This window comes from Wolbachia endosymbiont of Rhagoletis cingulata, from assembly GCF_048537655.1.
Classification (GTDB): domain Bacteria; phylum Pseudomonadota; class Alphaproteobacteria; order Rickettsiales; family Anaplasmataceae; genus Wolbachia; species Wolbachia pipientis.
The window spans coordinates 634,386-692,056 of sequence record NZ_CP175927.1 but is presented as its reverse complement, the minus strand read 5'-3'; the positions used below and the strand labels follow the sequence as shown (position 1 = coordinate 692,056).

General features: G+C 37.4%; 47 protein-coding genes, 3 tRNA genes and 7 pseudogenes (1 of these 57 only partly in view). 30 read left to right on the top strand and 27 right to left on the bottom strand.

Going from position 1 to position 57,671, the window contains the following annotated elements; all coding sequences use genetic code 11:
- Positions 1–27: 27 nt before the first annotated feature.
- Positions 28–1,503 carry a magnesium transporter MgtE N-terminal domain-containing protein gene (locus ACJZL3_RS03190; protein ID WP_038199255.1) on the bottom strand — a complete coding sequence of 492 codons (1,476 nt, stop codon included), beginning with the start codon at positions 1,501–1,503 and terminating at the stop codon, positions 28–30.
- Positions 1,504–1,715: 212 nt separating this feature from the next.
- Positions 1,716–1,791 (bottom strand) — tRNA-Ala (locus ACJZL3_RS03185).
- A gap of 341 nt (positions 1,792–2,132) precedes the next feature.
- Between ACJZL3_RS03185 and ACJZL3_RS03180 the strand changes: the two genes are divergently transcribed.
- Both ACJZL3_RS03180 and nuoF read left to right on the top strand, forming a co-directional pair.
- A tRNA-Lys gene (locus ACJZL3_RS03180) sits at positions 2,133–2,205 on the top strand.
- Between the two features lie 19 nt (positions 2,206–2,224).
- Positions 2,225–3,478, top strand: coding sequence for an NADH-quinone oxidoreductase subunit NuoF (nuoF, locus tag ACJZL3_RS03175; protein WP_010962959.1), 1,254 nt, complete (start codon positions 2,225–2,227; stop codon positions 3,476–3,478).
- 28 nt (positions 3,479–3,506) lie between these two features.
- Here the strand turns inward: nuoF and infC are convergent, their stop codons facing one another.
- The 4 genes from infC to nuoI all read right to left on the bottom strand — a co-directional run bounded on the left by infC (position 3,507) and on the right by nuoI (position 6,817).
- A complete protein-coding gene (gene infC / locus ACJZL3_RS03170) occupies positions 3,507–4,025 on the bottom strand; it encodes a translation initiation factor IF-3 (protein WP_006279610.1) in 519 nt (172 codons plus the stop codon).
- A gap of 12 nt (positions 4,026–4,037) precedes the next feature.
- The gene (gene thrS / locus ACJZL3_RS03165) at positions 4,038–5,939 is read right to left on the bottom strand and encodes a threonine--tRNA ligase (protein WP_010962960.1); all 1,902 of its coding nucleotides are present in this window, start codon (positions 5,937–5,939) and stop codon (positions 4,038–4,040) included.
- On the bottom strand, positions 5,932–6,219 hold the full coding sequence (locus ACJZL3_RS03160) for a hypothetical protein (RefSeq protein ID WP_010962961.1): 288 nt from the start codon (positions 6,217–6,219) through the stop codon (positions 5,932–5,934). Before ACJZL3_RS03160 ends, thrS begins: the two co-directional genes overlap by 8 nt.
- A 115-nt stretch (positions 6,220–6,334) precedes the next feature.
- A complete protein-coding gene (nuoI, locus tag ACJZL3_RS03155) occupies positions 6,335–6,817 on the bottom strand; it encodes an NADH-quinone oxidoreductase subunit NuoI (RefSeq protein ID WP_038199316.1) in 483 nt (160 codons plus the stop codon).
- A gap of 131 nt (positions 6,818–6,948) precedes the next feature.
- Here nuoI and mnmE point away from each other — a divergent pair, with 131 nt between their 5' ends.
- Positions 6,949–8,475, top strand: coding sequence for a tRNA uridine-5-carboxymethylaminomethyl(34) synthesis GTPase MnmE (gene mnmE, locus ACJZL3_RS03150; RefSeq protein WP_010082336.1), 1,527 nt, complete (start codon positions 6,949–6,951; stop codon positions 8,473–8,475).
- Between the two features lie 47 nt (positions 8,476–8,522).
- Positions 8,523–8,610: transfer RNA gene (locus tag ACJZL3_RS03145), tRNA-Ser, on the top strand.
- Positions 8,611–8,843: 233 nt separating this feature from the next.
- On the opposite strand, the gene ACJZL3_RS03140 is transcribed toward ACJZL3_RS03145, so the two are convergent.
- From ACJZL3_RS03140 to ACJZL3_RS03080, 13 genes and pseudogenes are all read right to left on the bottom strand, one after another.
- Entirely contained in the window at positions 8,844–10,637 is a 1,794-nt protein-coding gene (locus ACJZL3_RS03140; protein WP_253309139.1) for a reverse transcriptase/maturase family protein, read from the bottom strand.
- Positions 10,638–11,190: 553 nt separating this feature from the next.
- On the bottom strand, positions 11,191–12,441 hold the full coding sequence (ltrA, locus tag ACJZL3_RS03135; RefSeq protein WP_419198617.1) for a group II intron reverse transcriptase/maturase: 1,251 nt from the start codon (positions 12,439–12,441) through the stop codon (positions 11,191–11,193).
- Positions 12,442–12,484: 43 nt separating this feature from the next.
- Positions 12,485–12,607, bottom strand: a complete 123-nt coding sequence (locus ACJZL3_RS03130; protein ID WP_419198591.1) for a hypothetical protein — start codon at positions 12,605–12,607, stop codon at positions 12,485–12,487.
- Positions 12,608–12,960: 353 nt separating this feature from the next.
- A pseudogene (locus tag ACJZL3_RS03125) lies at positions 12,961–13,656 on the bottom strand (S49 family peptidase); the annotation flags it as partial.
- 65 nt (positions 13,657–13,721) lie between these two features.
- Positions 13,722–15,139: pseudogene (locus ACJZL3_RS03120) on the bottom strand (phage portal protein).
- Between the two features lie 119 nt (positions 15,140–15,258).
- Positions 15,259–15,567 (bottom strand): type II toxin-antitoxin system RelE family toxin, encoded by a 309-nt coding sequence (locus tag ACJZL3_RS03115; RefSeq protein ID WP_010082196.1) that lies wholly within the window; start codon positions 15,565–15,567, stop codon positions 15,259–15,261.
- Entirely contained in the window at positions 15,548–15,769 is a 222-nt protein-coding gene (locus ACJZL3_RS03110; protein ID WP_419198943.1) for a hypothetical protein, read from the bottom strand. The genes ACJZL3_RS03115 and ACJZL3_RS03110 overlap by 20 nt, the downstream gene beginning before the upstream one ends.
- Positions 15,770–15,969: 200 nt before the next feature.
- The gene (locus tag ACJZL3_RS03105) at positions 15,970–16,383 is read right to left on the bottom strand and encodes a hypothetical protein (protein ID WP_419198942.1); all 414 of its coding nucleotides are present in this window, start codon (positions 16,381–16,383) and stop codon (positions 15,970–15,972) included.
- Between the two features lie 45 nt (positions 16,384–16,428).
- Positions 16,429–16,650 (bottom strand): gpW family head-tail joining protein, encoded by a 222-nt coding sequence (locus tag ACJZL3_RS03100; RefSeq protein ID WP_010082193.1) that lies wholly within the window; start codon positions 16,648–16,650, stop codon positions 16,429–16,431.
- Complete coding sequence (locus ACJZL3_RS03095) at positions 16,650–18,476, bottom strand: phage terminase large subunit family protein (protein WP_015588914.1); 1,827 nt, start codon at positions 18,474–18,476, stop codon at positions 16,650–16,652. Before ACJZL3_RS03095 ends, ACJZL3_RS03100 begins: the two co-directional genes overlap by 1 nt.
- 169 nt (positions 18,477–18,645) lie before the next feature.
- On the bottom strand, positions 18,646–19,137 hold the full coding sequence (locus ACJZL3_RS03090) for a MarR family transcriptional regulator (RefSeq protein WP_010962472.1): 492 nt from the start codon (positions 19,135–19,137) through the stop codon (positions 18,646–18,648).
- A 16-nt stretch (positions 19,138–19,153) separates the two neighbouring features.
- On the bottom strand, positions 19,154–20,383 hold the full coding sequence (locus ACJZL3_RS03085; RefSeq protein WP_419198941.1) for a DNA modification methylase: 1,230 nt from the start codon (positions 20,381–20,383) through the stop codon (positions 19,154–19,156).
- Between the two features lie 126 nt (positions 20,384–20,509).
- Positions 20,510–20,878: pseudogene (locus ACJZL3_RS03080) on the bottom strand (Holliday junction resolvase); the annotation flags it as partial.
- A gap of 1,279 nt (positions 20,879–22,157) precedes the next feature.
- Here ACJZL3_RS03080 and ACJZL3_RS03075 point away from each other — a divergent pair.
- From ACJZL3_RS03075 to ACJZL3_RS02990, 18 genes and pseudogenes are all read left to right on the top strand, one after another.
- Positions 22,158–23,162, top strand: coding sequence for a virulence RhuM family protein (locus ACJZL3_RS03075; protein WP_010962468.1), 1,005 nt, complete (start codon positions 22,158–22,160; stop codon positions 23,160–23,162).
- Between the two features lie 585 nt (positions 23,163–23,747).
- Positions 23,748–25,061, top strand: coding sequence for a group II intron reverse transcriptase/maturase (ltrA, locus tag ACJZL3_RS03070; protein ID WP_419198903.1), 1,314 nt, complete (start codon positions 23,748–23,750; stop codon positions 25,059–25,061).
- Positions 25,062–25,171: 110 nt separating this feature from the next.
- Positions 25,172–25,399: pseudogene (locus tag ACJZL3_RS03065) on the top strand (S49 family peptidase); the annotation flags it as partial.
- 76 nt (positions 25,400–25,475) lie between these two features.
- Positions 25,476–25,850: a head decoration protein gene (locus tag ACJZL3_RS03060; protein ID WP_419198940.1), complete on the top strand. Its 375-nt coding sequence runs from the start codon at positions 25,476–25,478 to the stop codon at positions 25,848–25,850.
- 16 nt (positions 25,851–25,866) lie between these two features.
- Positions 25,867–26,871 (top strand): major capsid protein, encoded by a 1,005-nt coding sequence (locus ACJZL3_RS03055; protein ID WP_419198939.1) that lies wholly within the window; start codon positions 25,867–25,869, stop codon positions 26,869–26,871.
- A gap of 97 nt (positions 26,872–26,968) precedes the next feature.
- The gene (locus tag ACJZL3_RS03050) at positions 26,969–27,274 is read left to right on the top strand and encodes a head-tail joining protein (protein ID WP_419198938.1); all 306 of its coding nucleotides are present in this window, start codon (positions 26,969–26,971) and stop codon (positions 27,272–27,274) included.
- Positions 27,275–27,772: a phage tail protein gene (locus tag ACJZL3_RS03045; RefSeq protein WP_419198937.1), complete on the top strand. Its 498-nt coding sequence runs from the start codon at positions 27,275–27,277 to the stop codon at positions 27,770–27,772. It abuts the gene before it with no gap.
- Positions 27,769–28,242 (top strand): hypothetical protein, encoded by a 474-nt coding sequence (locus tag ACJZL3_RS03040; RefSeq protein ID WP_419198936.1) that lies wholly within the window; start codon positions 27,769–27,771, stop codon positions 28,240–28,242. Before ACJZL3_RS03045 ends, ACJZL3_RS03040 begins: the two co-directional genes overlap by 4 nt.
- Positions 28,229–28,693, top strand: a complete 465-nt coding sequence (locus ACJZL3_RS03035; protein ID WP_419198935.1) for a phage baseplate assembly protein V — start codon at positions 28,229–28,231, stop codon at positions 28,691–28,693. Before ACJZL3_RS03040 ends, ACJZL3_RS03035 begins: the two co-directional genes overlap by 14 nt.
- Positions 28,690–28,947, top strand: a complete 258-nt coding sequence (locus ACJZL3_RS03030) for a PAAR domain-containing protein (protein ID WP_419198934.1) — start codon at positions 28,690–28,692, stop codon at positions 28,945–28,947. Before ACJZL3_RS03035 ends, ACJZL3_RS03030 begins: the two co-directional genes overlap by 4 nt.
- Positions 28,948–28,949: 2 nt before the next feature.
- Entirely contained in the window at positions 28,950–29,285 is a 336-nt protein-coding gene (locus tag ACJZL3_RS03025) for a GPW/gp25 family protein (protein WP_419198933.1), read from the top strand.
- Between the two features lie 2 nt (positions 29,286–29,287).
- Positions 29,288–30,073, top strand: a complete 786-nt coding sequence (locus ACJZL3_RS03020) for a baseplate assembly protein (RefSeq protein WP_419198932.1) — start codon at positions 29,288–29,290, stop codon at positions 30,071–30,073.
- Positions 30,073–31,230 (top strand): phage tail protein, encoded by a 1,158-nt coding sequence (locus ACJZL3_RS03015; protein ID WP_419198931.1) that lies wholly within the window; start codon positions 30,073–30,075, stop codon positions 31,228–31,230. Before ACJZL3_RS03020 ends, ACJZL3_RS03015 begins: the two co-directional genes overlap by 1 nt.
- 168 nt (positions 31,231–31,398) lie before the next feature.
- The gene (locus ACJZL3_RS03010; protein ID WP_419198930.1) at positions 31,399–32,109 is read left to right on the top strand and encodes an ankyrin repeat domain-containing protein; all 711 of its coding nucleotides are present in this window, start codon (positions 31,399–31,401) and stop codon (positions 32,107–32,109) included.
- A 31-nt stretch (positions 32,110–32,140) separates the two neighbouring features.
- Positions 32,141–32,392, top strand: a pseudogene (locus tag ACJZL3_RS03005) (ankyrin repeat domain-containing protein); the annotation flags it as partial.
- A 380-nt stretch (positions 32,393–32,772) separates the two neighbouring features.
- Complete coding sequence (locus ACJZL3_RS03000) at positions 32,773–32,895, top strand: hypothetical protein (RefSeq protein WP_419198602.1); 123 nt, start codon at positions 32,773–32,775, stop codon at positions 32,893–32,895.
- A gap of 43 nt (positions 32,896–32,938) precedes the next feature.
- On the top strand, positions 32,939–34,186 hold the full coding sequence (gene ltrA, locus ACJZL3_RS02995; RefSeq protein ID WP_419198601.1) for a group II intron reverse transcriptase/maturase: 1,248 nt from the start codon (positions 32,939–32,941) through the stop codon (positions 34,184–34,186).
- Between the two features lie 49 nt (positions 34,187–34,235).
- Positions 34,236–34,619 (top strand): ankyrin repeat domain-containing protein, encoded by a 384-nt coding sequence (locus tag ACJZL3_RS02990; RefSeq protein WP_419198929.1) that lies wholly within the window; start codon positions 34,236–34,238, stop codon positions 34,617–34,619.
- Between the two features lie 9 nt (positions 34,620–34,628).
- On the opposite strand, the gene secA is transcribed toward ACJZL3_RS02990, so the two are convergent.
- Positions 34,629–37,289 carry a preprotein translocase subunit SecA gene (gene secA, locus ACJZL3_RS02985; RefSeq protein ID WP_419198928.1) on the bottom strand — a complete coding sequence of 887 codons (2,661 nt, stop codon included), beginning with the start codon at positions 37,287–37,289 and terminating at the stop codon, positions 34,629–34,631.
- Between the two features lie 249 nt (positions 37,290–37,538).
- On the opposite strand from secA, the gene ACJZL3_RS02980 reads away from it, so the two are divergent.
- Entirely contained in the window at positions 37,539–41,015 is a 3,477-nt protein-coding gene (locus tag ACJZL3_RS02980; RefSeq protein ID WP_419198927.1) for a tetratricopeptide repeat protein, read from the top strand.
- A 38-nt stretch (positions 41,016–41,053) separates the two neighbouring features.
- On the opposite strand, the gene odhB is transcribed toward ACJZL3_RS02980, so the two are convergent.
- Entirely contained in the window at positions 41,054–42,226 is a 1,173-nt protein-coding gene (gene odhB / locus ACJZL3_RS02975) for a 2-oxoglutarate dehydrogenase complex dihydrolipoyllysine-residue succinyltransferase (RefSeq protein WP_419198926.1), read from the bottom strand.
- A 955-nt stretch (positions 42,227–43,181) separates the two neighbouring features.
- On the opposite strand from odhB, the gene hemC reads away from it, so the two are divergent.
- Together hemC and murB are read left to right on the top strand one after the other, a co-directional pair.
- Positions 43,182–44,060, top strand: a complete 879-nt coding sequence (gene hemC / locus ACJZL3_RS02970) for a hydroxymethylbilane synthase (RefSeq protein ID WP_010962666.1) — start codon at positions 43,182–43,184, stop codon at positions 44,058–44,060.
- Complete coding sequence (murB, locus tag ACJZL3_RS02965; protein ID WP_010082163.1) at positions 44,051–44,938, top strand: UDP-N-acetylmuramate dehydrogenase; 888 nt, start codon at positions 44,051–44,053, stop codon at positions 44,936–44,938. The genes hemC and murB overlap by 10 nt, the downstream gene beginning before the upstream one ends.
- Positions 44,939–45,340: 402 nt before the next feature.
- Here murB and ACJZL3_RS02960 read toward each other — a convergent pair.
- The 4 genes and pseudogenes from ACJZL3_RS02960 to ACJZL3_RS02945 all read right to left on the bottom strand — a co-directional run.
- Positions 45,341–46,137 (bottom strand): annotated as a pseudogene (locus tag ACJZL3_RS02960) (Rpn family recombination-promoting nuclease/putative transposase).
- A complete protein-coding gene (gene ltrA, locus ACJZL3_RS02955; protein ID WP_006280223.1) occupies positions 46,134–47,681 on the bottom strand; it encodes a group II intron reverse transcriptase/maturase in 1,548 nt (515 codons plus the stop codon). The pseudogene ACJZL3_RS02960 and the gene ltrA (ACJZL3_RS02955) overlap by 4 nt, the downstream one beginning before the upstream one ends.
- Before the next feature lie 37 nt (positions 47,682–47,718).
- Positions 47,719–47,862, bottom strand: coding sequence for a hypothetical protein (locus tag ACJZL3_RS02950; protein ID WP_173862902.1), 144 nt, complete (start codon positions 47,860–47,862; stop codon positions 47,719–47,721).
- A gap of 454 nt (positions 47,863–48,316) precedes the next feature.
- Positions 48,317–48,562: pseudogene (locus ACJZL3_RS02945) on the bottom strand (PD-(D/E)XK nuclease family transposase); the annotation flags it as partial.
- 985 nt (positions 48,563–49,547) lie between these two features.
- Here ACJZL3_RS02945 and ACJZL3_RS02940 point away from each other — a divergent pair.
- The 5 genes from ACJZL3_RS02940 (at position 49,548) to ACJZL3_RS02920 (ending at position 54,067) form a co-directional block, all read left to right on the top strand.
- On the top strand, positions 49,548–51,254 hold the full coding sequence (locus ACJZL3_RS02940; RefSeq protein ID WP_010962562.1) for an ABC transporter ATP-binding protein: 1,707 nt from the start codon (positions 49,548–49,550) through the stop codon (positions 51,252–51,254).
- Between the two features lie 195 nt (positions 51,255–51,449).
- The gene (locus tag ACJZL3_RS02935) at positions 51,450–51,668 is read left to right on the top strand and encodes a hypothetical protein (RefSeq protein ID WP_010962563.1); all 219 of its coding nucleotides are present in this window, start codon (positions 51,450–51,452) and stop codon (positions 51,666–51,668) included.
- A 93-nt stretch (positions 51,669–51,761) separates the two neighbouring features.
- Entirely contained in the window at positions 51,762–53,468 is a 1,707-nt protein-coding gene (gene argS / locus ACJZL3_RS02930; RefSeq protein WP_419198925.1) for an arginine--tRNA ligase, read from the top strand.
- 94 nt (positions 53,469–53,562) lie between these two features.
- Positions 53,563–53,787 (top strand): hypothetical protein, encoded by a 225-nt coding sequence (locus tag ACJZL3_RS02925; protein WP_010962565.1) that lies wholly within the window; start codon positions 53,563–53,565, stop codon positions 53,785–53,787.
- Positions 53,768–54,067: a type II toxin-antitoxin system RelE family toxin gene (locus tag ACJZL3_RS02920; RefSeq protein WP_010962566.1), complete on the top strand. Its 300-nt coding sequence runs from the start codon at positions 53,768–53,770 to the stop codon at positions 54,065–54,067. The genes ACJZL3_RS02925 and ACJZL3_RS02920 overlap by 20 nt, the downstream gene beginning before the upstream one ends.
- A gap of 1,001 nt (positions 54,068–55,068) precedes the next feature.
- Here the strand turns inward: ACJZL3_RS02920 and ACJZL3_RS02915 are convergent.
- Positions 55,069–56,364 (bottom strand): Na+/H+ antiporter NhaC family protein, encoded by a 1,296-nt coding sequence (locus tag ACJZL3_RS02915; protein WP_419198924.1) that lies wholly within the window; start codon positions 56,362–56,364, stop codon positions 55,069–55,071.
- A 1,113-nt stretch (positions 56,365–57,477) separates the two neighbouring features.
- Positions 57,478–57,671 carry the end of a heme ABC exporter ATP-binding protein CcmA gene (ccmA, locus tag ACJZL3_RS02910; RefSeq protein ID WP_007548816.1) on the bottom strand. Its footprint extends 430 nt past the window's final position, so only the last 194 of its 624 coding nucleotides appear in the window; its start codon lies beyond the right edge, outside the window; it ends in the stop codon at positions 57,478–57,480.

Genomic DNA, 57,671 nt, shown 5'->3' with positions numbered 1-57,671 from the left:
TATAAAAAAATTGATTTTCATAAATTGCTACCATACAAGTAGCATTGAATCGTTATTGTTTTCTACTATTGTAAAATCTGGAGCTTCTGCAATGCCTGGCATATCGTCCTTGATTTGCTTGAGCATCTCAATCATTTCCTTGTTCTGTTTACTCTGCTCGTCAAGTTTCCCTTTTAATGCATCAATAATAGCTTTAGACTGATCTTGATTGCTGAGATCACCGATCACAGCTGTCACTTTCTCATAAGGCAGTTTGTGAATGATGTCTTTAAGCTCTTCTGCGCCTACGTTATCCAAAAGTTCTTTAAACTGCTCATTAGACATATTGCGAGCAAAAGCTTGAAGTTTGTCTGGGTTGTCAACTAAAGACTTAATGATAATCTGAATCTTATTAGAATCAGTTAAATCCTGAGCAATTGCTTCGAGTTTCTCAGGATCAAGCTTATTAACTAAGTCTTTCAGTTGTTCTTCTTGCAGACTATTTACTAAAGCTTTCAACTGATCACCTTCTAATTCTTTGGAGAGTATTGTCAAGTGGTGCTCAGCCAAGTCTTTTGCAAGCACTGTAAATTGCTCGTCATTTAAAGTTTTAATAAGTGCTTTGAACTGATCCACTTTTAAGTGAGGTAAAATTTCTTTTACTTGCTCTGAATTTAATTTTCTCACTAGAGCTTCAAGCTGAGTATCATTTAAAATAGGAACAATTATTTGTAACTTTTCTGGATTTAGTTCCTGAGCGAGGGTTTTTAGCTGGTGATTGGTTAGATGATCCACTAAAGCTTGGAGTTGTTCATCTGTTAAGTTCTCTGCTAAGGCCTGCAACTGGCTTGAGCTCAGTTCAGGAATTATTTTTTGCAGTTGCTCGTTACTAAGAGTATTGGCAAGAGTTTTTAGTTGGCCGTCTGTTAGGCCCTGAATAAAAACTTTAGTAAACGCGTTTGATAGCAACAGTAGCACATCTCTTATATGTCTCTCACCGTAGTATAACATAATGTCTTGTAATACCTCATTGTCAGGTGAATCGATTATATTTCCTGCCTCGTCTGAAAAATAATATTTATTGTTGCCAGTATCTGAATCTTCCCATGTTACATATTTGTATTCCAATTTTTTTGATTTAATAGAACTGCTACACATAGTTTTGAAAGGCTGCACAAGCTCTCTTGTATATGATAACTTAGCCAACTCATTACCGTAATATACAAATGTATGGTTACTTTTTACATAATCTAAGTTAGAATCACTTTTATAATCTTTGGCTACCAGATTTCCTTCATTTTCTTCCTCCAGACATATGTAACTGTCTAGGCAAGAACTGCTGCAAAGTTTTATAGGCAATAAGCCTAGTACTACATCGTTTTTATCATCCAGCGATACAAGCTCAACTTTTTTAATAGGCATTGTAGGATCATTACCTTCAGGCCACTTTATCCTTGTAGTCGGGGTTTTTCTAAACACCTCTTTTCCAGGTATCATCTTAAAAACATGCTTTTTTCCACTCATAGGCGTTACCAATAAATTAATTGTTAGTATTCTAACATTTATTGATTAATTTATTGTTAAGTTAGTATATATTACAATTGTAATAACCAACATTACTTGTGTAGAGAAAAGTTACGAAAAGAAATAGAGATTTTCAGGGAAATAGTATAAAATCCTCATAGATTAAAATAAGCTGCTTTGACAGGTTTTGTGGCGGCTAGAGCTGTATAGACTGGTGGAGGCAAGCGGGATCGAACCGCTGACCTTCTGCGTGCAAAACAGATGCTCTACCAGCTGAGCTATACCCCCAGGTAATTCTTGCTTAAAGCATAAATCACTCAGGCTGAAATGCAAGAAATATTTATCTATTAGGCTATTGCTAAATAGTGTACAAATTCTGCAGGGTGTACACACTTCTCTATTTTTTTGTCTCCTTAGCGTTATACGTCACACCATCCAAATAAATCTGTGAACTGAAAATTAACAAGAAGTTTTCCTTTGGAAATTTTTTTAAATTATTCATAGATTTTTTAACTAAATTATCACTAACGCAGTATATTATATAATTTATTTAACCACACATGAAAATTTTAGTTTGATTAAAACGGATAAAAACTGTATTGATGTTTAGTATAGCTGAAAAATGAAATGATCCCGTAGCTCAGCCGGTAGAGCAACTGACTTTTAATCAGTGGGTCACGCGTTCGAATCGCGTCGGGATCACTCACAAATTTTGAAAAACATGCTAAAAGAACAAGACAAAATATTCACCAACCTAAATGGTAAAGGAACTCCACTACTTGAGGGTGCAAAAAAACGTGGTAGCTGGCAAAAAACAAAGGAATTACTGGATTTAGGATCAGAAAAGATCATTGATGAAGTAAAGAAATCTGGTTTGAGAGGTCGAGGGGGTGCAGGATTTTCCACCGGCCTTAAGTGGAGCTTTATGCCCAAAAATCTCCCAAAAGCATATTTAGTAGTCAATGCAGATGAGTCAGAACCTGGTACATGTAAAGATAGAGATATATTGCGATATGAGCCACATAAGTTACTTGAGGGAATTCTCCTGGCCGGCAAAGCGATCAGCGCATCAGTTGCATATATTTATATCAGGGGTGAATTTTATAATGAATATTTAGTTCTAAAAAAAGCACTTGAGGAAGCCTATAAAGAAGGTTTAATTGGAAAAAATGCCTGCAAATCAGGTTATGATCTTGATGTGTTTATCCATAGGGGCGCAGGAGCTTACATATGTGGGGAAGAAACAGCTCAACTCGAATCAATTGAAGGAAAAAAGGGCTTTCCTCGCATGAAGCCTCCATTTCCCGCAGGTGTTGGACTTTTTGGCTGCCCAACCACAATAAACAACGTTGAAACTATAGCCATGGTTCCAGATATTCTGAATCGCGGAGGAGAATGGTTTGCATCTCTTGGTAAACCAAATAATACTGGTACCAAGGTCTTTTGTATTTCAGGGCACGTAAACAACCCGTGTAATGTTGAAGAAGAGCTCGGAATTCCATTACGTGAATTAATTGAAAAATACGCAGGTGGAGTGCGAGGAGGTTGGGATAATTTACTTGCTGTAATACCTGGTGGGTCTTCAGTGCCATTAATTCCAAAATCTATATGTGATACTATTGAAATGGATTTTGATTCATTAAGAACTGCACAATCAGGGCTTGGTACTGCTGCTGTAATAGTGATGAATAAATCAACTGATATAATAGCTGCAATAGAGAGGTTATCACACTTTTATATGCATGAGTCCTGTGGACAATGCACACCATGCCGTGAAGGTACTGGATGGATGTGGAGGATTATGAAGAGGATGGTGGCAGGAGATATTAAGCCTGATGAAATAGATAAGCTGCTTGACCTTACAACTCAAATAGAAGGACATACAATTTGCGCACTTGGCGATGCTGCAGCTTGGCCGATTCAAGGATTAATAAGACATTTTCGCCATGTTATCAAAGAGAGAGCGATAATTTAACTTTACTTATACTTCTTAAGCCGTTTTGCTACTTAGCAACCAGAGCTAAAAAATATTGATTCCCTTCTCTTTTAGGTGCCAATTCTACCTTTGCGATATCTTCAGTGTCTCGAATTAGCCGTTCTAATTTTTCCAGTCCAACTTCAGTGTTTATAAGCTCTCTCCCTCTAAATCTCATTGTGACTTTAATTTTATGCCCGTGGGCAAGTAAGTCTCTTGCTTGACGCAATTTTGTTCCGTAATCGTGATCACCAATATTGGGACCCAGTTTAATTTCTTTTATAGTTAATGTTTTTTGTTTCTTTTTTGCTTCACTTGCTTTCTTTTTTATATCATACTTTTGCTTGCTATAATCCAGAATTTTACATACTGGAGGGGTTGAATCAGGTGCAATTTCCACCAAGTCTAAACCAACACCCTGTGCAAATTCCAAAGCTCGTTCTATTGGCACGATTCCGACCATTTCACCACTATGATCAACTAAGCGTACCTCCTTAGCTGTGATAAATCCATTAATTCTGTTTTTATTGTTCTTTTTAACTTGCAAACTTTAACTCCCTTAATTCAAATTAATACTTTTTAACAGCGATTCATTAGCCTTTTCCAAAGAAAAAGACTCCTGTCTTTCCGATCCTAAATTTCTTACTGACACAGTTTTACTTGTAACTTCATTTTTGCCTACAATCCACAATATAGGAACCTTGTTTGAACTATGCAAACGTATCTTATAACTAATTTTTTCATTGGTCAAATCAGTCTTGACTCTCACACCTTGTTCTTTTAAAATATTGCTAATTTCTGTGGCGTAACCGTCAGCTTCATTTGTAATGGTCAGAATAGCAAGTTGCGTTGGAGCAAGCCAAACTGGAAATTTTCCTGCATAATTTTCTATCAAAATTCCGATAAAACGCTCAAAAGTCCCAAGAATTGCCCTATGTAACATGACAGGGTGATGCTTGTGCCCATCTGCCCCTATATAAAAAGCTCCCAGACGTTCTGGTAAAATGAAATCAACTTGTAATGTTCCACATTGCCAATTTCTGCCTATTGCGTCTTTCAAAACGAACTCTAACTTTGGACCATAAAATGCACCTTCACCAGGGTTAAGTTTATAACTCAAGCCCGCTTCTTTAACGGCTTCAAGCAGCGCTTTTTCAGCTCTATCCCACACTTCATCATTACCTGCTCTAATATCTGGACGGTCTGAAAATTTCACAGAAATTTCATTAAATCCAAGCTCTGAATATACTTCTTTTAAAAGGTCACAAAACTTTATAGTCTCAGAATTCACTTGTTCTTCCATACAAAAAATGTGTGCATCGTCTTGCGTAAAACCACGCACTCGCATCAGTCCGTGCAATGAGCCTGAGCTTTCATTTCTATGGCATGTGCCAAACTCTGCCATACGTATTGGTAAATCACGGTAGCTCCTGGTGTGAGAATTAAAAATCTGCACATGACAAGGACAATTCATGGGTTTTATTGCTAACTTTTTATTCTCAGATTCGTCAACAATAAACATATTTTCACGAAACTTATCCCAATGTCCAGATCTTTCCCACAGCTCTTTACTTACTAAAATAGGAGTTTTTACCTCAAAATAGCCATTATTTATTAGCTTCTTTCTGATGTAAGACTCAAGAACATTATATAGAATATATCCTTGTTCATGCCAAAAAACCTGCCCAACAGCTTCCTCTTGAATGTGAAATAAATCCATATCCTTAGCAATTTTGCGGTGATCACGTTTTTCTGCTTCTTTGAGGCACTCAAGGTAAGCGTTTAATTCATCCTTATTTCCCCATGCTGTGCCATATATTCGCTGCAACATTGGGCCCTTAGAATCACCACGCCAGTATGCACCCGCTACTTTCATAAGTTTAAACGCTTTAACTCTACCGGTTGATGGTGAGTGCGGACCACGGCATAGGTCAACAAAATCACCTTGCCTATAAACAGTTAGGTTTTCACCCTCTGGTATCGATGAGATAATATCAACCTTATATTTTTCGCCTATACCACTAAAGAAATCAACTGACTGCTTGCGAGTCCAAACTTCTCGAACAAATCTGTGGTTACTTTTTACAATCTCTTTCATTTTCTTTTCTATTGCGGTAAGATCGTCCGTAGTGAAGGTACGATCTGTAGCAAAATCATAGTAAAAACCGTCCTGAATTGTTGGGCCGATAGTAATCTGAGTATTAGGAAATAGCTCTTTCACTGCCTGCGCCATTATATGAGCAGCATCATGCCTTATTATATCTAAACCCACTTCGTCACTCAGTTGTATCACCTCTATCTCTGCATCAGCTTCAATTTCACGTGAGAGGTCATATAGCTCACCATTTACTTTCAATGCAACTACTTCTTTCAAAGCATCCGGTTGTAATATATCAAAGCCAGTGACTTTACCACTGTATTCTTTTACTTTTTGTTCGGTTGAAAAAGTAACCCTAACCATAAATAAACCTATACGGACATGTAGCTTGAAGGCGGTTTGCTTCTTCCAACGGTGTCATCCCAGTGTCACGCACATAGCCATACGAACATTCATTTTCGAAGGTAAATTGCACAGCAAATGGTGTCATCCCAGTGCTTGACACTGGAATCCAGCTTTTTTGTAATTTCATTGAAAATGTTGCATAGTGTGCTTGTTCACAATCAATTTTACTGGATCCCAGTGTCAAGCACTGGGATGACACCTTTGTGTTTGAGGCAAAACAGGCTATAACATTTAACATACTGCCCTCGCAAACAAATGTTCGTACAGTTGTGTATCAGCTACTGGGATGACACCACCCCTAGTGGGCACTGCCCCTAAATCATAATGGATAACAGGGTTATAAGCTCTGAACATTAATAATAAGGCCTATTCTTTTTTAACCTGAGTGCAATTGCGTCTTCCCAAACTTCACCATTACGCAATAACTTTTCTTTATTGTACATTAGCTCCTCTCTTGTTTCAGTAGCAAATTCAAAGTTAGGACCTTCAACAATTGCATCAACTGGACATGCCTCTTGGCAAAGTCCGCAGTATATGCATTTTGTCATATCAATATCATAGCGCGTGGTGCGGCGACTACCGTCTTCTCTTTCCTCTGCTTCAATAACTATTGCTTGAGCAGGGCAGATAACTTCACATAATTTACAAGCTATGCATCGTTCTTCACCGTTTGGATACCTACGCAACGCATGCTCACCACGAAACCTTGGACTTAAAGGGCCCTTCTCCATAGGATACCTCAAAGTAACCTTTGGCTTAAACATATATTTTAATGTAATAACAAACCCTTTAATTAACTCTACAAAAGACCAGTACCAAGCTAATTTCTTGAGCATAAAATATTTAAAACTTGTGTCAGTCATTATAAATCATATTATCAGTTTTCAAAATAAATATTTTCACCTGGGTGACTTTTTAGGTATTTTGGTTTCTTAAGTGTAATATTGCTAAGTAGTTTATATAAATAATGACAAACACAAATGAAACTATTTTCGCTTTATCGACCGTATTTGGTAAGTCAGGAGTTGCAGTAATCAGAATTTCAGGCAACTACGCGCTTAAAGCTTTAAATCATTTTCATATTAAGAAAGAAATTAAACCAAGATTTGCTACTTTAGTTGATCTATATGATGATTCCAGTCAATTGATAGATAATGGAATAATCATCTATTTCCCTGCTCCAAACAGTTTCACTGGCGAGGACGTTATAGAGTTACAAGTGCATGGAAGCAAGGCAGTTATAAAAATCATCTTGGAGGAATTATCAAAAGTTTTCGTTATGGCCAAGCCTGGAGAATTCTCACTTAGGGCTTTTCTAAATGGTAAATTTGACTTAACGCAAATAGAAGGGATTGCAGACTTAATTGATGCTGAGACGAAAATGCAAGCTAAACAAGCGATTAAGCAGATATCAGGAGAATTGGAGAGACTATACAGCAATTGGAGGCAAAGATTAATAACGATACAATCCAAAATCGAAGCATATATAGACTTTCCAGAGGACATTTGGGCAGAAAAAAGTGAATTGGAAAAAATTAATAATGAAGTGCAATCTCTCGTGCAGTTGATACAAGAGCATTTAAATGATAATAGACGGGGCGAAAGGTTGCGTGAGGGTTTACATATTGTAATAACTGGTGAACCAAATGTCGGTAAATCAACTCTGTTTAATTTCTTAGCCAAGCGTGATATTGCTATTGTTTCTGAATATGCAGGCACAACAAGAGATATACTTGAAGCTCATATTGACATTGGCGGATACCCAATCATTCTCTCTGATACTGCTGGAATTCGTGAAAGTTCAGATCCAATAGAATTAGAAGGTATAAGTCGAGCGAAAAAGAGGTCTTTTGAAGCTGATTTAAGAATAGAGCTATTTCCTTTTGAACAACGACACGATGTCAATTATCAAGCCACAGGCAATATACCATCTGTCGTTGACACACAACTATGCAAATATTGTAATCAACAAACGGTGTCATCCCAGTGCTTGACACTGGGATCCAGATATAAAAATACTTGCAAATTATGCAATAGACAATGGATTCTAGAAACATGTGCTGAAAACAATGTTCATAGCTGGATTCCAGTGTCAGCTACTTGCATGACATCAGACCAAAATGACACCATTTATGTATTGAGCAAAGCTGACGATGTTATCAATAATCACAATATAAAAATTAATGGCATAGATCTTTTACCCATTTCTATTCTAAAGGAAATAGGTACAAACAAATTGATCTCTCTCATAAAAGAGAAGGCAGAGGAAAAATTTGGGCATGATAGAGACACTCCTGTAATCACTCGGCAAAGACATAGGAATCACATGAAGAAAGCACTGGAACATTTACAACGTTTTAATATCGATAATCCAATTGAGTTGATATCTGAAGATTTGAGGCTTGCTGCATTTGAACTTGGTGCGGTGATTGGAATTATTGATGTTGAGGAAATATTGAGTAGTGTGTTTAGCAACTTTTGCGTGGGCAAGTAAAGCTTTTATAGATTGCTTAAAATCAAATGTTGTGATAGAAAAGAAATGGACGGATGGCCGAGCGGTTTAAGGCACCAGTCTTGAAAACTGACGTACGTGATGAGCGTACCATGGGTTCGAATCCCATTCCGTCCGCACAGCATCTCGCTATGCTAGCTGATTTTTAGAGCTTATTTGGACTATGTGGTTCATAACGCTGGAAATCTTGTCTAATGGAGAGTAGACCGGCGGAACTTCCCCACCAGTCTCTCGCAGAACTGTGCATGAAGTAGAGTGGGCAGCCAGCGAGTTACTTGTTAAGTACTTTTCCAACAACCCCTCTCCGAACCACGCATGATCGTTTCCGTATCACGTGGCTCTCCAATAATCTAACGTTTTAAGGAGTCACCATCATATTTTCCATATTGGATTTTCTTATGGCATTCATGACAAACAACAAGAGTCTTCCTCTGTCGTTCAATCATTCTCTTTTTCCATTTCGGTAGCTCAGTATTACGTTTACCTAGCAAATCAGCAAGTTTACGTACGTGATGTACTTCAATCTGCTCTTGTGATTTACATAATTCACAAGTTTGTGCCAATAGTCTTTGCTCTATTTCACTACGCTTATTCCATATTGGTATAAGGTTATCACTTATACTTACCCATTTATTCCATTTTAGTGACACAGCACCAAAGTGTGTAATTAATGGTATCTTTGATGGTAAACGATCTACTCTGACTTGGATGACTTTTCGTTTTTCACCTTCGTCGTTTTCAATCATTGCACCAAATTTTCTATAAATTTTCCTGCAAGTTGTTTTGTATTTAGATGCTAAAGTCTTTACTAATGATACTTCCATCACATACTTCAAATAACTTAGTGTGTGAAGGTTGTAGGCCATTTTGTAATATTGTACAATTCCTCGATATTCAGTTTGATACTGAGCAACAATACTGTAAGCTGTATCAAGTGTACGTTGAGGTAAATGTATAGGCTTTCCACAACGCATATATTCAGAACACTTTTTCTGCTTTATATGATGTGGTACACGTAACCCAATACTACCGTTAATACATCGTTGTGTCCGATGATCATGTTTATCATCTGCATGCAAGACGTGTATTTTATAACCTAAAAAATTGGCTTTGCTATCACACGCGTGTGTAATAAGCGTTTTATCTTCATTAAGCATAAGTTTGAGCTCCTCATTGAGGAATTTAGCAATCTCATTTTTAATTTGTTCAGCTTCATTTTTTGGTCCTGCAAACCCTACCAGAATATCATCAGCATACCTAACATACCAAAGACGTCGATAATTTAGATCACAAGAATCCTTAGATGGCATACCCTGCACTAATTGACGCAGTTGTTTTGCTTGATCCCAGTTCCCTTGTTTTCTCATCATCGATACTTGCATGGTTAACCTTAAATATTTTGGATTTGTCTTTCTTCGCTTACCTCGGTTATTTGCTGGTATTAGTATATGTTCCACATGTTTATCTAACCGATCGAGTAATATGTTACTCAAAATTGGACCAATAATAGAACCTTGTGGTACCCCACTATGACTCTTATTGTACTTCCAATTTTCCATATATCCTGCTTTTAGCAGTCGATTGATTAGCTGAATAAAACGGTTATCTTGGAAGCTTTCACTCAGTATTTTCAACAACATAGTATGATCAATTGAGTCATAACATGCACTGAGATCTCCCTCTATAAACCATTTTGTACCTCTGCCTTTTTGCATTACTGCTCTTAATGCAGTGTGGCATCCACGCTTTGGTCGAAATCCATGTGAACATTCACTAAATTTAGGCTCATAGTAGGCTTCCAATATTAATCGGATTACTTCTTGAAGTAACTTATTTGACCATGTTGGCAATCCTAACGGCCTGCGTTTACCACTCTTCTTTAAAATATAGATACGTTTTACTGGTGTCCACCGATATCGCTCATAGCGTAAATCCTCTATGATTTTATCGATTTTCTCCAAAGACATACCATCAACTGTTTCAGTTGTCACACCTTCTGTCATAGCACCTTTATTACGACAAAGTTTGCCATACGCTCGAAGGTAAAGATCACGCTGATAAAGTAGGCGATATACGTTTTTAACCGGCAAATTTCTTTGTCCACGTTCACGTATAATGTTAAGTATTGTTTCAGCTTTCCGCATCTTGCGTACCTCCCAATTTCAACATTCAATTATCTGTCACCCTTTGCCCTGTATGTGGCTTTCCCACGCTCCCCGGTGATTCGTTACTTTCACGACTACTACGATGACTCCGTAACCATAGAACTCGCGTTCCTTAGGTCATCCCATGTTCCGTCACTAAGAACTGTTCTAGATCAACTTAGGTTTTCCATTCATCCTCTTAAATAAGTTCACTACTTATCGTTCTACAGCCAGAATGTCACACAAACGAAAGTTTAATCTGTGCTTACCGTAGACATGGGGTTTTAAATGCGATACCCATGGATGTGAAGTCCCACCCCTGAAGATTAGAATTCAAGCAGTTTAGCTTTAACCATATTGATCAGGTGTTGCAAGCCGTTATCTTACACATCTTCAGATAACTCTCGCTTTACATACATGCTCTTGTCCTCCTTCCCTTTCGGGTTAAAGTTAGTTGTTCACCTCGAGGCCATTTATTCTGAACCCCGCTTAGCTCTGCTAAGTATTTCTTAATGCGTACCACGGCGCACCCTCGCGACTCACACAGCTCCCATTATTCAGTCTTTTGACCTAAAGCTAGTGTCCAGTGGTAAAAAGTATTTGTCCCTTCTTTCCTCATTTTTCCTAGAAGTTGCCTCGCTAGTCTTCCATGATTTCGAAGCTTCTTATACTTTCTTCTGACCCACTTTTCTAGGTGCTGCTCTATGTTTCTCAGAGGTTTATATATCTCTTTCCTGTAAAACCTGCCATAGTACTGATACCAGCCTCTGACTATTGGATTTACTGTCTTTGATATTTCCTCTAATGTTTTGTGTGTATTTCGTAGTATTTTCCAGGACCTTATGGTTGTAGTAATATTTTTCTTGGCCTTGTTGCTAATTGCGGGAAGAAATGAAACAAAATGCTTTCCTATTTTATTTCTTGCTAACCTGGGTCTAAATGTGTAACCCAGAAAATCAAAACTTTGTTTAGGAAATTCATTTTTCCTATTGTCATCCTTGCAGTACACAATTTGTGTCTTTGCAGGATGTAATTTTAGCTTATACTCAGCCAGTCTTTCTTCAATTGCTACCCTCATAAATTCCGCCTGTCTACTACTCTTGCAGTGCACTATCGCATCATCTACATACCTCTCAAATGGTATTGTTGGGCACTTTCGTCTCATCCACTCATCAAATACATGATGCATAAATATGTTTGAGATCAGCGGGCTTATTGAACCTCCTTGCGGAACTCCTTTATCCCTAACTACCTTACTTCCATCTGCTTGCTGAATTGGCGCTTTCATCCATCTTTCAACATACAGTATGACCCATTTGCAGTCTGTGTGCCTTTTGATAGCTCGCAATGCCAACTCGTGGTCCAAATTGTCGAAAAATCCTGCTATATCAAGATCTATCGTCCAATCGTACCACCAGCATCTTTTCCTCGCAGTTCCTACCGCATCCAGTGCAGATTTGTTTGGTCTATAACCATATGAATCTTCATGAAACTTCGGGTCTACTAACGGTTCTAGATACATTGTAGCTGCTGTCTGCGCTATCCTGTCCGATACTGAAGGGACACATAAAATTCTTTGTCCCCCTTCTGTACCTTTTGGTATTGCTACAGCTTTTACAGGCTCTGGAAAATAACTTCCAGATGACATTCGATTCCATAGCTTGTACAGATTATCTTTTAGATTTTCTTCAAACTTTGTTATCGTAACCTCATCTACACCAGCAGCACCCTTATTTTTCGATACTTGTTTATAAGCTCTCCAAATAACTTGCTTCGGTATATCAAAAGACTTTGTTTTACTCATTAACTCCTCCCTTTCGGTTGATAAATAATTAAAACTGAATAACTCAGCCCCTTCGCTCCATTTCCATTACAGAAATTTCTTCACTACTACGAGCTGATCCGCCCCTGTTCTTCGCATCGGTACTCTCATCCTTGAAGTTTAGCTTCTTGGATTTCTCCCTTATCATCGAAATGACAGGTTCCCGCAGTTCTACACAATAGCCCAAAATGGATCCGCGCCACCTATATGCCGGACGCCATCTATCCAGTAAACAAGTTTCCGATAGATTTATCCCAGGTTAGGCTAGAACACCTGGTTTTGACATCTTCTATGAAGTTTCGACACTTCATCAGTGGTTCATTTGCATTCGCCTCTCCATTTTACACATGACGCATAATTGCGCCTTTTCCATAACGCTCACTACCATGGCTCTTTACCAAAGCAGCTTATGGCTGTTTGAAGCCTGCTCTTGTAAACCGGCTCCGAGGGACCTACCCTCATCTATTGTGCAGCTTCAACTGATCGCTTCTACGGCACACCTAGCCCTGCTTCCGTTGATTTGATTTTTTCCGTGGAAAGATTCCTATTTCTTGCTACAAGCTCGACAAACATCTCATATAGGCGGTCTACTTCATCTTGTAAGCTTTCCACACTTTCTGATGTTATCGGCTCATGCGGATTTAAATCGTTTTTTCTCTTTCCTGCAAATACTGTGGTATATTTTATCCCCTGTTTTTCATCAAACCCACTTTGATCTATATGACTTGCTATTACTCCTATGCTTCCAACTCCTGAAGTCCTCGTTACCAATACTTTTTCAGCACTTGACGCTATTGCATACGCCGCAGAATACGCATCATCATTTGCTATTGCTACGATCTTTTTTAATCCCCTTGCTTCGTAAATAAAATCAGAAAGGTCGAATAAACCGTTTACTTCCCCTCCAGGGCTGTCTATGTCCAAAATTATTGTTTCTACTTCTTCATCTATTAAAGCTTTTTCTATCTCTTCACGTATCTTCTCATATGATGTCATTCCCAACATGTCATCAAAAGCTCCTGGTTTCTTGGTCAAAATTCCATGTATTGGTATTATTGCTATTTTTTCTACGTTGTTTTCTGCAGTGTGTTTTATGTTTTTAAACGTAGGGTGTTTTCCAGCATGTAATGACAATAATTCAAAACTCCTTTGCTCTATCATCATCGGCTTATTCATCCAATTTATTTGTGTCGTCATATGTTTTTAAAATTTTTTATTTGTGTCTGGGGCAATAAAAACCCATTTGTCATAGAAATAGAATTTTATATCATTTCAGCATTAGAATTCACATCAGAATCAAAACTTAAGCCCAGTTCACTCGCACGTCTTTGATCCTCAGCAATTTCTTGGTCTATTTCTTCTACATCATAACCTAGTTCTGAAACCACTTCCGATCGACTCTTAAATCCATTTCTTACTGCCATTTGCTGTGCTTGCTGGTCTTTTAGTGGATCTACGTAAGCACACCCTTGCGGTATCCATTTTACCTCTTTTGCTGTTTCTTTTGCCCAATTTTCACCTATGTCCAGTTCTCCAGAGAGTAGTGCTAATTCTAGCCACCTATTCCATACTGGCCGGCAAAGCTGAAATACTACCACGTTATGCTGTAACATCGCGCACTTCCTACGAAACTCTATTAACCCAGCTCTTATTGATGAATAATTGACACCACTTAGATCTCCTGTTAGCTGCTCGTAAGTTATCCCTGTGCCTACTGCTATTGCCCTAAGCTGCTGTTTCATGAATGCTTCATAACTTCCCCCAACGTCTGATGGTTCCGAGAACTTAATATCTTCTCCGGGATCAAGTAATTGCATAGTCCCAGGTTCTAAGCCAGACAGCGCTACTCCATGTTCATTACTCTCTCCTTCTCCCATGATGTTTGCTTCAGGATCAAGTCTGGTAATAAATCCCGCAAACATTGCTGCAGTCTTTTTTCTGACTAATTCCGCATCATCGTATTGATCAAGTTCATAGAGCTTTAACAGTACACTGGACAACCATGGTACTCCTCGAATCTGCCCAGGTCTTAGTGGTCTATAGATATGTAAAACATCGTTTGCTGGCACTCTAACTGATTCTCCAAACGAGCCTTCACCCGGATGTTCTCGAAAAAGGTAATACGCTTCTCTTTGCCCAAGTCGGTTAAATTCAATCCCGTTTCTAATTACATTACCATTGGCAAGGGTTTGATTGCTCTTATTGTCTAAATGCTCTGACTCAAGTACTTGTAATTGCAACGGCACACAAAGACCATCTTCTCGTTTTCTTGTTCGAAGTCTTACAAAACATTCTCCTCCTTCTATCATGCTCCTACAAACCAAAGCTTGTAACCCATAAAATCACTTACTCCACTACTGTCTGCTTCATCTGTCCATCTCAGCCATAATTCTTGCACTTTTTTCCGAAATTCTCCATCCTTGGCTTTTGATTGCGGTTTTATTCCCGTTCCAACGCAATTACTCACTATCGTATCGATTATGTTTGCCGCATAGGAGTTCTTTCTTACCATGTCACGTGACCGACTACGCAGGTGTTCAAGGCTCTGGGAAAGTAAGCTATTTATACTTCCTACTTCTGGTTGAAAGTGCAATAATCTTCTTCCTGAGCCTGACGCATCCCAGGCTGAGCTCTTGATTTTTGGTTTGCGGAATAATTGTTTGAATGATTTGAGTAACATTTAGACTATTAATTGGGCAATAAATTGTTGCGCTATTTAAAATTACGTCAAGCTGCTGGAGAAAACAAGCTGTTGACATTTTCTATTTATGCAAGAGATTCCTGCACAAATGTCTTTTCTTAATGTTTTAGTAGATCTAATATTGCCTGCTTGTAAATGTTGTCCCTGTGTCCTATTGAAACAATAGTTACTTTACGTTCTGCAGTATTTACACGATAGACGACACGATAATCATCAACTCTTATTCTTCTGTGTCCTTTTAATCTATTACGTAGCAATACACCATTACCAATGGGATCAGTTGCAAGATACTCTCTTATTGCATCTTTAATTTTTGGCTTTATAGCTTCTGGTAAGGAGGGCAAATTCCTTTTAAGAACATGCTTAAGGTATTTTATAGTGTACCGCTTATTTCCAGATGTCTTCACTACCCTCTACTTCTTCTGAATCGTCAGCATCAAGCTCCCTAACAATTTTGGAAAACGCAATGTCTTCTGCTTCAAGCTCAATTGCTTCTTTGATTAGCTTTTCTGTTAATTTTTGAACAGACTGCTTAGTTGCTTTAGCTAGTTCAATAAGATGCTGTGAAGTTTTTGGATTGAAGGTTACATTAACTCTTGAGTTTACCATATGTTTAACCAAACCTAGATGTTACACTAATTATACAGTATCTCTTTTAATTTTTCAATAAGTATTTCTTTATACAATCCCTTTGTTCGTCGAAATCACAACTCTCCTCTTTACGTCCCGGATCTCCTTTAAATACTTAACAATTGGTTAACCAATTTCCTCAGCTTTTTTCCGTTAGGATAATTTTTTCCGCATTCAATTTAAACCATTAGATGTAGTCTCCCTGCCATAACATGCTCTATAGTAATGTCTGTTAAAAACGTACTCACTTGCTCATTAAAGCTTTCTCGATCATAAGGAATATCTTGTCTTCTACCCAATTCTTCTGATGTTCTTCCTCCAGCACTCCTAATAGCACCTTCTAATTCTCTAAATGCATTGTTATTTATTCTCGGCCTTTCATTTATTCTTGGATTATTACCTTGACTGTCAAACATAATTGCACAATCTAAAGCTGTAAACTGCCTGCCATCAAGAGTCATAATAGTATCATTAATGTGATCTTCTCCTAATTGATTGACAATCTCTAATGCCCTTGTATTACTACTCCCCAAAGAAATAGACCCCATTTCTTCAAGTAGTTCTCTTTGCAATCTTTCTACATTTCCTATCATGTTACCCCTATATTTATAAATTATCTAACGTACAGTATTACATTTTCACTTGTCAATTCCTTTATTCGTTGAAATAACAATCTTTCTCTTCACACCTGCAACTTTCAGCTCAGCTTTAATGCGTTGTCTTAAGCTCAAGAGGTCATTTATCTGCACTTCTCCGTACCTAACCACGTGATCGCCATATGCAATCGATACTACTCTTTCCCCGCTCTGTAGCTTCTTTATCGCTTCTTTTACTTGAGTTAAATATTCTTGGTTGTACATCAACTTTTCTCACTCAACCATTGACTTCTTCTCACTTTTTTTGACTTTTTAGCTTTTTCACCTACTAAACTCTCCCACTTACTCTCTGGCCAACGATCAATCCCCAGGGCAATAGACGCTGCTCTTGCGTAAACTCTGCAATCTAATACTTCATTTCGGTCTCTTATCTTTTGCCACTCTTGTTTGGTATATCCTTTTACTACTTTGGTAATTAGTTGCTCTGCGGTTAGCTGCTTAAAATATTCAGGTGGATATTCGGGAAAATGACAATATCCCGGCGCCCCTTCTGTTAAAACATTCAGCAACTGAAACAATTCTGACTTTAATATCGATACTCCAACTGGCCAGAGCTTTATTCCTCTTTTTAGCTTTTGTCCGCCAACTGTTACATCTACTCTACTTGGGCTGTTAAGCGGTACTAGGGCTTTGTTTACCCCTTTCACTGCCATTACTCTTCCCGATCCTTGATGACTTCTTACCCAATTGTATACCTCCTGTGTTGCATACCCAGCATCTACCGCCATCATACTTATCATGTATTCAAGCCCATTTTCACCGATAAAATGATGATTCAAGAGCTCTGACAGTTTCCCCCATACTTCTCCACTTCCAGTATCACCTTCTAATACCTGATAGTCTATTGACCAACTCTCACGACCCATACCCCATGCTACTACTTCTGCTTCTAAGCGGTCTTTTTGTACATCAACCCCTGCCGTTAACACTATTTTTCCACCTTTTGGCACCATGCCTATCGGAAAATTTTCTCGACGCTCAAATAGTTGCTTCCAGTCTGGTACTTCTCCCTTATCTACCCAGGTTTCTCCGAGTGTTGTATTTATCCAAACTTTTAGTAATTGTTCATTTTCCTTTGCATGCAGATAATCTTCCACTGCTTGTTTCCAACTATACCAACCAACTGGGCTATACAAGCTCGATAAATGAAACCCTATTTTTGCCTCTTTTTTTCCCTCCTCCCTAGTTGCTCTCCATTCACCTCTAGCTAGCATCTCTGTTTTTTGATGGTTTTCTATTTTGCCGCTGCATTCTATACACACATAATGGGCTGTTGAGGGATCTTTATCTTTCCACTTTATCTGTGGCCATTTCAGCACCTGATAGTGATCACAATGTGGACAAGGTACAAAAAAGTATCGTTTGTCTGAACTCTCAAATTCCTTCTCTATTCTGCTTATTCCGTGAACCGTTGGTGTTGAAACTAAGAATATTTTTCTCCGCGTAAATGTATTAGTTCGGGCTATGCTGAGTAAAACTGGATCTCCTTCTCCTCCTGAATCTCCTGGATATGCATCTACTTCATCTAAAAAAAGATATCTTACCGGCATTGAACGTAAACCCACTGGACTGTTGGCACCTGTTACTACTACCGTTCCTCCGGGAAATTCCTTACTTTGTACAGTGTTGCCTGAATCTCTCGACCTTGGGTCTTTTATTTTACTCCTTAAACATGGCGTATCTTCAATGAGCGGCGCAAATCTTCCCTTTGACCAACGCTTGCCCATTTCTACTGTTGGCTGTACTACCAGCATAGGGCCTGGTGTTTGGTCGATTATATATCCTATCCAGTTATTCCCAGCTTCTGTTCCGCCTATCTGCGCTCCTTTCATGAATACCACTTTTTCGGCCGGTGAAGACGAAGATAGTGAATCCATTATTTCCTTAAGGTACGGCGTTCTCTCTGTTCTCCATTTCCCCGGCTCTGATGATGCTATCGTTGAAAGTTGACGATTTCTATCTGCCCACTCTGATACTTTGAGCAGTGGATCTGGCTTTAACCCTGTATAAAAGCTACTGCTATATATCATAATGCCATCTGCTGCAATTTTTATACTTTTACACAGCTAAGAGAAAAAGGTATTTTCCCTCTACAATAAGTATCTGCTGACGCTTTACTTAAAATCATTATTGCAACTAATATGTGAATTAGGCTCACCAAGGCGATAAGACGCTTTTTCAGTAATTTATATGTAGTCATTAAAATACACTTTGTGTCAGCTCTTCTAAAGCTGTTCTGATTTCCTCAGTCAGTGTCTCATGGATCTTCTCTGTGTCATTTATCGATGCTAGTAACGCTGAAACCCTATCTGGAATGTTAAGCAAATTATTACGGACAACTCTTGCAACATTAAATGCTTCAGTCTTTACTTCTTCTACTGAGATAAGTTCACCAATCTCAGCTTTTGCTTTTGCCTCGAGCAGTCTTCCCCGCTCCATCTCATTTTTTATCCGCGTTTTTAGCAACATCATGGAAAGTTTATTATTTCCCACTTCTTCACCTTCTGGATTTTTTCTCCTCAGTGGTTGACTTGGATCTCGTATTGCTGCCACCGCTTCATTTGCTTGTTCTCGGTCAATCAAACCATCCTCCAGCTCAACTATTCCTTTCTTTACTAAGTAACAGACGTATTGCTTTGAAACTCCTAGTTCTCTTGCCCATTCCGTCTGCGTGATTTTTCCTCCTTCCACTTTTTTCTCCCTTCTTTTACCGTTTTTCTTCTTGAATTTGGGCAAAGGTTTTGCCAGTATTGGAAAGTATCGCTTCTCTTCCCGTGTATACTTGCCAACGTTTTATGGTCACATCTACAAACGTAGGATCTAGCTCTATCGTTCTACAGATTCTTCCTGTCCTCTCATATGCAATCAACGTACTCCCAGACCCGCTAAATGGATCAAGAACTATGTCCCCTGGTCTACTGCTGTTTACTATCGCTCTCTCCATTAACTCCACTGGTTTCATCGTTGGGTGCAGTGAGTTGTACGTTGGCTTATCGTAAAACCAGAGATCACTTTGATTACGTCCTCCATGCCACTCACGCTTATTGCCATTTTTCCAACCGTAGAGTATTGTTTCGTATTGTCTTTGATAATCAGATCTTCCTAGCGTAAAATGATTCTTTGCCCAAATTATAAATGTCGACCAACGACCACCTGCTTCTTCAAATACCTTTTGCAGCGTTGCCAGCTCGGATGATGATGCACAGATGTAAATTGCACCTTTGGTGTACGCTAAAACGTGAGAACAAATGTCATACAGAAAAAGTTCGTATTTTTCACCTTGATCATCGTTTAGTATTTTTTTGTCTTCTCTTTCCTGACTGTCACCATATGCTACGTTATACGGAGGGTCACACACGGTAATATCTGCCATTTTATCGTCTAATACCGCTTTAAATGATTCAACCAGACAACTATCACCACAGTAGATTCGATGACCACCTAAAATCCATAGATCCCCTGGTTTTGTTATTTTTACCTTTTTGCTATCACCGGCTAAGTCGGAAAAATCTTCTTTTTCACTGTTTTCTCCATCTAAATCATCAAGAAAACGTTGAACCTTTTCCAGCTCAAATCCAGTCATTTTTAGGTCAAACTGCAAATCTTCTAACTCTTGAATTTCCAACTTCAAAAGATCATCGTCCCACTTTGCCCAGTTAGCTGATTGATTTGCTAGTAACCGAAAAGCTTTGGTTTGGGCTTCACTTAAGTTATCACTGAGGACTACTGGAATACTTTCCATACCCAGTTTTCTTGCTGCTTTGAGGCGTAAATGACCATCAACCACAGTGCCATCGCTTTTTGCAACTATTGGAATACGAAACCCAAATTCCCGAATAGAGGCGCACATTCTGTTTACTACATCGTCATTCTTGCGAGGGTTGCGATCATATTCGACAAGATTTTCAATAGGATAGTAGTGTGTTGCTAAGTTCATATTAGTGTATTAAATTGCTATGTTTAAATTCTTAACAAAAAGTTAATAATTAAAAAACGTCTGACGCTGGAGAAGGTCCGGGGTTTCGCTCCCAAATCAGCCTTGCTGGCGGGAAGGACCCACTTCCTATGTGCTATCTAGCATGTTAAAATCTTTACTAAAATTATTAACATAGAACATCAACGCCAAAGCATCCCCCTCATTGTCATCTTGAGGAATAAACCCTTTTCCCTTCACAGCTTCAATAACTTCACTTTTACTTGCATTACCCTTACCGGTGATAAAGCGTTTTATCGTCTTGACAGGTACACCTTGATAAGGTATATTGTTTTCCTCGCACCAAGCTGTTAAATGAGCTAGAAAGCCTCCGTAGCAATGAGCAGCATCAGTTCCAAGGTGTCTTCTTACTTCTTCAAAATACACTGCTTCAATATCTGAAAATCTTTCCCTCATCTCATTGAGCCACCTACGAAAATTTAAGAAGTGCATTCCACCTGGCTTTGTTGCATCGCTAGCTATGATGGATTAAAGATAAAAAAGATAGGGAATATCAGTAGCTTATTATTCTGGTATTTATAACAAGAACGGTCAGTGAATACCTAAATTTGAGTAAAAGAAATTTCACTACCACTCACTAATCTGGCTAAAATTCAAGAATTTCAATGCTTTAGCTATTTTCAATAGAATTAAATTTATTAATATAAATAACAAATTACTATTCTTAAATTTGATCAGATTGATTGCAAAAAAACAAGATTTTCAATAGGTTGCTTATAATCCTAACTATAGTTAGCCTTTCATAAGTAGCGATGCAACAAAGCCATTCCACCTCCGCTGAAACGATTACCATGAAAACTTTCACTCCCACTTTGAATTACTCCATCTGTAAGAATAGCCCAGCCGGTTTGTTTGCCGAGGTCGAGTGTGAGGATTGACATTTGCTATTATTTAAAACTATAAGTAGCGCTAAATATCGTCTGGTTCCTTCAAAATACGCTATGAATGGGTTTTTGTTGGCCAATGACAAGAATCTTATGCTACCTACCTTAGTTAGGACTTGGTATTATATATATTCACCGATTTTACAAAAACTGTTCACTTTTTTTTAATTTTTCTTTGCAAAGCGTAAAAAACGTGCTAAACTCACCTGTGAGTTTGCTATACAGTAATAGAATTGCTAAGAATGCCATTTATTCGAGTTCTAAGGGGTATTATATGCGTTCTTTGGTAATAGTAGTATTTGTACCCTAAAGTTGCATCTAGCCTTAAAACAAAGTTTTTACCTCATCTAAAAAAATACAAATTCTCAATTACGTAACTTACCAAAAGCCTAAATTTCTTTTGCTTCCTTCAATCTTTTCTACTCTGTTTATTTGCCGACTTTTGTGTTTGAAGCACATCTACACTCAATGCCCCTATACTCCGGATTTCTCACCACTTTTTCCGGGATTTTCTGAAAAAAAGTTAAAATAATTTGAATGCAGCTCAGAAATTAAAGAGAGCCTAAACTTTAAGAACCCGCTAAACGGAAGTCCGACCTCCTAGACACCTTACTATTTGAGTTGTTTCCATTTTGGAAATAACTGTTTACTGGAGCTGAGAAGAGGTCACATGAATTTTTGATAAAACAGATATTCCCCTCTATCCAGCTCATTAATAAGTTATAATAGCCCTCTAAAGACGTTTTAAAGAATTTAGTTGCAGTAGAGACAATTAATTGGTTAAATTCCTATTGATGATCAATGGTTTGTTTGTAAGTTATAGGAGATAGATAATGGATGAGAATAAGATTGTATTTTATACTACTCCAGGTGGAAATATAGAAATTGAAGTTTTATGCAGAGATGAAAATCTTTGGCTTACGCAAAAAAGGATGGCTGAATTATTTGATGTACAACTGCCAGCTATTAGTAAGCATATCAAGAACATATTTGAATCTGGTGAATTACAGGAAAAAGAAGTTGTTTCCACTTTTGAGGTAACCGCTGCAGACGGTAAAAATTACCCAACACAACTTTACAATTTAGATACAATTATAGCTGTTGGTTATCGAGTTAATTCTAAAAAAGCAACATTATTCAGAGTATGGGCTACAAAAGTTTTGAAGGATTTTATTATCAAAGGATTTGCTTTAGATAGTGAACGACTAAAAAACGGGAAAAAGTTTGGCAAAGACTACTTCAATGAATTACTTGAAAAAATCAGGGAAATACGAGCATCCGAACGTAGATTTTACCAGAAGATTACCGACATTTATGCCGAATGTTCTGCAGATTACGATCCAAATTCAGAAATAACAAAACAATTTTACGCAAAAGTACAAAACAAATTATATTGGGCAATTTATGGTTTAACTGCAGCAGAGTTGATATGTTCTCGGGTTGATCACAAAAAACCACATATGGGGCTAACTACATGGAAAGATGGTCCAGGTAAAAAAATTCACAAGAGTGATGTAAGTATTGCGAAAAATTACTTAACTGAAGAAGAACTAAGTGAACTAAACCACATTGTTTCGATGTATCTAGATTATGCAGAACTTCAAGCAAAAAAGAATCGGCTGATGAAAATGCAAGACTGGGCTGAAAAATTGGATGCATTTCTATTATTCAATGATTATGAAGTACTTAAAGATGCCGGTAAAGTTAGTGCTGAAGTTGCAAAAGCCCTGGCTGAAGGAGAATACGAAAAGTACAGAGTTATACAGGACAAATTACATGAATCTGATTTTGATGAATTAATTAAAGCAAGTAAAGAAAGTGAGAAAATAACTATCTAACTACAACAAAAACCAGCTTGTAGTTGAGTTATCTGTGTTTGACATCTTGTTTACCACCTTTTGTTTTAATTTTAAGGGGGGTGAAAAATTGTGTGCGCCAAGAAGTGCGTAAGGAACAGTTGGTGAAAATCCAACACGGGTAAAGCTTAGCCGGCAACCTGGAACAAACCATTATGCTGCGTAAGGTAACGAGCGTAGTAAAGCTAATGGAATGGACAACATAGGGTGCAACGAAAGTGAAGGTATTGAGTCCCGTAATTCACGCGTCATGGGGGCTGACACTTTACATTTGGTGGAAGGCAACATGGGTAATAACGCTAAGGCAAGATATTACTCACCTCATCGGGATCGAAGGCCGCGTCATGTGTTGAGATGGACCTTACGTGAACTTGGGAGATCCTTTGTATTCCTGTAAGGGTACTCTGGAACAAGTCAATAAAGGCGAGGACTGGAGGAAGATGCAAAGGAAGTCGGACTAACTGATAGTACTCGGAGTGTGGGAAAGCCACATACAAGGGGAAGCGGTTAGCAATATAGTGACTGGTATAGGGATTGCTATACCAATACAACAGAGATTAGAGGAGTATGCAAGGAAAACTAAACCAGATAGCAGTAAGGGCTAAGCAAGATAAGCGAGTAAAATTTACATCATTAGTTCATTTGATTAATGAAGAGAATCTTGCAGAGTGTTATAAGGAACTAAAACGCAACAAGGCTTGTGGTATAGATCGTGTGACAGTGGAAGCTTATGGAGAAAATCTAGAAGAGAAACTTAAAACACTAGTGGATAGTATGAAGAGAAAACAATATCAACCGCTACCAGTGAAAAGGGTATACATACCCAAAGCCGGGAGCAAAGAGAAGCGCGGTCTCGGAATACCATCAACGGAAGATAAGTTGGTACAGGTAATGCTAAAGAAGATATTAGAAAATATTTATGAAGCAAACTTTATGGACAGCTCGTATGGATTTCGACCAGGAAGAAATTGTCATCAGGCGATAAACGCTCTAGATAAAGCAGTTATGCACAAACCAATTAACTATATTGCAGAAGTGGATATCAAGAAGTTCTTTGATAATGTTCAACATAAATGGCTAATGAATTGTCTAAGGGAACGAATAGCTGACCCAAATTTATTGTGGTTAATAAAACGATTTCTAAAGGCAGGAATAGTCGAAGTTGGATGTTATAAAGCAACCGATCAAGGCACACCACAAGGTGGTATAGTAAGCCCTGTATTAGCTAATATATACTTACACTATGTGCTGGACTTATGGTTTGAAAAGAAATTTAAGCCAAAAGCCAGAGGATATTTACAGCTAATAAGGTTTTGCGACGATTTTGTAGTTGGCTGCGAGAGGGAAGAAGACGCAAAAGAATTTCTAGAATTACTGAAACAAAGACTAAGTAAATTTGGGTTGGAAATAGCTGAAAATAAAACAAAAATAGTAAAGTTTGGTAAGAAAGAATGGTATCAAGCAGAAAGAGAGAAACGTAGGACGGCTAGCTTCAACTTTCTAGGATTTACACATTATTGTGGAAAAAGTCGTAATGGTAAACTTATGATGAAGCAGAAAACTTCAAAAATAAGCCTAGCCAGAAAGATTAAAGAAATCAAAGAATGGTTGAAGATGGTACGAAGTCGTATCTGTCTCAAAGATTGGTGGCAGAAACTTAAAGCCAAACTAACAGGACACTATAGCTACTTCGGAGTTAGCGGAAATTATCGGTGTTTGATTCAATTCTATCGACCGGTAACAAAGTTAGCATTTAAGTGGATAAACCGACGTAGTCAAAAGAAAAGTATGGATTGGGAACAATTTATACACTATTTAAAAGTAAATCCATTACCAAAACCAAAGGTATATGTTTCTTTATACACAGGAGCACTAGTGTGAACGCTGTATTGTGGAGCCGTGTGCGGGAAATCCGCAAGCACGGTTCTTTTGGGGAGACTATGGTTATGAGACCAAATCGCTGGTTTCAAGGTCATGAGTCTCTACCAGACCGAGGAGAAGTTTTGGAATTGATACGTTTATGTAACCTGTCGCATATGCCAGAGAAGTTAACGGAGTTTATTGAACAAAATGTGAGCACTCAAGAAGCGAGAGAGATATTAATGGAGCTACTAGCAGAGCGAACGAAAAAGACAGAGATACTGAGTGCAATACCACAGAATTCAGGAGAAGAGTTGATGATGCAGGTAGCAAAAAGTCGCGCACAACCAGGTATTTAAAGTATTTGTATAACCGCCGTGTATAACAACCATAAATATGGCGGTAAAACTAAAGGAAAAAAAGGAGAAAAGCAAAATGAGTACTATAACAGAACAAAATAATCTGGGTGACTTATTAAAGTATGAGGCATCAAGTCTATATTCAAGAGACCAAATAACAGTAGCTAAAGGTCAAAATATTAAACTTGGTACAGTAGTTGCCAAGAAGACAGATGATGGTTTTATTAGAGTGCTGAACCCCACTGGAACAGACGGCACACAAACAGCAGTAGGAGTAATTACAACCGATATACATAGCAAAGATTCTGACATGAAAGGAGTAATTATTACTCGCAGTGCAATGCTAGCAGATCATGCAGTTGTGTGGCCAGCAAATATAACTGAAGAGCAAAAAACAGCAGCAATAAAACAACTAGAAACACGTGGGATTATCATTCGCAAAACAGTCTAATTTAAGGAGAAATTCAATGCAAAATCCATTTACAAATACAGCATTTAGCATGACGGCACTAACAAATGCGATGAATATATTGCCGATAAATTATGGACGTGTTGAAAATCTAAATTTGTTTCCAAGTAGGTCAGTAAGATTTAGACATATTACCATAGAAGAACACAACGGAGTATTGAGTTTACTGCCAACACAAGTTCCAGGAGCACCAGCAACAGTAGGAAAACGAGGAAAACGGAAAATAAGAACGTTTACCATTCCACATATTCCTCATGATGATGTAGTGCTGCCAGAGGAAGTACAGGGAATAAGAGCATTTGGGTCAGAAAGTGAACTTAAAGCGCTGGCAGATGTAATAACTGATCATTTGCAGCTAATGAGAAACAAACACGCAATAACGTTAGAGCATTTGCGAATGGGAGCGCTGAAAGGAATAATTTTAGATGCTGATGGGTCAGAATTATTAAATCTGTATAATGAATTTGAAATTACGCCAAAAGTGGTAAATTTTGCCCTTGGGACAGCAACAACAGATGTAAAGCGTAAGTGTCTGGAAGTACTCCGGCATATAGAAGATAATCTAAGTGGTGAATATATGACAGGAGTACATGCCTTGGTAAGCCCTGAGTTTTTTGATGCACTAACTTCTCATACTAAAGTAAAAGAAGCATATGAAAGATGGCAAGAAGGAGCAGCACTAAGGAATGATATGAGGTCAGGATTTACGTTCTGTGGAATCACATTTGAGGAATATAGAGGGCAAGCAACTGATCCTGAAGGAACCGTGAGAAGATTTATTGACAAAGATACAGGGCACTGTTTTCCACTAGGAACAGCAAGCACATTTACAACATATTTTGCGCCAGCAGATTTTAATGAGACGGTAAACACACTAGGACAGCCACTTTATGCAAAACAAGAGCCAAGAAGATTTGATAGAGGAACTGATTTACATACGCAGTCAAATCCATTACCAATGTGCCACAGACCAGGGACATTAATCAAAGTCGTTGCAGCATAACAATACTGGTAGAGTAACTACAAGGTGGTGAGGCACAGAACGACTCTACCGGTATGCGCTTTCTTAGCATGTAAAGGTTAGTATATCAAAAAGAAATATGCAAGAGAATATTAAGCGATTATTGGAAGATTGTTTTTCCCATTTAGGAGAAGTGGCTTTGTATAAATCAAAGGATAAGTCATACATGGTACAAGTATTAAAGCAACAGCCAGATAAATTATACGAGATTGGTGAAGGACAATTTGTGGAAGAAACTTTAGCGTTAGAAGTAAGTGCGTTTGATGTACTGCAGCCAATTGCAGGAGATATTTTTGTTATAGGTGACCGTAAATATACAGTATATTCTCCACCGCTGCAAGATAATTCAGGAATGGTATGGAAAATTCGAGCGTCAGGAGTATAAATGCGTATTAACACCGGTAGTATTATACAAAGTATAGATGCTGAAAGGAAAAAAGTGGAAAAAGCGACAGTGAGTGCATTAAACAAAACAGCAATATGGCTAAAATCAAAAGCAGCTAAGGAAATTAGTGAGGAAAAGAGAATAAAATTAAGTTTGATAAGAAAGAGATTAAGGATTTTTAAGGCGAAAATTAGCAGATTAGACGTGTTAATTAGAGCAAATCTCTATGACATTAGAGCATCGACAATTGGCAAAATACAAAAAACAAGAAGAGGATCGAAAGTAGGAAAGCATGAGTTTATAGGAGGATTTGCAGCAGTGATGCCAAAAGGAAATAGCGGTATGTTTAAACGTGAAGGAAGGGCAGCATTGCCAATAAAGGAAGTTAAGTTGCCATTGAAACCAGAAGCATCAAAAGTAATAAGAGATTTTGTTAATTATGAGATTGAGAAAGTCTTTACAAAATTTTTTGAACGTGATATTACAGAAAATATATGAATTTTAAAGATTTGCATAACGCAATCTGCAATAAATTAAAGGAAGAAGTACCAGCAATTCAAACGTGTGAAATTTATCCATCGATAAGAAAAGAATTATTAGCGCCGGCAGTATTTGTGGAACTTAGTGGCTTTGAAAAAGGACATGATCCTGGAACAGAGGAATTAGCGCTGAAAGCAAGATTTGAAGCGAGAATTGTAGTTGATGGAACAGTCGAGTATTCCTCGTTAGTTGTAAGGTCATTAGCAGCAGAAGTAGCAAGAGTAGTAAATAAAAATACTTGGAACGTGAAAAATGTTTCACCAGGAGAATTTATGTCAGGAGGAGGAGATGATTTTAGGCCAGAATTGGATGCGTATTTAGTGTGGTTGGTTGAATGGAGTCATCAGCTTCATTTAGGTAAATCGATATGGACAGAAAATAAGATTAAGCCACATACGATTACAATAGGAGAAAATGTTAGAGAGTAATTTTGCTATTTCAGAGCTGCAAAGAAAATTAGCAAACATTGTACGAATAGGGCTTGTAAAAGAAGTAGATTATGAAAAAGCAAAAGTAAGAGTTAAAATAGGCGAATTTTTAACAGATTGGTTGCCATGGATAACAAGCAAAGCAGGAAAAGATAGAGATTGGTCTCCGCCAGATATCGATGAACAAGTTGTGGTATTTTCTCCTCTTGGTGAACTATCATTAGGAGTAGTATTACCAGGAATATATCAGGAAAAGTACCCTGCACTAGAAAATAAAAAAGAAATAAATAGTATAAAGTTTCAAGATGGGACGAAGTTTACATATGATAAAGAGAAGCATCATTTAGAGATTGAAGTAGTAGATAAAATAACACTGAAAGCTGGGGAATCGAGTATAGAAATGACAAAAAGTGGAATAAAACTGAAAGCAGAAAGGATCGACTTAAATTGAACAAAGGAATAGTGAGGTTAGGAGACTACTGTGGAGAAGCTATACCACATTTCTGCATTAGCGGCAGTAATAATGTTTTTGTAAACGGTAAGTCAATATGTAGACAAGGAGACAGTTTTAGTGAAGGAAAAGTAATGATTCAAGGATCAAAAACAGTGTTTGCAAATGGTTATGGTGTAGGAAGAGTAGGAGATATAGTTTCATGTGGGTTTAAAGTAGTAAAAGGCAGTGAAAGCGTCTTTTTTGAAAAATAGAAATGAAGGGTATGGATGCTAAAACAGGAAAAGCGTTAGAAGGAATAGAGCACTTAAAGAAATCTGTCGTAGATATTTTAACTACCCCTATTAATAGCAGAGTAATGAGGAGAGATTATGGTTCAAGATTATTTGAATTAGTTGATAAACCGATAAATAGAGATTTAACACTTGAGATATATGCAGCAACAGCAGAAGCACTGGGGAAATTTGAGAGGAGATTTAAGTTAGAAAAAGTAAAAATTGAAGGAGTAAAAGAAGGGAGAGTAACATTGAATTTAGAAGGTGTCTATCTTCCAGAAGGCAAGTTCATAAATATTAGCGGAATAGTTGTTTAGAAATGCAGACATCTAATATTATTGAAAAACTAAGCTATGAGGAAATCTTTTCGAGAATGAAGGAAGAGTTAATAAATCGAGACGCAAGTTTTACAGCATTAGTTGAAAGTGACCCAGCGATGAAGGTTTTGGAAGTTGCAGCATGGAGGGAATTGTTACTAAGACAAAGAATAAATGAATCAGTAAAGAGCAATTTACTAAAATTTGCGAAAGGAGAAGATCTTGATAATTTAGCTGAGTTTTATGGAGTGGAGAGGCAGAAAGAAGAAGAGGACGAACGATTTAGAAAAAGAATTAAAGCAAAAATAAAGGGGTGGTCAACAGGAGGAAGCAAAGAGTATTATCGTTATCATGCACTGTCGGCAGATAGTAGAGTAAAAGATGCATTAGTAGAATCACCTATACCAGGGAAAGTACAAATTTCAATCTTATCAACAACAACTGGCATGGTGTCAGAAGAACTACTTGAAATTGTAAAAAAGCAGGTTACTAGAGATGATATAAGGGTTTTAACCGATACGATAACAGTAATTGGCTGCAATATTATGGAAATAGATATTCACAGCAGAATGAGCATAAGTCCTATAATATCGAAGGAGGAAATCAAGAAGCAGCTTATTAAGAAGTTTGAATTAGCAAAAAGATTAGGGTGGAGTGTGACAAGATCTTGGATAATAGCAAACCTATTTGTAGAGGGTGTAGAAAACGTAGAATTAATCGAGCCAAAAGAAGATGTTGTGATTATGGGAAATGAATGTGCAAATTTGAGAAATTTAAAGGTTGAGTAATGTTATTGCCACCAAATGCAACAAAACAGGAAAAAGCGCTAGTAGATGCAACAGATTATAAGGTTGATATCCAAAAAGGATTTAAGTTTAGTCTTAAAGAAGAAACATTGCCGTGGATAATAGAAGAATATGGCTTAGAAGGAATACTGCGCTGGGTAAAAGATAGAAGAAAAGCCGTAGTAGAAGGAGTAAAATTTCAAAGACTGAGAGGAACACCCGCATCACTAAAAATAGCGCTAAAATGGGCAAATATAGAAGACATTACAATTATCGAAGAACCACCTGGCAAGCACTTTTTTGAATTACAGATAGGAATAAAAGATGTACCTAATGACTTTTTTGTAGATGCAGTAGTAGAGCTAGCAAAATTGTCACTACCAGCAAGATCGCGGCTAATGAGGATTTTCAATAATCACTATAATGTTAGCAGATTTATTTTAGATGAAAGCTTTTTTGGAAGTTTGTTATCGGATTACTCAGGGATAAAAATTGAAAAAGATGGACCAGTATTATCGTTTGGAAGAGTAAATTTTTTCAGGTTTAGTGGTGAATCAATTAAGGTTATAGAGAGTTATCTACGTAACCATTATGAGCAAGCATTTAGTAATGACATATATCGGTTAGATGTAGCAGTGCTTGGGGAAACAGAGCCTCACACGAAGGATTACAAAGGCATCTATGAAAGAAATCATCAGTGGTATAACTTAAAAGCACTACATCCATTACCACAGAGCTTATTGCCAGAAATAAAGTTTGCAAAAGCACAGATAGTCTTATCAGACAACAGTTGGAATTTAGGAGAAATAAACGCATGTTTTCCAGTTGGTAGTGTAGAGGAAAGAGGAAATAAATTTGTATTGGGAAGCGATAAACTTTCAGGGCAATATTGGAATTTAAAACACAAGCCAATTTTAGAAAGGTTTAGCGTTACTCACCATTACAAGGTAGAAGATTTTACCAATCAAAAAGTTATAAGATTTGGTATAGCAGAGCACAATATTCATTTTGAAAGTGAATTAGATTTAGAGCAAAAAGACTCAATATACGAATTAGAAAATTACATTTTAGTATTTTACCCGGGAGTACTGAAGTGGCACGAACATCGACATTTGCACAGAAGTTGGAAAGATAGTCAAGCAATATGTGTAATAAGTTAAATACTTATATTTAGATCCTCATATATTATATTAATAATAGGTAAAAGTGTATGAAATAAAAAGAAAAAGACTTGCTTTCTTATGCTAAAAAGGACATGACTTGAATAGCAGCAGGTAAACATAAGAAATTTATCTAACGCTAGAAAAGCTAATTTTGTGAGGTATGAAATGAGTTTTAGCAAGAGTAAGTTTTTTAAAGAAGTATCAAGTAACGGATTTAAAGACATTAATAAAAGAAATGAAGAAGGAGAGACGATCTTGCATCAAGCAGTAGAAATCTCTGATTACAAAACAGTGAGATTATTAATAAAAAAAGGAGCAGAGGTAAATGCAAGAGATAAAAATGGTTATACACCTCTACACTGTGCAGTATTCGCAAAGAGTTTAGAAAATGTAAAAGTGCTGCTAAGGTCGGGAGCAGAAGTAAATGCCACTCAATATGTCAGTGGATGTACGCCACTCCACTCTGCGTGCAAAATAGGAGGAGCAAAAGTTGAAATAATAAAAGAGCTAGTAAAAGCGGGAGCTGAAGTTAATCAACTGAATAAGTACGGTGCAACACCAATGTACTATATCTGGGAAAGTGAAAAGTATTCTTTGTGTGATAGAGAAGAGAGTGAAAAGGCAAGTAAATTTTTAAGAGAAAAAGGTGGAATAACAAAAAGTAGAGAACTGACGTGCTATGGAATAGAGGGGCTAGTAGGAGAAATAGCAGACATGTTGAATGGAAGCTACATGCCGGAGCTAAAAATAATAGAAATAGGAGAAATAAGGAAGAGAGACAAATCGCTAATAAAGAAAGAATGTCAAAATTTAGCAAACAAAATAATGAACCAAGTGAACGAAATGATAGATGAGGTGGTGAGAAGGAAAGCTTAAAAAAAAGGTCAAAGAAAAGGTGAGGTGGATTATGTTAAAGCTTGGCAAATTTAATAAATCAGCAAAAGAATTATTAGAGAACTCATATAAAAATATTTATGCAAGAGACGAAAAGGAAAGAACAGCTCTGCATTATGCAGTAGAGGTAAAAACAGTGAAGTTGTTAGTTGAAAAAGGAGTGAATGTGAATGCAGCAGATGTGAAAGGATACACAGCACTGCACCTAGCGGTAACGGAGAAACGCATAGAAACCGTGAGAGAATTGATAAAGTCAGGAGCAAATGGTGTGCCGTAGAGATACAAAGAATGTTCAAGTAAGAGCAAACTAAGTGCAAAAGCTGCACAGTAGATGAGGGTAGGTCCCTCGGAGCCGGTTTACAAGAGCAGGCTTCAAACAACCATAAGCTGCTTTGGTAAAGAGCCAAGGTAGTGAGCGTTATGGAAAAGGCATAATTATATGTCATGTAAGGAATAGAGAGATGAACGAAAGTGAACCACTGATGAAGTGTCGAAACCTTTTAAATGACGTCAAAACCAGGGGGTCGTTTGTAACCTGGGATAAATCTATCGGGAGCTTGTTTACTGGATAGATGGCGTCCGGCATAAAGGTGGCATGAATCCATTTCAGGCTATTGTGTGGAACTACGGGAACCTGTCGTTTCGATGATAAGGGAGAAATCCAAGGAGCTAAACTCTAAGGATGAGAGTACCGATGCGAAAAACAGGGGCGGATCAGCTCGTAGTAGTGAAGAAGTTTCTGTAATGGAAATCGAGAGAAGGGGCTGAGTTATTTAGTTTTAATGATTTATCAACCGAAAGGGAGGAGTTAATGAGTAAAACAAAGTCTTTTGATATATCAAAGCAACTTATTTGGAGAGCTTATAAACAAGTATCGAAAAATAAAGGTGCTGCTGGTGTGGATGAGGTTTCGATAACAAAGGTTGAAGAAAATCTAAAAGATAATCTGTACAAACTATGGAATAGGATGTCATCCGGAAGTTATTTTCCAGAGCCGGTAAAAGCTGTTGCGATACCAAAAGATACAGGAGGGCAAAGAATTTTATGTGTTCCTTCAGTATTCGACAGGATAGGGCAAACGGCTGCTGCTATGTATCTAGAGCCGCTGGTAGAACCAAAATTTCATGAGGATTCATATGGTTATAGACCAAATAAGTCTGCACTGGATGCGGTAGATACAGCTCGTAAAAGATGCTGGAGGTACGATTGGACGATAGATCTTGATATATCTGGATTTTTCGACAATTTGGACCACGGCTTGGCATTGCAAGCTATCAAAAAGCACACAGACTGCAAATGGGTCATACTGTATGTTGAGAGGTGGATGAAAGCCCCCATTCAGCAAGCAGATGGCAGTAAGGTAGTTAGGGATAAAGGAGTTCCGCAAGGAGGTTCAGTTAGCCCAATCATCTCTAATATATTCATGCATCATGTGTTTGATATATGGATGAAAAAGAACTACCCGACGGTACCATTTGAGAGGTATGTGGATGATGCGATAGTGCACTGCAGAACAGAGAAACAGGCAGAGTTTGTGAAAGTAATGATCGAAGAAAGATTGGCTGAGTATAAGTTGAAATTACATCCTGAAAAGACACAGATAGTGTACTGTAAGGATGACAATAGGAGTGGTGGATTTCCTAAACAAAGTTTTGATTTTCTGGGTTACACATTCAGACCCAGGTTAGCAAGAAATAAAATAGGGAAATATTTTGTCTCATTTCTCCCAGCAATTAGCAACAAGGCCAAGAAAAAGATTACTACAACCATAAGGTCATGGAAAATGCTACGAAATACGCATATAACATTAGAGGAGATGTCAGGAAAAGTAAATCCAATAGTCAGAGGCTGGTATCAGTACTATGGCAAATTTTACAGAACTGAAGTATACAAATCTCTAAAGAATATAGAGCGGCATCTAGAAAAGTGGGTGAAAAGGAAATATAAGAGACTCAGGAGTCACGGAAGACTAGCAAGACAATTTCTAGGAAAGGTGAGAAAGAGGTCTCCGGATATTTTCTATCACTGGACACTAGGGTTAGGCCAAAAGGCTGAATAATGGAAGCTGTATAAATCAAGAGGTTTACGTACAGTTTTGCGAGAGACTGGTGGGGAAGTTCCACTGGTCTACTCTCCTTAATATACAAGATCGAGGAGGAAGAACTCCTTTACACTACGCTGTTCAGCGTGGATACCCAAAGCTAGCAAAACTTCTACTAAATGATGGTGCAGATCCATCATTTATTCATAGATCTAAAGCTATAACAGCAGGAGTTGCTGTGGGTATATTAGCTGCCATTGTTACTCCATTAGCACTCGTTTACGCTACTGCATTACCTGCACTAGCAATAATTGGAATTACTGTAGCATCTGCACTGATAGTTGGTGGAATTTCCTATGGGGCTGCGTATAAGTCATCAGAGCACTCATTAAACAGTAAGCTAAGTGAGGTTAGATGCAGTAATGTTGATGGAAATAAACAAACTGTATAACCATAATTATTAGCTCACCACAGTAACCGCACCATGGCAGTGTTTGTATTTCTTTCCGGAGTTGCAAGGACATTTGTCGTTTCTTGAGACTTTGGGAAGTCTGCTATTTCTAGCAGAATGTAACCTATTGCCTATCTCTTGGTTGTCTGCCAACTTAAAGTGTGCTAAGCGGTGAATGGTGAGTTCCTTCCATTTTTCAAGCATTGACTCAAACATCAAGAAAGCTTCGCGTTTAAATTCATTCAGTGGATCTTTCTGCCCCATAGCACGTAAGCTTATGCTTTGTCTTAGGCTCTCTAGAACTGAAAGGTGTTCCCTCCATAAATGATCAAGTGTCATTATCATCATTTGCTTTACGATCGTATTCCACAAATCTGTAGTGTGCTGACTGTTGAAATATTTTTCTTTCTCAGTAAAAAATCCTTGTATCTTATCATTTATATAATTCAAAGCTTCTTGTTTATTCAAAAACTTTGCCAAGTCTTCTTTATCAAGCGTTATTCCATACCTTGTATGGAATTCTTTGACTATATTTTCAATATAATCCTCATAATAGCCACTTTGGATTATACCTTCTACTACGCTCTCATTTACTTCGCTATATACTTCAAGTAAATCATTAATTTCGTTGCCTAAGATATTGTTTCTCTGTTTAAAAATAACTTTACGTTGGTTATTGATTACGTCATCAAACTTAAGTAGAGATTTCCGCACGTCATAGTTTCTAGCTTCAACTTTCTTTTGCGCTTTCTCGAGTGCCTTATTGATCCATGGATGATGAATAGCTTCGTTATTCTTTAACCCTACTTTTTGTAAAAAGCTTCTCATTCTATCAGAGCCAAATATTCTCATTAGGTCATCTTCGAGCGATAAAAAGAACTTAGAAAGTCCAGGATCCCCCTGACGACCAGAACGGCCGCGTAATTGATCATCTATTCTCCTGCTTTCATGTCTTTCGGTTCCAACCACACATAAACCACCAGCTTTTATAGCAATTTCCTTATCTTTTTTTACTCTTTCAACTATTTCTTGGTATTTTTTTTCTCTTTCATCAGCATTTTTTATCTTCTTTAGCTCTACCTTTGCGATCATTTCAGCATTTCCACCGAGTTGAATATCAGTTCCACGCCCTGCCATGTTAGTTGCTATAGTGATACTACCTGGCACCCCAGCTTGCGCTATTATGTACGCCTCTTGTTCATGATAACGAGCATTCAATACTGAATGCTTAAGAGAATGGCTTTGCAAAAGCGCAGAAAGCTTCTCAGAGTTTTCGATGCTCACCGTGCCAACAAGGACCGGTTGAAGGCGTTTGTAGCATTCTTCTATAAACTTCAACACAGCATTAAATTTTTCCTTTTCTGTACCGTAAATTTCATCATCAATATCAACTCTTTTTACAGGTACATTGGTTGGAATTTTTACTACATTTAATCTGTATATATCACGAAACTCTTCTGCCTCTGTTGCTGCTGTTCCCGTCATTCCGGAAAGTTTATTGTACATACGAAAGTAATTCTGAAATGTGACCGATGCTAAAGTTTGGTTTTCATGCTGAATTTCAAGATTCTCCTTCGCTTCAAGTGCCTGATGAAGACCATCGGAATATCTCCTGCCCTCCATCATACGCCCAGTAAATTCATCAATAATCACTACCTTGCCATCCTTTACTATATAATCTTTATCAGCAGTAAACAGCTTATATGCACGTAATGCTTGGTCTATATAATGAGTCATTATCATGCTGTCAGTATCATAGAGCGAGGAATTTTCAGGAATGAGATTGTATGACCTTAGTAGTTCCTCCACTCGTGAAATACCATCTTCAGTCAAGAATACCGTTCTACCTTTTTCATCTACTTCATAATCGGAGTCAACTAATTTGGTTACTATTTTATTGATATGCTTATATATCTGATTGTTTTCCTCAACCGGGCCAGAAATAATAAGCGGAGTGCGAGCTTCATCAATGAGTATTGAGTCCACTTCATCAACTATTCCGTAGTGAAAGCCTCTCTGAACCATGTCTTCTTGAGAAAATTTCATATTGTCTCGCAGGTAATCAAAGGCAAGCTCGTTATTTGTGGAATACACGATATCTGCACTGTAAGCCTCTTTCCTCTCTTCGTCTGTCAAGTTATTCGTAATAAACGCAACAGAAACCCCAAGAGAATTATATAATTTGCTCATCCACTCTGTGTCTCGTTTTGCAAGGTAGTCATTAACAGTTACGACGTGTACGCCTTTCCCTTCTAAGGAATTTAGATATGCTGCTAAAGTTGCAACGAGTGTCTTTCCCTCTCCTGTTTTCATTTCTGATATCATACCATTGTGGAGCACCATTCCACCAATCAGTTGAACATCAAAGTGCCTCATGTTAAGAAACCTTCGAGAGGCTTCACGCACAACTGCAAATGCAGGTACGAGAAGATCATTTAACGTTTTCCCATTTTTCAATTCTTGTTTGAATTCTTCAGTTTTACCAGCAAGCTCCTCATCAGATAAACTCTGCATTTCTGTTTCTAATGCATTTATTTGCTGAACAATTTTCCTAAAGGATTTTATTATCTTCTTATTTGTTGACCCAAATATCTTTCTTATAAAAAAGAATGACAACGTAAAAATGAAAAATATAAGAATGGCTGTCAAAATTAGCGGAGAATCTAGCATAAACTTAAGTAAAGTCTTATTTAATATGAGATTATATTACTAAATGCAGCCTACAGCAATTACATATTAGATTTGGGGAGTCTTTGGAAAGTCTTTTTTAAATCAAGAATTAAGAGTTTGCCAGGCAATTCCTACCCTCGAAGGCCTTTCTATCAACACATAAAGACTCTATTGCATTATTTTAGGTGTTTGGTAATCTTTAATTCTAGATCAAACAAATTTATAGCAGCCTGTATGAGGTAACTAGTTATGCACGGTAATATCTACCAGCTAAAGGTATTGATGCTATTTTTGCATCGAGGAGTGCTCTATCAGCACTCTTTTCGCTTAGGTACAGAAATAGAAGAGGCCAGAAAATTCGATGATTTAGTATTTGAATGTACCCAAGGTAGTAAGAAAGTATACCGTTTTTTGCAGGCTAAACACACACAAGATGAAGATAACAAGAAAATTGGAGTAGGGAACTTACTTACAAAAGATAAAAGTGGTGAGTTTGGATTAGCAAAGTATTTTGTTTCTTACCTAAAGATCAAAAATAATCAAGATTTTGCAGATGGTAACCTGAAAGATTTTATTATCTGTACTAATATCGATTTTGATCTGGATCAAAGCACAGCACGAAACACAGTGAAGAAGTTGAGGGTAAAAACTTTAGGACCAAACGAGGAAATAGAAATTTTAGTTGAAGTAATCGACACTAGTGATGTCTTTTTTAAAGATGGTGGCACTAGATATAAGTTCTCTTATATTCACAATAACATGATTTCAGTAGTGCAACCAGCATTTGAAAGTGCTGTAGAAGAAGCGATGGAAGAATTAGAAGAGGAGATAAAAAAACTCCAAAACAAGCCAGATCAGAACTCAAAAAGGAAATTGGAAAGAAATCAGACGTGGCAACGTGAATTTGGACGAATGATGAATGAAGGTAGGTTGGAAGACAATATAAAAGAATTTTTTGATAAGTTAGTATTTGCAGTAAATCAGCCCAATGAAATAAAACTAGCGGATATTATCAAAAGTGAGCTAGGCGAGCAATTTAATGATATTGATAGACAGAATGTTTACGCTCGCTTCCAAGAAAAAATGCTAGATTGGTTGAAAGAAAAAGGGAGACGTTTTCTTACACATGAAGACGGAAGAGAATTCTTTCGCAAGATGAAAGAAGAAATCTTAGGAGGCTTTCGATTTGAGGTGAGAAATCCAGTAGGATCGTTCACTGGAAGGACAGAAGAATTACGAGAACTACACAAATTAATACAAAAAAGTCAAGGTGTAGCCACAGTAATATCGCAACTGGTTTCTATTAGTGGGTTGGGAGGAATAGGTAAGACTGAGCTGGCCAAAAAATATATTGAAGAACACAGTAAAGATTATGACAACAATATTATATGGATAAAAGCTGAAACCCATGAAACCATGGTGCAGTCTTTTCTCAGGTTAGCTAGAGATCCTTTAGGCATTCCTACAGAAGATAGGGATATTGAATCTATTGTAAGAGACATATACGCTTTTTTCGCCAAGAGAAAAAGTCTCTTTGTTTTCGATAATGCAGAAGAATATAGAAGTGAAGGTCAAGATGCTGGTATTAGTCAATTCTTACCGTCCCACTTTTTATCATCTGATGATAATAAACCTAGTGTTTTGATTACCTCTCGTAATCAGAAATGGGGAGATATAAAATCATTAACATTGGGTGCATTTACTGAACCAGAATCAATAGACTTTATTAGAAAAGCATTAGGTATAAAAGATGGTTCACAAGAAAATGAAATAAAGAATTTGGCAGAAACATTACAGCATTTTCCTTTAGCTTTGCAGCAGGCAGTTGCATACATAAAAGAAAGGGATATAGCATTAAAGAATGTAGGCTTGAAGTTTGAAATTAGTGATTATTTAAAGAGATACAAAGAGGAAGCAGAAAAATTACTTGATTTTAAGTTTCCTAAAGACAGCGACAATAGCTACACCAAGACAACTTTTATAACCTGGAGAATTACTATTGATAAAATCAAAGATAACCCAGAGTATGGTCAGCAAGCCAAAGAAATCTTGGATATCATTGCCTATATTGCTCCTGACAACATTCCTGCAAAAATGTTTTTAGGGGTAGAACGCAATGAAGAAAAGTTAGGTGATGCTATCCAACTACTTAAACAATATTCAATGATCAACTCAGGAGAAGAGCAAAGCTCAGTCAATATCCACAGGTTAGTACAGCAAGTAACAAGAATAGAGTTAGAAAAACAAGGCAAAGACAAAGTTGTGAAAAAGACTTTTGAGTTACTGGAAGAAAGCTTTCCTTACGGCAGTGATAAATTAGAAGATTATGCTAAGAAACGACAATTATTGCCGCATTTAGAAGCGTTCTTATCACATGTAGATAATTGGCTAACAAAAAATCCTTCAGAAAAACAAACAATAGAAAAGGATTATCTTGTAAATTTGTTAATATGGATAGGCGATGGATATTTTGATTTAGATCCTAGAAGACAAAAGAAGTCGCTTGAACGGGTTTTACCTATCATCAAGAAACATTATGGCTCTGATCATTTTCAAGCTGCTATTACATTAGCAAACCTTGGCATTGCTTATGGTGCTTTAGGTGATCCTCAGAAAGAAAAAGAGTTGCTTGAACGGGCTTTACCTATCTTGAAGACACATTATAGCCCTGATCATTTCGAAGTTGCTAAACTGCTGGCAAACCTAGGTAACGCTTACGGGTATTTAGGCAATTATAAGAAACAAAAGGAATTGCTTGAACGAGCTTTAGCAATTCAAGAGAAACATTGTGGTTCCGATCACTCTGAAGTTGCTAGAACACTGGCAAACTTAGGTAACGTTTATGGTGCTTTAGGTGATCCTCAGAAACAAAAGGCTTTACTTGTGCGAGCTTTACTTACTTTTGAGAAACATTATGGCACTGGTCATCCTGAGGTTGCTAGAACACTAATAAGTTTAGGCACCGCGTATAGGGCTTTAGGTGATCCTCAGGAAGAAAAAGAGTTGCTTGAACGGGCTTTACCTATCTTTAAGGAATATTATGGCTATGATCATTTTGAAGTTGCTAAACTACTAGCAAACCTTGGTATCGCTTATGGTGCTTTGGGTGATCCTCAGAAAGAAAAGGAGCTGCTTGAACAGGCCTTAACAATTAAAGAAAAATATTACAACTCTGATCATTTTGAAGTCGCTATTACTCTGACAAACCTTGGTATCTCTCATGTGGATTTAGGTGACTATAAAAAACAAAAGGAGTTACTTGAACGGGCTTTAGCAATCAAAAAGAAACATTACAGGCCTGACCATTTTGAAGTTGCTGGAACACTGGCAAACCTCGGTAATTCTTATAGGGTTTTAGGTAATCCCCAGAAGGCAAAAGAGTTGCTTGAACAGGCTCTAGCAATTCGAAAGAAACATTACGGCCTCGACCATTTTGAAGTTGTTAAATTACTGGCAACCCTCGGTATCGTTTATGGCACTTTTGGCGATCATCAGAAAGCAAAAGAGTTGTTTGAACGAGCTTTACCTATTTTTGAGAAACATTATGGCTCTGGTCATGTTCAAGTTGCCAAACTACTGGCAAATCTTGGTATTGCCTATGGCGCTTTGGGCGATCACAAGAAACAAGAGGAATTGCTTGAACAGGCCTTGCCTATTTTTGAGAAACATTATGGCCCTGATCATCCGGAAGTTGCTAAACTGCTGGCAGAACTAGATGACATTTAGGTTTTTAGCAATACTGGATTAACAACAATTCATTTGAGCTACACTTCCAAAACTAATCTATTTGGATCTTCTATATAATTTTTTATTTTAACGAGGAAAGTTACTGCTCCTTTGCCGTCAACTATTCTGTGATCGTAAGAGAGAGCAATGTACATCATAGGTCTGATTTCTACTGCATTACCAACAGCAACTGGCCTGTTTTGTATTGAATGCATTCCAAGTATTCCAGATTGCGGAGGGTTTATTATCGGAGTGGAAAGAAGTGAACCGTATACTCCACCGTTTGAGATGGTAAATGTTGCACCTTCCATTTCTGATACTTGTAATTTACCCTCACGAGCTTTTTTGCCAAGAGCAACTAAAGTCAACTCAATTTCTGCAAATGACATCTGATCGGCACTCCGAATAACTGGTACAACAAGACCTTTATCGGTGCCAACAGCAACACCTACGTCATAGTAATGTTTATATATGATTTCATCGCCTGAGATTTCAGCGTTAATTTCAGCAATTTCTTTCAATGCTTGCACCGCTGCCTTTATAAAAAACGACATAAAACCAAGTTTTATTCCATATTTTTTTTCAAAGGCGTCCTTATATTTTGCTCTTAGATCCATGACATTCTTCATGTCAATTTCATTGAACGTGGTCAGTATTGCAGCAGTATTTTGCGATGCTTTCAAACGAGCGGCAATTACTTGCCTTATTTTGCTCATTTTTACTCGTTCCTCTCTTTGCTCTCCATTTACTACACTTTTTGGCAATTCATATTGTTTTATTGCAGGTTGTTCAGCTTTGTTCATATGGCCTATCACATCTGCTTTTGTTATTCTGCCTCCCATGCCAGTTCCTTTGACGCTTTCTGCACTGATTGCATTTTCTTCCATAATTTTACGAGCTGATGGAGCATCTTTTTTAGCAGCACTTTCGCTTTTATCTTCTTTTCTCGCTTCCTCTTTTACTTCTCCCATGGAAAGCTTTGCTAACAATTGATCAGGACTTATTACATCATCTTCTTTTATAAGAAATTCAGTTATTTGCCCTGAAGCTTCTGCAGTTAATTCGAGTGCTGTTTTGTCAGTTTCAATTTCAAAGATCAAGTCATCTACTTTTACTGCTTCTCCAATACCCTTCTTTATTTTTACTATACCTTCTGTAACTGATTCACCACCAAGAGTTTTTGGTGCTCTGATTTCTATAATTTTGCTCATAAAACAACTTCCGTATAAAACTTTCTATAGATTTATACATGAAAAGAGACATGTAATAAACTAATAAATTCATTGAGGCTCTTATCATTTAGAAGTGACAAACGGATAACATATTCCCAAATGTCATTCCAGCACGTGACGCTAGGCCATAAAAATTCCTTGACAAGCTTTGCCATCCCCCCTATCATGAAACTGAAGCTATTTATTTATCTTCGCAATCTGTGCAGGTTAATGACAAAAAACTTAGGGTATTTGGCGTCTCATGTTTAATTTTTCGCACTACGTGCATCGCATGTCTTTAAAAATTTTTAGGTTTTTACCTATATAAGCCGAAACGCGCTTACAAAGCGTTTAAGACAGCAAAAAACGTCAAATTGACAAGGGAGAATTTGAATGCTAGCTACTACGGGGTTTCTTTGCCTTTTTTCCTGCTTAGTAAATTTCTTAAACACTTGCGGTGTAGGTTAGTTGCAAGTTAAAAGCAGCTAAATCGCTCTTAATCAAGCGTTTTAGAATAAAAAAAACGCCGATATTTTAGTACATAGTAAATAGCCAACCACCACGGGGCTTCTTTTGCCTTTTTTTTCGCTTGGTAAATTTTTTAATATTTATAGCTAAACGACAACCGTCATCCCGCTGCTTGTTAGCGGGATCTAGAGATACCGCGAATGAATCGCGGTATGACGGTTAAATAATTCGTCATCCCGCTACGTGTTAGCGGGATCTAGAGATACCGTGACGGTATGACGGTTCGCGGTGGTATGACGATAAGGTTTATACCTTGTCATGCAAGTACTAGAATCCAGTAAGCTTATTTATGCATATAAAAGGTTATTATTTTGTAAAGTCAAAGTTGCTTTTGGTTTTAAGTTAAAGTACAATAAATGCAAAGGTTTATATAAACTGGATCCAAGTAGTCAGCTACTTGAATGACATCAGACAAACAATCGTACACATGCTAGTCAAAATAGGTACCAGAGGAAGCAAGCTTGCAGTTGCCCAGGCTTTGGAAGCAAAACAAAAGTTGCTGGATTCTTTTCCTAACTTATCTATTGAAATTGTTAAAATAAAAACTTCTGGAGATAAGTATGCAAACGCAAATCTTGCTGAAATAGGAGGCAAAGGATTATTCATTAAAGAAATTGAGACTGAATTGCTCGAAAATAATATAGACATGGCAGTTCATTCGCTAAAAGATATGCCTGCGTTTTTCTCAGGGGGTTTAACAATTCCTTGTGTTTTAGAAAGGCTAAGTTCATGTGATGCGTTTATTTCTCATAAACACAATAGCCTTGAGTCTTTGCCACAGCAGGCTACTATTGCCACTTCTTCAATAAGAAGAAAAGTTCAGTTGTTAAATGTTAGACCAGATTTAAATATAGTACCGCTACGTGGAAATGTAACAACCAGATTGCAAAATCAAAGTTTTGATGGAATAATTCTAGCTGAAGCAGGACTCATAAGATTAGAAAAACATCACTTGATTACAGAGGTATTGCCACCAAAAGTTATGTTAAGTGCAGTGGGGCAGGGGGCGGTTTGTATTCAATGTAGAAGGAATGATGTAAAAATTATCGATCTTTTAGAGAAAATTAATAATAATATGTCTTTTATAGGAGTGAAATCAGAGCGCAGTTTTATGAAGACAGTGAATGGTTCATGTTTTACACCACTTGCAGCTTTGGCTGAATATGTGAGCGAAAATATGCTACACCTTCGTTGTATGTTAGCAAGTGGAAAAAATATATACTTCACTGAGCGCACTTCATTTATAGAAGATGCGGAGAAAATGGGTATGGATGCAGGATTAGAGTTGAAATCAAAATGCTTATAAGCTTACCTAAAGTACGTGGAATCTATCGTTATGATGTCTTAATGTCTAAAGCGACGTGGTTAAATGTTGGTGGACGAGCTGATGTATTATTTAAACCATGTGATATTGAAGATTTAACATACTTGATTAAAAATACTGAACTGCCAGTTAGCGTTATTGGTGCAACATCCAACATAATAGTGCGAGATAGTGGCATTCGAGGAATAACAGTAAAATTAGGTAAGGAGTTTGCATATATTAAAAGTAAGGGTAACAACTCTATTGTAGCTGGGGGAGCTGTGCTGCTCAGCAACCTTGCTCACTTTGCGGGAAATCAGCAGATTAGTGGGTTGGAGTTTCTAGTTGGAATTCCAGGAACAGTTGGTGGCGGAATAGAAATGAATGCAGGTGCATATGGTAGTGATATCGCAAGTGTTGTACAATCCATAAAAGCAGTGAATCTAGAGGATGGAAACCTATATGAGTTCTCCAGCGAAGAAATGGGGTATTTTTACCGTGGACATAGCCTAAAAGGAAATTGGATTTTTGTTGAAGCTGAGTTTAAAGGAGTAAACTCAGAGTATGAGCTTATACTGCAAAGGTTAAAGGAAGTTATTGAGAGGAAAAATAAAAGCCAGCCAATAAGAGGAAAAACTGCTGGGTGCATATTCAAAAATCCAAAAAACTACCGAGCATGGGAGTTAATTGATAAATCTGGCTGCCTAAGGTTAAATATTGGTGGAGCTAGAATCTCTAAGAAACATTGTAACTTCTTGCTCAATTACGATAATGCAACTGCATCTGACTTGGAAAACCTTGGCAACAAAGTAAAAGATGCAGTAAAGGATAAATTTAATGTTGAACTTGAGTGGGAAATAAGGGTTTTGGGTAGCTATTAGATAGTTTTTATAGCTTATGTATATTCGTTCAGGAGAACGGCAAATAAGGTAAACAAGTAATCTAAAAAAATAATCATAGAGAAACCGTGAGGTAATGTGGTTAATCTTGTAGAACTTTGCAAGAATCTAGAGAGAAAAATAGCAAAGTTATACCAATTCTCATTATTAGTGAATCAAATAAGCGATATTGTAGAGTTATTTAATTGTGGAGTGAGAAAGAAAGGCAATAGTATGGCTTTTTTTCCATTGTTATCTATCCGTTTATTGTGCAGTGGGAATTGGTATTAGCTGAACGGACACTATTGTTATACTATATCTTATATACAATTGTGCAATATGGACAATGGCAACAAATTTACTAGCGAAATTCAGTGATTTATGATTGATAATTAAAGTTCTTAATTAGTAACCGTTCACACTTAATTCTTCAATCTCACTAATAGAAAGGCCAGTAAATTTGACAATAGTGTTGACATCAACATTGTTAGCCAGCATTGCTTTTGCGACTTCGATTTTTCCTTCGATTTTTCCTTCCTCTTTACCGATTTTGATGCCTCTTTCTTCGCCAATTTGGATGCCTTTTTCAGTAGCAAGGTCAAGTCTGTATTCAAGAATGGCTTCTTCTTTGCGCAGATCCATTATTCTTTCTTCATAAGTTATTAGATCTTTTTCATTCCAGTGAAACTTATCTAATTCATCATATGCTAGCTTTATTATTGGTGATTTTTCCGCAATTTTTCTGAGATCTTCGTCCGTTGTTTCATCTGCATATTTGAAAAAAATAGCCAACGGTCTACTACACTTTCTAGTTGTTCTTCTCTACTCTTAGGAAATTTTGGCAGCTCTATGAAGATAAATTGAAAATCTTTTAAGTCATGCTCATTGGTTTTTTCATCTCTTATGGTATGGCTAGATATATAGTCAAGCTTATCAGGGAATAAGGTACAATTTGAAATCGCGATAAAGAAAATCTTCTTTAAATCAACGTATTTACCAGATTTATCAGCTTGTCTTGAGTAAGCCTTAGCAGCATAAAGTTGTGCGCGTTTTTCAAAGCCTTTATCACGAGCGAGCTGGTTAGGTAAGGAAGTAGTATTGCTACTACTCCCTCCCTTAGAAACGCAGCATGCAGGTTTCCCCACACTACGCTTGAGCCCCTTATCTAAGTCCTTCTTTTCTCGAACCGGCTTGTCCTTCATGATTCCTCAGAAAACATCATTCTTAATGGTGACACCAACAGTAGAGAACCTTCTCTTGAGAAAGAGCTTGCTAACATTTTTGTTTGTTTCACTCTTTCATCAAAATACTTTTTCCATTTTAAGTCAAGTGGATTTGCATCCGCCCTGATTTTAACATGTCGTCTGATAGGTATATCAATCAACCTAAGCAGTCTTAAATACCTTATCTCTTTCGGTTTGTTCTTGCATATGGGTGCAGCAAAGACCCATTGGCGTTGTTTCATTACCTTGAAGTAACGATTCTTTATCCAACGTAATCCTTTACGAGGATGTCTTTTCTTTGCCCATTTCCATAGAGCACACATAATTTCATGGTCTATTTTGTTAAAAGCTCTTTTCGCACACACATGGCTGTAGTAATTTCCCCATCCCCTTAATAGGGAATTGAGCAACTTGATTAGTACGGCCTGAGTGTTCGCTATGTTTGCCTTTATCAATGTACGTGCTTTATTAAGAAGTTTCTTAATACTTTCTTTTGAAGGTTTTATAATTAACTTCTTATTATACCTGCGTACATTACAACCAAGAAAGTCAAACCCTGTTGTAATAGATGTAATTTTTGTTTTCTCTTCGGAAAGGATAAGACCTCTCTCCTGAAGAAAGGACGATACTAGAGGTTTTACTTCATTTTCCAGTACTTCACGTGTGATTCCTGAAATGATAAAGTCATCTGCGTACCTGATTACATTTACTCCACTTCTGATTTTGCTTCTTCTTTTACTGCCAAGTTTACCAAATTGACTTTCCAATGATTTTTCAAGTCCATTTAGGGCTAGATTTGCTAGTATTGGAGAGATGATACTACCTTGTGGGGTACCTGCAGTTGTGGAATACAGAGTTTTTGATTCTAGGAAGCCAGCTTTTAACCAGCTATGAAGAATTTTCTTCTCCATAGGAATATGCTTCATGAGCCATTCATGGTTAATGTTATCAAAACACCCTTTAATATCACCTTCGAGTATCCATTGTAGTTGGTTACGGCTTGCCAGTAACAAGTGACAAGCCACAGTAGCGTCTGCGCAGGATCTTTTTGGTCTAAAACCATAAGAGTGACGATCACTGATCGTTTCAGCTATCGGTTCCAAAGCAAACAAGTATAATGCTTGCATGGCTCTATCTTTTATCGTAGGGATTCCAAGAGGTCTTCTTTTGCCATTAGACTTACTGATGTATATCCGTTTTAGCGGAGAAGGTTTGTATCCTCTTTGTTTTAATAGCTTTATTCCTTGAAATTTTGTGTTGCAAGTTGACCATATTTGACGATCTACACCTGCTGTGTTTTTTCCTTGGTTTTCAGTTACTCTCTTAACCGCCAAAGCTTTGCCGCTAAAAGAGCGTGTGAGAAGGTGTTGTAAAGTTTTCACCTTACCCCATCTGCCTTGTTGGACAGCCTTAACAATACGCCTCTGTAGCCTCATAACAACTTTTTGGCATTTCTTCCAGGGTAACTGGTTCCATGCTTCGGAGTTATTGGTAGGTGCACTTACAGTTGTACTTGTAATCATCTGCTTTCCTACCTTAAGTGGTTAACAAAGTTTCTTGTCATGAGGGACCAAATGGAAGTCTGCTCGTTTTCACGCGAATTAATGTTACAAATTCTATCCATTTCGTTACAAAATGGCATTCGCTTTCTCCATTATCCTTTACCTGCACATCCATCAGCATTCCTTGCGGGTTGCCTGCCATATAGGCGAAAATACAGGCTTATCCTGTTCCTTTTGTCATACAATAGTGGGTTAGGTGGCTTCTCTATACCGGTGGAATTATTATTTGCGTACATCCAGAAATGAAAAATGTAACTCATCCACATTACCTTTTGGTCGGAGCTTATCAGCATCTTTAGCTCTTTAATCGTTACGATACTTATGAAGCTTCACTTACGTTCACCATACCACTAAGCCTAGCCCTCCAACCACATGATGCTTGTAGTTTATGCTTTCTCTCACGATTGAGCATCTTCTTTATCAAGAGGAGGTTCATTGTCCGCGTCGCTCGGCACCAACTGGTTACCCAATTCGCACTGATGCGTAGACTCAGATGGCAAAACATCTGGTTCAATAAGCTTTAGAATCCTTTCAGTTTCTTTCTGAATGAATTCCTCTCCTTTTAAACAATATGACCGAAGGCTTTCAGGTCGCACCATCTCAATTATATACCTGTTCCCACTAGAATCTCTGCAAAGAACATCAACAATGCTTTGTTTATCAGAAGCAATTTCAGGGTCCATAATGGTGCTTAAGAATTCTACTTCTTGTATAGTGTTGACTTCAGTACATCCTAAAAAATCGTTTAAAAAATGGATAAGAATATTCTTATTTTTTTCAGTGCCAAAGATTTTCTTAAATGTTAAATCTAACTTTGGATCGAGAAATTTAGAAAGAGCCATAGTAAAAATACTGAGAAAAGATTAATAATTATACACTATTATTAACAACTATTCAACCATATTTTTAAGTATAGCTATACCGCCGCGGCGCTAACACGTAGCGGGATGACGAGGTTATCGTCACGCTGCCACGAACCGTCATACCGCCGCGGTATCTCTTAACATAGATCCCTTACTTAACCGTCATACCTTAACATAGATCCCGCTAACAAGTAGCGGGATGACGAGGTCATGCCACCGCGCGAACCGTCATACCGTCACGGTATCTCTAGATCCCGCTAACACGTAGGGGAATGACGAGGTCATGCCGCCGCAAACCGTCATACCGCCGCGGTATCTCTTAGCCGCTAACACGTAGCGGGATGACGGTTGTCGTTTAGCTACAAACGTTAAGAAATTTACCAAATGAAAAAAAAGGCAAAAGAAGCCCTGGGGTTATTATCCGCTTTAAAATATTGGCGTTTTTTATGTTTTAAACGCTTGACAAGCAAGATTAAGCTGCTTTTAATTGCAACTAACTTACGCTGCAAATGTTTAAGAAGTTTACTAAGCAGAAAAAAAGACAAAGAATCCCCGAGTTAGCTAGTCTTTTACTATCTCTGTCGAGTATTGGCATTTTTTGATGTCTTGTAACGCTTTATAAGCGCGTTCAGCTTATTTAGATAAAAATCTAGATGTAGATGAAGTTTTGTAAAGACATACAGTATCTATGTACTGCAAAAAATTAAACATAAGACGCCGATACATTAAGTAATCCTTACCTTTTAATCTGCAGATTGGCGAAAGCAAATACAATAGCTTCAATTTTATGATAAGGGGGCTGGCGGAGTTTGTCAAGTAAGTTTTTTGTTTCTGCGAGCTACTACCCTTTCTTGGTGGACTAAAATCACAACAGCTGCAGAACCTAAATTGCTTCATACTACACCTTTCCCCTTTCCCCTGAAACTAAAATCTATATACTTAACTTTAGAAACTTTAAAATAAGATGCGATCTAATATTAGGCAGTTATTTTACTATATAAAGCCTAATCTATCCTATTTTGTCATAGCTTTTATTGCAGTTTTATTTTCAGCCTTAACGATCCTCCTCTTTGGCAGAGGCTTAAGCAATATAATTGATTCTGGCACAGAGCACGATTTTACTACCAAACTATTAGTTGCAATACTTATAGTTTTAGCCATTTCTCTCACTGCATTTACTCGGTTATATTTCATTGGCATTGGCAGCGAGAAAGTTATCGCAAGAATCAGATATGACTTATATAGCAGTATCACTAACTTGCAACCAAGTTTCTTTGAGAACACAGGCGTACAAGATGTTATCTCAGCGTTAATTACTGATACCTCTGTGCTGCAATCAATAATAAACAGCAGCTTACTAACCATATTACGAAATTTTGTGATTCTGATTGGCAGTGTTGCTATGTTATTATATACAAATATACAACTAACTGCGTATGCAGCCGCAATAATACCTATACTACTCATTATCATGACCTCACTTGGAAAAAAAGTGCGTAGCTATGCACGCTTTGCCCAGGATAAATTAAGTGAGCTTGCGTCATTTAGTGAGGAAAATTTTAGATCTATAGTGACTATCAAATCGTTTGTACTCGAAGAAAATGAAAAAACCCGTTTTAAGGAGTATTTAAACTCAGTATCAAAATCATACGTAAAATTAGTACTCTTGCGTGCTATTCTAGTAACTCTAGTTATCACGTGTGTGATAGGTTCACTAGTTGTTTTGCTCTTTTTTGGTATTAAAGAAGTCTTAAGCAATAATATAACTATTGGAGAACTCTCCTCATTTGTGTTTTATTCAGCGCTTGCGGCAGGAGCTATAAATAATTTGAGCGATAATATCAGTGATTTACAACGAGGTCTTGGAATAGTAGAGCGTTTATTTGAATTTAAAAATATGAAAAGCTCTATAGTAGATGCCGATGATCCTATAAAAATTTATAGTGTTCAAAAAGGAATTTCGTTTAATGGTGTAACATTTTTTTATGCTGATAAGCCAGCATTAGATAACGTATCATTTTCTATAGAGGCAGGTCAAGCAGTATCAATTGTTGGACCATCTGGCAGTGGTAAAAGCACCATTTTAAAGCTTCTGCTCCGTTTTCATGATCCAAACAAAGGTAGCATTACTATCGATGGGCACAATATTAAGTCAATTGCGCTAAATGACCTCAGATCGTTGTTTGGCTTAGTGCCACAAGATCACATGATATTTTCTTGCTCAATAATGGAAAATATACTATATGGCAAACCAGGTGCCGAATATGAGGAAGTGAAGCAAGCAGCCATCAGCGCTTATGCGATGGAATTTATTGATAAGCTGCCTGATAAATTTGATACATTTGTAGGAAAAAGAGGATTAAAACTTTCTGAAGGACAAAAACAACGTATTGTAATAGCAAGGGCCATACTCAACAATCCTCAGGTTTTAATACTGGATGAAGCAACCTCTGCCCTTGATTACAAAAGTGAGAACCTCGTGCAAAAAGCATTGAGCAAGTTAATGCAAAACAGAACAACAATCGTAATTACACACAGGCTATCAACCGCACTCAAGACTGACAAGATTATAGTAATTAATCATGGAAAAGTAGAAGAAGTAGGAACTCATGACTTTCTAATGAGTAAAGACGGGCTGTATGCAAAACTGGCGAAGATACAGTGGAATTGAAAGAAAATTTAAATCATACCGTTAGTTGATATGCTAGATTTATAATTAAAATTATTAAATTTTTAATTTTATTATTTTATAATGGTTCCATAGTTATCCGGAAATTTCGTGACCTGTAGTTTCTTTCATTCACGTTATATTCATAGCTTGTTCTATCTTAATGTAATTCCAATTTTGACTGTATAGGAGGTCTCTATGTTAAAACATAACTATAGTGATAAAATCAATAATCGCTATTCATATACTAACAAATTTTCTTATAGTGATGAGGGTGTAGACGAGACGATCAAGGATAAAATCACAACTGAAGATCAGGTAGTAACTGATGATGTTGAAGAGCCTGATGCTGGTAATGATGGTTACAGCGAAGGTATGGCTTTCTCTTACCATGGTTACGGCAACGACTTAATATAAACTCTGATCCAGGAAGATAAAATAGTTAAGATAAACCTTCAACTAGTCCCACTTATTCACTATACTGCTATAGATTTTATAGCAATATAGTGAATGAACATTTTTAAGCAGATTTCCTCTCTAATCTTTAGTAAATTGAATGAGTTGAAACAAAGGGGTGTTATAAGCACAAGTGCAGCAAACTTTATCATAGAGCCTCCAAGCAATAGAGTCCATGGAGACATTTACACAAATGTTGCTATGGTGCTTGCAAAGCATGAAAAGAAGAATCCCATTGAAATTGCAGAGGTTTTAGCCAAAGAATTTGAACTTTTTGATGAAGTTGCAAAAGTGGAAATAGCAGGCTCTGGTTTCATCAACATGCACTTAAAAATAGAAGTGTGGCATGGAATTTTAAAACAAATAAATGAGCTAAAAACAGAGTTTGGCACCCTAGATATAGGGAACAATCAGGCCATTAATGTTGAATTTGTATCTGCAAATCCAACTGGTCCACTGCATATTGGTCATGCAAGAGGGGCAGTATTTGGTGACGTTCTGGCAAATTTATTGAAAAAAGTTGGTTATAAAGTTACTAAGGAATACTATATTAATGATGCTGGAGCGCAGATAGATACGCTAATTCGGTCAGTATATTTGCGGTATAAGGAAGCTCTGGGAGAAAAAATCAGCATCGAAAAAGGTTTATACCCAGGTGAGTATTTAAAACCAATAGGGACTGGGCTGGCCAAAAAATATGGCGCAGAGCTTCTAGAAAAGCAAGATAATCAAGTGATTAGAGACTATACTTTAAGTTCTATCTTAGAAATCATAAAGGAAGACATGAACTTACTTGGAGTAAATCATGATGTTTTTACTTCAGAGTATGAGCTACAAAAAAGTGGCAAAATTGAAGAGAGTATAAAGATATTGTCTGACAAGGGTCTAGTGTATGAAGGGTACCTGGAGAAACCAAAAGGCAAAGAAAGCGAAAATTGGACTTCCAGAAAAGAGATGCTATTTCGCTCTACAAAATTTGGTGATGACGTTGACCGTGCATTGAAGAAAGAGGACGGCAGTTGGACTTATTTTGCCTCGGATATCGCTTGCCATTTTGATAAGATATCGCGTGGTTTTAACAATATGATCGTAGAGCTTGGTAGTGACCACGGCGGTTATGTCAAAAGACTCAAAGCAGTCGTCTCTGCGCTCAGTGATGATCAAGCAAAAATAGAGGTAAAACTGCATAATATTGTGAATTTTTTCGAGAACGGCAAACCTGTTAAGATGTCCAAAAGATCAGGAAACTTCCTAACAGCAAGAGATGTAGTGGAAGAAGTTGGCAGGGACATAACTCGTTTTATAATGCTAACACGCAAGAATGATATGGTCTTGGACTTTGATTTTGCTAAAGTTAAAGAACAGTCAAAAGACAACCCTATTTTTTACGTGCAATATGCGCATGCTCGTGCTCATTCGTTAATGCGTAATGCTCCAAAAGAGCTCCCAACAGCAGATCCTTCACTTTTAAGGACAGGTGGAGAGCTCTTCCTCATAAAAACCTTAGCAAAGTGGCCAGATGTGGTAGAAATTGCAGCAAGGCTTTGTGAGCCACACAGAATTACTTTCTACTTACTTGAAGTTGCAGAAGCGTTTCACGTTTTATGGGGGTATGGCAAGAGTGATTTAAACATGCGTTTCATACTGGAAGACAACTTAAACCTCACCGCTGCAAGAATGTTTCTCGTGCAGGCCTTAGCACACGTCATCGCTTCTGGACTTTCTATCTTCAATATAGAGCCTTTGGAAGAGATGAGTTGATTTTTTTATGCAAGATTGTTTTTTCAACGAATAGAGAAGTTGACAAAATTAAGTAAAAATGTTATAGTTTATAGTAGTATTTTCTGGTTAATATATGGCTCACAGTCAAAAAAAGCTCAATGTTAATGTAAGTTTTGACAGTAAATTGGCTCAGTATCTTACAGAAATGGCAGAGACTCAAAATAAAACTATTCCTGAAGTTTTAGTAGATTTAGTGGAAGAAGAGTTCGAAGAAGATGTAGAGCTATCCAAAATAGCTGACGATCGCCTCTCTGAAGGTGAAGAAGAAGTAGAGGATGATGAAAACATCTGGAAATAAAACTTACACTATAAAATTCTTAAAAAATGTTATTGAAAAAGAAATTCCAGCTCTTCCGGCAAAGATTAAATTAATGGTTCAGGAGGCCATAAAGAAACGCCTTACAGTTGATCCTTTTAATCTAGGAAAGCCTTTATGTCATAGCTTTAGAGGGCAATATAGGATAAGGGTTAGCAACTACCGTATAATTTACATCATAAATCATTCAGAACGTAAAGTACTTATTACTGCAGTGGGGTATAGAAAAAACATTTACAAACACAGAAGATTACACAATTAAAAATATAAGAAAGATCTCACCGCTGCAACTTGTCCAAGCCTTAGCACACGTCATTGCTTCTGGACTTTCTATCTTTAATATAGAGCCGTTAGAAGAAATGAGTTGATTTTTTTTTGTTACAATATGTAATGATCAAAATATTATTCAAAGTAGGGTAAAGTTATGACGATCAGTTTTAGGGAGTATTCAACTGTATTCACTGAAGTTGCGGAACAGACAGATTTAAATGGAAATAACATAATTGAAAGAATAAAAGGGCATTAGCATAGATCCCGCTAACAAGCAGCGGGATGACGGTTGTCAGGGTGTCAGGCTAGTACCTTCTCTTGTCATCCCAGTGCCCAGACACTGGGATCCAGAAAAGTTTGCTTGTGAACAAGCAAACTAGCATGGAAAGTGGTTACAACATTTTCGATGAGATTATATGGAAAACTGTATTCCAGTGTCAAGCACTGGAATACATCACAGGGGCACTGGAATGACACCCTTTACGGGCTCTTAAATTGCAACTATAAATGTTTAAGAAATTTACCAAATGAAAAAAAAGGCAAAAGAAGCCCCATGGTGGTTGGCTATTTACTATGTACTAAAATATCGGCGTTTTTTTTATTCTAAAACGCTTGATTAAGAGCGATTTAGCTGCTTTTAACTTGCAACTAACCTACACCGCAAGTGTTTAAGAAATTTACTAAGCAGGAAAAAAGGCAAAGAAACCCCTTAGTAGCTAGCATTCAAATTCTCCCTTGTCAATTTGACGTTTTTTGCTGTCTTAAACGCTTTGTAAGCGCGTTTCGGCTTATATAGGTAAAAACCCAGAAATTTTTAAAGACATGCGATGCACGTAGTGCGAAAAATTAAACATGAGACGCCAAATACCCTAAGTTTTTTGTCATTAACCTGCACAGATTGCGAAGATAAATAAATAGCTTCAGTTTCATGATAAGGGGGTTGGCGAAGGGTGTCAAGTAATTCCGTTCCTTATGGGTAAAAAAAGAGAAACTCTAAGTTGCAGCCGCACAATGTTTCTCTTTTCTGCTGTTGATGATTATTTCGCCTATTGTAACTGCCGCTAGAATAAAGCAATAATATACCTGTGTTAATAAAGAAATAGGTGATACAGAGGCGATGCTACCTGCTAGCAATAGTTGGGAACCATAAGGTAAGATACCTTTTGTAGCACAAGCAAAAACATCTAATAAGTATGCGCTGCGATGTGGCGCAATACTGTGTTTTTGTGCAAGCCTTTTTGCAATGCCACCACTTAGTAAAATAGCAATGGTATTATTGGCAACTAAGGTAGTAAACATAGACGCAATTCCTGCTATCACAAATTCAGCTTTAGTTTTTGTGATATTGCTTTCATCGATGAGTTTATGCAACGCTTTTTGACCTTGCTTGTACATTATATGGCTCAATCCACCGATAAATAGAGCAAATATCACTATTTCGTTTACTTTTTTGAAACCGTCATACACGTCATGAGGAAATTGAATGATAGCATAGTCAAAAAAAGTTATTCCTAGCACACCAGCAATAATTATGTTTATAGTTATTGTTACTAAAGTGGCGACTTCAAGCAGCCCCATGATTATTAAAGAAATGTAAGGAATAATTTTTATTATAGAATAATAATCTAAATTTGATATAGAAATAATTTTTGTACTATTTGAGGCAACTGCTAGGTAGATGAGTGTTATAATGCTGGCAATAAGTGCAACTTTAGAGTTCATTTTAAGTTTATCTTTTGCTGAAGCTTCCTGTGAAGAAACAGATGCAATGGTGGTATCAGATATCATCGAAAGGTTATCGCCAAACATGGCACCACCTACTACAGTTGCAGTTCCTATTTCGAGACCAAAAGCTCCACTTTTTGCCAGATTAACAGCTATAGGTACCATCAGCGCAACAACTCCCATAGATGTGCCAATTGCAGTTGAAATAAAAGCAGAAGCCAAAAATACTCCAGGCAGCAGTAATCTTGCTGGAAGGAAATTAAGAATTAAATTAGCAACAGTGTCTGCGCTACCGATTGATTGAGTCACCGCAGAAAATGCTCCAGAAAATAAAAAAATTAAACACATAGTAAGGATGTTTTTGTCACCCATGCCCTTGATAACAGTATCGATGTTATGCTGAATTTTATTTGTACCACGTGAGACAGCAAAAAATAGTGCTGGTAATAAGCAGATTACTGGTGAAACCTGATGAAGTGGATTATCAGTTCCGATAAAAGAAAAATAAGCACCACTTCCAAGATACAAGATTAAAAAAATAATCAAGGGGACAAAAGCTGTCATTTTACTGTACCTAAAATTATAACTATAACTAATTAAGTGGTTTTAAGCAAGTTTGGTTTTCACTAGTTCTACAGGAAGTCAATAGCAGAGTTTTAAACTTCATATTTAATCTACTAAATAAATAGCACATGTAGCTTATTGCTTGACAATAGGATCTAATTGTTGTCTAGATTCCAGCATCACGCGCACAACTGTACGAACATTTGTTTGCGAAGAAATGTTATAGCTGGTTTTGCCTCAAACACAAAGATGTCATCCGAGTAGCTGACTACTTGGATCCAGAAAATTTTGCTGCGAGTAAGCAAATTTGTTTGGTGAGCATAGAAAGTGGAATGTGTAAGCGCAGCCTCAACAGGTTGTCATCCAAGTAGCTGACTACTTGGATCCAGATTGGATACTGAGTTGGTGAGTATAAAAGTATAGCTAACGCGAGCTCTACGTCATACCGCCGCAGAATAATTAACCGTCATACCGCGATTCATTCGCAGTATCCCTTCGCGGTATCCCTTAGCCGCTAACAAGCAGCGGGATGACGAGCTTATCGTCATGCCACCGCGAACCGTCATACCGCGATTCATTCGCGGTATCTCTAGATCCCGCTAACAAGCAGCGGGATGACGGTTGTCGTTTAGCTATAAATATTTAAGAAATTTACTAAACAGAAAAAAAGGCAAAAGAAGCCCCGTAGTTGGCTAATTACTTACATTATACTTTCAAGTATGGCGTTTTTTTATTCTAAACGCTTAATAACCGCGACTCAGCTGCTTTTAAATGCAACTAACCTTAGCTATAAATGTTTAAGAAATTTACTAAACAGAAAAAAAGGCAAAAGAAACCCTAGGGTAGCTAGTTATTCACTATCCATTTTTTAAGTTGGCGTTTTTTTATGTTTTAAACGCTTTATAGGCGCGTTTCAGCTTATGTAGGTAGAAGTTTGATAAAGACATAAGGTGCACATAGTGCAAAAAATTAAACATGAGACGCCAGATACGTGAGTTTTTTTGTCATTTAATCTGTACAGAGAAGATAAATAAATAGCTTCAGTGTTTATGATAAGGGGGCTGGCGGAGTTTGTCAAGCAAGTTTTTTATTTCTAGCGGTTGTTGCCAAAAACTATACAAGAAGTCTATTGAAATTACGTATATCAATCGTTGTAAAATCACACAATTGCTCTGTAGAGCTATGCCCTGTAATAATTACTATACCATTTTGCTCAGAGCGTATTGAGATTAGGTTCAGCACTAATTCACACGTTGCACTATCAAGATTACAAAATGGTTCATCTATCAGCCAAACGTTTGCATTAG

Bases quoted from the DNA above. Each gene is read 5' to 3' on its own strand.
- ACJZL3_RS03190 (WP_038199255.1), bottom strand. From the start codon at position 1,503: ATGAGTGGAAAAAAGCATGTTTTTAAGATGATACCTGGAAAAGAGGTG.
- nuoF (WP_010962959.1), top strand. From the start codon at position 2,225: ATGCTAAAAGAACAAGACAAAATATTCACCAACCTAAATGGTAAAGGA.
- thrS (WP_010962960.1), bottom strand. From the start codon at position 5,939: ATGGTTAGGGTTACTTTTTCAACCGAACAAAAAGTAAAAGAATACAGT.
- ACJZL3_RS03160 (WP_010962961.1), bottom strand. From the start codon at position 6,219: ATGTTAAATGTTATAGCCTGTTTTGCCTCAAACACAAAGGTGTCATCC.
- nuoI (WP_038199316.1), bottom strand. From the start codon at position 6,817: ATGCTCAAGAAATTAGCTTGGTACTGGTCTTTTGTAGAGTTAATTAAA.
- mnmE (WP_010082336.1), top strand. From the start codon at position 6,949: ATGACAAACACAAATGAAACTATTTTCGCTTTATCGACCGTATTTGGT.
- ACJZL3_RS03140 (WP_253309139.1), bottom strand. From the start codon at position 10,637: ATGCGGAAAGCTGAAACAATACTTAACATTATACGTGAACGTGGACAA.
- ltrA (WP_419198617.1), bottom strand. From the start codon at position 12,441: ATGAGTAAAACAAAGTCTTTTGATATACCGAAGCAAGTTATTTGGAGA.
- ACJZL3_RS03130 (WP_419198591.1), bottom strand. From the start codon at position 12,607: ATGATAAGGGAGAAATCCAAGAAGCTAAACTTCAAGGATGAGAGTACC.
- ACJZL3_RS03110 (WP_419198943.1), bottom strand. From the start codon at position 15,769: ATGGTAAACTCAAGAGTTAATGTAACCTTCAATCCAAAAACTTCACAG.
- ACJZL3_RS03105 (WP_419198942.1), bottom strand. From the start codon at position 16,383: ATGATAGGAAATGTAGAAAGATTGCAAAGAGAACTACTTGAAGAAATG.
- ACJZL3_RS03100 (WP_010082193.1), bottom strand. From the start codon at position 16,650: ATGTACAACCAAGAATATTTAACTCAAGTAAAAGAAGCGATAAAGAAG.
- ACJZL3_RS03095 (WP_015588914.1), bottom strand. From the start codon at position 18,476: ATGATATATAGCAGTAGCTTTTATACAGGGTTAAAGCCAGATCCACTG.
- ACJZL3_RS03085 (WP_419198941.1), bottom strand. From the start codon at position 20,383: ATGAACTTAGCAACACACTACTATCCTATTGAAAATCTTGTCGAATAT.
- ACJZL3_RS03075 (WP_010962468.1), top strand. From the start codon at position 22,158: ATGGATGAGAATAAGATTGTATTTTATACTACTCCAGGTGGAAATATA.
- ltrA (WP_419198903.1), top strand. From the start codon at position 23,748: ATGCAAGGAAAACTAAACCAGATAGCAGTAAGGGCTAAGCAAGATAAG.
- ACJZL3_RS03060 (WP_419198940.1), top strand. From the start codon at position 25,476: ATGAGTACTATAACAGAACAAAATAATCTGGGTGACTTATTAAAGTAT.
- ACJZL3_RS03055 (WP_419198939.1), top strand. From the start codon at position 25,867: ATGCAAAATCCATTTACAAATACAGCATTTAGCATGACGGCACTAACA.
- ACJZL3_RS03050 (WP_419198938.1), top strand. From the start codon at position 26,969: ATGCAAGAGAATATTAAGCGATTATTGGAAGATTGTTTTTCCCATTTA.
- ACJZL3_RS03045 (WP_419198937.1), top strand. From the start codon at position 27,275: ATGCGTATTAACACCGGTAGTATTATACAAAGTATAGATGCTGAAAGG.
- ACJZL3_RS03040 (WP_419198936.1), top strand. From the start codon at position 27,769: ATGAATTTTAAAGATTTGCATAACGCAATCTGCAATAAATTAAAGGAA.
- ACJZL3_RS03035 (WP_419198935.1), top strand. From the start codon at position 28,229: ATGTTAGAGAGTAATTTTGCTATTTCAGAGCTGCAAAGAAAATTAGCA.
- ACJZL3_RS03025 (WP_419198933.1), top strand. From the start codon at position 28,950: ATGAAGGGTATGGATGCTAAAACAGGAAAAGCGTTAGAAGGAATAGAG.
- ACJZL3_RS03020 (WP_419198932.1), top strand. From the start codon at position 29,288: ATGCAGACATCTAATATTATTGAAAAACTAAGCTATGAGGAAATCTTT.
- ACJZL3_RS03015 (WP_419198931.1), top strand. From the start codon at position 30,073: ATGTTATTGCCACCAAATGCAACAAAACAGGAAAAAGCGCTAGTAGAT.
- ACJZL3_RS03010 (WP_419198930.1), top strand. From the start codon at position 31,399: ATGAGTTTTAGCAAGAGTAAGTTTTTTAAAGAAGTATCAAGTAACGGA.
- ACJZL3_RS03000 (WP_419198602.1), top strand. From the start codon at position 32,773: ATGATAAGGGAGAAATCCAAGGAGCTAAACTCTAAGGATGAGAGTACC.
- ltrA (WP_419198601.1), top strand. From the start codon at position 32,939: ATGAGTAAAACAAAGTCTTTTGATATATCAAAGCAACTTATTTGGAGA.
- secA (WP_419198928.1), bottom strand. From the start codon at position 37,289: ATGCTAGATTCTCCGCTAATTTTGACAGCCATTCTTATATTTTTCATT.
- ACJZL3_RS02980 (WP_419198927.1), top strand. From the start codon at position 37,539: ATGCACGGTAATATCTACCAGCTAAAGGTATTGATGCTATTTTTGCAT.
- odhB (WP_419198926.1), bottom strand. From the start codon at position 42,226: ATGAGCAAAATTATAGAAATCAGAGCACCAAAAACTCTTGGTGGTGAA.
- hemC (WP_010962666.1), top strand. From the start codon at position 43,182: ATGCTAGTCAAAATAGGTACCAGAGGAAGCAAGCTTGCAGTTGCCCAG.
- murB (WP_010082163.1), top strand. From the start codon at position 44,051: ATGCTTATAAGCTTACCTAAAGTACGTGGAATCTATCGTTATGATGTC.
- ltrA (WP_006280223.1), bottom strand. From the start codon at position 47,681: ATGATTACAAGTACAACTGTAAGTGCACCTACCAATAACTCCGAAGCA.
- ACJZL3_RS02950 (WP_173862902.1), bottom strand. From the start codon at position 47,862: ATGGCAGGCAACCCGCAAGGAATGCTGATGGATGTGCAGGTAAAGGAT.
- ACJZL3_RS02940 (WP_010962562.1), top strand. From the start codon at position 49,548: ATGCGATCTAATATTAGGCAGTTATTTTACTATATAAAGCCTAATCTA.
- ACJZL3_RS02935 (WP_010962563.1), top strand. From the start codon at position 51,450: ATGTTAAAACATAACTATAGTGATAAAATCAATAATCGCTATTCATAT.
- argS (WP_419198925.1), top strand. From the start codon at position 51,762: ATGAACATTTTTAAGCAGATTTCCTCTCTAATCTTTAGTAAATTGAAT.
- ACJZL3_RS02925 (WP_010962565.1), top strand. From the start codon at position 53,563: ATGGCTCACAGTCAAAAAAAGCTCAATGTTAATGTAAGTTTTGACAGT.
- ACJZL3_RS02920 (WP_010962566.1), top strand. From the start codon at position 53,768: ATGAAAACATCTGGAAATAAAACTTACACTATAAAATTCTTAAAAAAT.
- ACJZL3_RS02915 (WP_419198924.1), bottom strand. From the start codon at position 56,364: ATGACAGCTTTTGTCCCCTTGATTATTTTTTTAATCTTGTATCTTGGA.